At 67.0% G+C, this 52,777-nt stretch carries 41 protein-coding genes; 9 read left to right on the top strand and 32 right to left on the bottom strand.

Annotated elements, in window-relative coordinates; genetic code table 11:
* Positions 1–66: 66 nt before the first annotated feature.
* The 9 genes from BDO18943_RS33740 to BDO18943_RS33700 form a co-directional block, all read right to left on the bottom strand.
* Positions 67–972, bottom strand: a complete 906-nt coding sequence (locus BDO18943_RS33740; protein WP_235996262.1) for a carbohydrate porin — start codon at positions 970–972, stop codon at positions 67–69.
* 135 nt (positions 973–1,107) lie between these two features.
* Positions 1,108–2,268, bottom strand: a complete 1,161-nt coding sequence (locus BDO18943_RS33735; RefSeq protein WP_175025682.1) for a Gfo/Idh/MocA family protein — start codon at positions 2,266–2,268, stop codon at positions 1,108–1,110.
* Positions 2,265–3,074 (bottom strand): ThuA domain-containing protein, encoded by an 810-nt coding sequence (locus BDO18943_RS33730; RefSeq protein WP_175025681.1) that lies wholly within the window; start codon positions 3,072–3,074, stop codon positions 2,265–2,267. Before BDO18943_RS33730 ends, BDO18943_RS33735 begins: the two co-directional genes overlap by 4 nt.
* Before the next feature lie 91 nt (positions 3,075–3,165).
* Entirely contained in the window at positions 3,166–4,302 is a 1,137-nt protein-coding gene (locus tag BDO18943_RS33725) for an ABC transporter ATP-binding protein (RefSeq protein WP_175025680.1), read from the bottom strand.
* A 35-nt stretch (positions 4,303–4,337) separates the two neighbouring features.
* Positions 4,338–5,168 carry a carbohydrate ABC transporter permease gene (locus tag BDO18943_RS33720; RefSeq protein WP_089453659.1) on the bottom strand — a complete coding sequence of 277 codons (831 nt, stop codon included), beginning with the start codon at positions 5,166–5,168 and terminating at the stop codon, positions 4,338–4,340.
* A 1-nt stretch (position 5,169) separates the two neighbouring features.
* Complete coding sequence (locus BDO18943_RS33715) at positions 5,170–6,126, bottom strand: carbohydrate ABC transporter permease (RefSeq protein WP_235996261.1); 957 nt, start codon at positions 6,124–6,126, stop codon at positions 5,170–5,172.
* A 68-nt stretch (positions 6,127–6,194) separates the two neighbouring features.
* Positions 6,195–7,463 carry an ABC transporter substrate-binding protein gene (locus BDO18943_RS33710; protein ID WP_175025679.1) on the bottom strand — a complete coding sequence of 423 codons (1,269 nt, stop codon included), beginning with the start codon at positions 7,461–7,463 and terminating at the stop codon, positions 6,195–6,197.
* 157 nt (positions 7,464–7,620) lie between these two features.
* Complete coding sequence (locus tag BDO18943_RS33705; RefSeq protein WP_089453660.1) at positions 7,621–10,224, bottom strand: PAS-domain containing protein; 2,604 nt, start codon at positions 10,222–10,224, stop codon at positions 7,621–7,623.
* 4 nt (positions 10,225–10,228) lie between these two features.
* Positions 10,229–10,951, bottom strand: a complete 723-nt coding sequence (locus BDO18943_RS33700; protein ID WP_175025678.1) for a winged helix-turn-helix domain-containing protein — start codon at positions 10,949–10,951, stop codon at positions 10,229–10,231.
* Positions 10,952–11,532: 581 nt separating this feature from the next.
* Between BDO18943_RS33700 and BDO18943_RS33695 the strand changes: the two genes are divergently transcribed.
* Positions 11,533–12,396: a crotonase/enoyl-CoA hydratase family protein gene (locus tag BDO18943_RS33695; RefSeq protein WP_043178398.1), complete on the top strand. Its 864-nt coding sequence runs from the start codon at positions 11,533–11,535 to the stop codon at positions 12,394–12,396.
* 48 nt (positions 12,397–12,444) lie between these two features.
* Here the strand turns inward: BDO18943_RS33695 and pdeR are convergent, their stop codons facing one another.
* From pdeR to BDO18943_RS33675, 4 genes are all read right to left on the bottom strand, one after another.
* A complete protein-coding gene (gene pdeR / locus BDO18943_RS33690; RefSeq protein WP_175025677.1) occupies positions 12,445–14,448 on the bottom strand; it encodes a cyclic di-GMP phosphodiesterase in 2,004 nt (667 codons plus the stop codon).
* A 563-nt stretch (positions 14,449–15,011) separates the two neighbouring features.
* A complete protein-coding gene (locus BDO18943_RS33685) occupies positions 15,012–18,650 on the bottom strand; it encodes a hydantoinase B/oxoprolinase family protein (protein ID WP_175025676.1) in 3,639 nt (1,212 codons plus the stop codon).
* A gap of 128 nt (positions 18,651–18,778) precedes the next feature.
* Positions 18,779–20,077 (bottom strand): MFS transporter, encoded by a 1,299-nt coding sequence (locus BDO18943_RS33680; RefSeq protein ID WP_043178405.1) that lies wholly within the window; start codon positions 20,075–20,077, stop codon positions 18,779–18,781.
* Positions 20,078–20,155: 78 nt separating this feature from the next.
* Entirely contained in the window at positions 20,156–20,929 is a 774-nt protein-coding gene (locus BDO18943_RS33675; protein WP_175025675.1) for a putative hydro-lyase, read from the bottom strand.
* Positions 20,930–21,140: 211 nt separating this feature from the next.
* Here BDO18943_RS33675 and BDO18943_RS33670 point away from each other — a divergent pair, with 211 nt between their 5' ends.
* The 5 genes from BDO18943_RS33670 to BDO18943_RS33650 all read left to right on the top strand — a co-directional run bounded on the left by BDO18943_RS33670 (position 21,141) and on the right by BDO18943_RS33650 (position 28,455).
* Positions 21,141–22,073, top strand: coding sequence for a LysR family transcriptional regulator (locus BDO18943_RS33670; RefSeq protein ID WP_175025674.1), 933 nt, complete (start codon positions 21,141–21,143; stop codon positions 22,071–22,073).
* Between the two features lie 168 nt (positions 22,074–22,241).
* Positions 22,242–23,165, top strand: coding sequence for a hypothetical protein (locus BDO18943_RS33665; protein ID WP_175025673.1), 924 nt, complete (start codon positions 22,242–22,244; stop codon positions 23,163–23,165).
* A gap of 324 nt (positions 23,166–23,489) precedes the next feature.
* Positions 23,490–23,759 (top strand): PAAR domain-containing protein, encoded by a 270-nt coding sequence (locus BDO18943_RS33660; protein ID WP_175025672.1) that lies wholly within the window; start codon positions 23,490–23,492, stop codon positions 23,757–23,759.
* Between the two features lie 63 nt (positions 23,760–23,822).
* Positions 23,823–27,614 carry a type VI secretion system Vgr family protein gene (locus BDO18943_RS33655; protein ID WP_235996260.1) on the top strand — a complete coding sequence of 1,264 codons (3,792 nt, stop codon included), beginning with the start codon at positions 23,823–23,825 and terminating at the stop codon, positions 27,612–27,614.
* Complete coding sequence (locus BDO18943_RS33650; protein ID WP_235996259.1) at positions 27,580–28,455, top strand: hypothetical protein; 876 nt, start codon at positions 27,580–27,582, stop codon at positions 28,453–28,455. Before BDO18943_RS33655 ends, BDO18943_RS33650 begins: the two co-directional genes overlap by 35 nt.
* A 248-nt stretch (positions 28,456–28,703) precedes the next feature.
* Here the strand turns inward: BDO18943_RS33650 and BDO18943_RS33645 are convergent, their stop codons facing one another.
* From BDO18943_RS33645 to BDO18943_RS33615, 7 genes are all read right to left on the bottom strand, one after another.
* A complete protein-coding gene (locus BDO18943_RS33645) occupies positions 28,704–30,404 on the bottom strand; it encodes a hypothetical protein (RefSeq protein ID WP_175025670.1) in 1,701 nt (566 codons plus the stop codon).
* 197 nt (positions 30,405–30,601) lie between these two features.
* Positions 30,602–30,928, bottom strand: coding sequence for an antibiotic biosynthesis monooxygenase family protein (locus tag BDO18943_RS33640; protein ID WP_039354446.1), 327 nt, complete (start codon positions 30,926–30,928; stop codon positions 30,602–30,604).
* A 65-nt stretch (positions 30,929–30,993) separates the two neighbouring features.
* Positions 30,994–31,980 (bottom strand): YkgJ family cysteine cluster protein, encoded by a 987-nt coding sequence (locus tag BDO18943_RS33635; RefSeq protein WP_175025669.1) that lies wholly within the window; start codon positions 31,978–31,980, stop codon positions 30,994–30,996.
* Entirely contained in the window at positions 31,974–32,783 is an 810-nt protein-coding gene (locus BDO18943_RS33630) for a MetQ/NlpA family lipoprotein (RefSeq protein WP_175025668.1), read from the bottom strand. Before BDO18943_RS33630 ends, BDO18943_RS33635 begins: the two co-directional genes overlap by 7 nt.
* Positions 32,780–33,829 carry a formylglycine-generating enzyme family protein gene (locus BDO18943_RS33625; protein ID WP_175025667.1) on the bottom strand — a complete coding sequence of 350 codons (1,050 nt, stop codon included), beginning with the start codon at positions 33,827–33,829 and terminating at the stop codon, positions 32,780–32,782. Before BDO18943_RS33625 ends, BDO18943_RS33630 begins: the two co-directional genes overlap by 4 nt.
* Positions 33,830–33,845: 16 nt before the next feature.
* The gene (locus BDO18943_RS33620; protein ID WP_175025666.1) at positions 33,846–35,804 is read right to left on the bottom strand and encodes an arylsulfatase; all 1,959 of its coding nucleotides are present in this window, start codon (positions 35,802–35,804) and stop codon (positions 33,846–33,848) included.
* A gap of 213 nt (positions 35,805–36,017) precedes the next feature.
* Positions 36,018–36,737: an SDR family oxidoreductase gene (locus tag BDO18943_RS33615; protein ID WP_175025665.1), complete on the bottom strand. Its 720-nt coding sequence runs from the start codon at positions 36,735–36,737 to the stop codon at positions 36,018–36,020.
* A gap of 146 nt (positions 36,738–36,883) precedes the next feature.
* Between BDO18943_RS33615 and csgH the strand changes: the two genes are divergently transcribed.
* Entirely contained in the window at positions 36,884–37,153 is a 270-nt protein-coding gene (gene csgH / locus BDO18943_RS33610; RefSeq protein WP_175025664.1) for a curli-like amyloid fiber formation chaperone CsgH, read from the top strand.
* A 74-nt stretch (positions 37,154–37,227) separates the two neighbouring features.
* Here csgH and BDO18943_RS33605 read toward each other — a convergent pair whose 3' ends face one another.
* The 3 genes from BDO18943_RS33605 to BDO18943_RS33595 all read right to left on the bottom strand — a co-directional run bounded on the left by BDO18943_RS33605 (position 37,228) and on the right by BDO18943_RS33595 (position 40,790).
* Positions 37,228–38,535 carry an MFS transporter gene (locus BDO18943_RS33605; protein ID WP_175025663.1) on the bottom strand — a complete coding sequence of 436 codons (1,308 nt, stop codon included), beginning with the start codon at positions 38,533–38,535 and terminating at the stop codon, positions 37,228–37,230.
* Positions 38,536–38,726: 191 nt separating this feature from the next.
* Positions 38,727–39,620, bottom strand: coding sequence for a DMT family transporter (locus BDO18943_RS33600; protein ID WP_175025662.1), 894 nt, complete (start codon positions 39,618–39,620; stop codon positions 38,727–38,729).
* Between the two features lie 258 nt (positions 39,621–39,878).
* On the bottom strand, positions 39,879–40,790 hold the full coding sequence (locus BDO18943_RS33595) for a LysR family transcriptional regulator (protein WP_175025661.1): 912 nt from the start codon (positions 40,788–40,790) through the stop codon (positions 39,879–39,881).
* Positions 40,791–40,915: 125 nt separating this feature from the next.
* Between BDO18943_RS33595 and BDO18943_RS33590 the strand changes: the two genes are divergently transcribed.
* Positions 40,916–41,935, top strand: a complete 1,020-nt coding sequence (locus BDO18943_RS33590) for a zinc-dependent alcohol dehydrogenase family protein (protein WP_175025660.1) — start codon at positions 40,916–40,918, stop codon at positions 41,933–41,935.
* A gap of 60 nt (positions 41,936–41,995) precedes the next feature.
* Here BDO18943_RS33590 and BDO18943_RS33585 read toward each other — a convergent pair whose 3' ends face one another.
* The 3 genes from BDO18943_RS33585 to BDO18943_RS33575 are packed head-to-tail and all read right to left on the bottom strand — an operon-like array spanning position 41,996 to position 45,193.
* Positions 41,996–43,180 carry a porin gene (locus BDO18943_RS33585; protein ID WP_175025659.1) on the bottom strand — a complete coding sequence of 395 codons (1,185 nt, stop codon included), beginning with the start codon at positions 43,178–43,180 and terminating at the stop codon, positions 41,996–41,998.
* Between the two features lie 52 nt (positions 43,181–43,232).
* Positions 43,233–44,021: an ABC transporter substrate-binding protein gene (locus tag BDO18943_RS33580; RefSeq protein WP_089453677.1), complete on the bottom strand. Its 789-nt coding sequence runs from the start codon at positions 44,019–44,021 to the stop codon at positions 43,233–43,235.
* Positions 44,022–44,071: 50 nt separating this feature from the next.
* Entirely contained in the window at positions 44,072–45,193 is a 1,122-nt protein-coding gene (locus tag BDO18943_RS33575; protein WP_175025685.1) for a M20 aminoacylase family protein, read from the bottom strand.
* A 184-nt stretch (positions 45,194–45,377) separates the two neighbouring features.
* On the opposite strand from BDO18943_RS33575, the gene BDO18943_RS33570 reads away from it, so the two are divergent.
* The gene (locus BDO18943_RS33570; RefSeq protein ID WP_043178440.1) at positions 45,378–46,337 is read left to right on the top strand and encodes a LysR substrate-binding domain-containing protein; all 960 of its coding nucleotides are present in this window, start codon (positions 45,378–45,380) and stop codon (positions 46,335–46,337) included.
* Positions 46,338–46,379: 42 nt separating this feature from the next.
* On the opposite strand, the gene BDO18943_RS33565 is transcribed toward BDO18943_RS33570, so the two are convergent.
* The 6 genes from BDO18943_RS33565 to BDO18943_RS33540 all read right to left on the bottom strand — a co-directional run.
* The gene (locus BDO18943_RS33565) at positions 46,380–48,692 is read right to left on the bottom strand and encodes a TonB-dependent receptor (RefSeq protein ID WP_175025658.1); all 2,313 of its coding nucleotides are present in this window, start codon (positions 48,690–48,692) and stop codon (positions 46,380–46,382) included.
* A 213-nt stretch (positions 48,693–48,905) separates the two neighbouring features.
* Entirely contained in the window at positions 48,906–50,123 is a 1,218-nt protein-coding gene (locus BDO18943_RS33560; RefSeq protein ID WP_175025684.1) for an MFS transporter, read from the bottom strand.
* Positions 50,120–51,196, bottom strand: a complete 1,077-nt coding sequence (locus BDO18943_RS33555; protein ID WP_175025657.1) for an ABC transporter substrate-binding protein — start codon at positions 51,194–51,196, stop codon at positions 50,120–50,122. The genes BDO18943_RS33560 and BDO18943_RS33555 overlap by 4 nt, the downstream gene beginning before the upstream one ends.
* Positions 51,197–51,230: 34 nt before the next feature.
* Positions 51,231–51,641, bottom strand: coding sequence for an ExbD/TolR family protein (locus tag BDO18943_RS33550; RefSeq protein WP_009694203.1), 411 nt, complete (start codon positions 51,639–51,641; stop codon positions 51,231–51,233).
* Positions 51,641–52,357 carry a MotA/TolQ/ExbB proton channel family protein gene (locus BDO18943_RS33545; RefSeq protein ID WP_175025656.1) on the bottom strand — a complete coding sequence of 239 codons (717 nt, stop codon included), beginning with the start codon at positions 52,355–52,357 and terminating at the stop codon, positions 51,641–51,643. Before BDO18943_RS33545 ends, BDO18943_RS33550 begins: the two co-directional genes overlap by 1 nt.
* 41 nt (positions 52,358–52,398) lie before the next feature.
* Positions 52,399–52,777, bottom strand: a 379-nt coding sequence (locus BDO18943_RS33540) for an energy transducer TonB (RefSeq protein WP_235996258.1), incomplete at its 5' end; no start/stop codon positions are given.

Raw genomic sequence — 52,777 nt, 5'->3', positions numbered from 1 at the left:
TCCAATGCAAACCAAAGTAGACGTTGGAGGCAGGCGATTCATTTACGTTCAATCAAGAATCGAACGCTACACTAGCAGGTTGGTCTGCACGTGCTGGACCGTGAACGACCAGCCGCTGTGCGCGTCCTGCAGCATGCCGCCGGCATTCAGCACCGGCGCGCGGGCCGGGATGTAGGACAGCCCGAACTGCAGTTCGCCGCCGGGGTTCGGGTGCACGCCCGACAGTTGCAGGTCGTGGCGTGTCGCGTAGTTGGGCTGATCGATGTAGTCCTCGCGGAACAGCGCGTAGCTGAGCTTCAGGCCGCCGCCGATCGGCACGTTCTCGACGCCCGCGCCGAGGCCGCTCGGGTTCCAGTAGTAGAAGTCGTTCATGTGAACGTCGTTGCGCCGGTAATAGATGCGCCCGAACCAGATGCGCATGTCGTCGAGCCCCGGAAAGTTCGTGAGCTGCACGTACGACTGCGGCAGGCGAATCCTTCCGTGATTGCCGTCGAAGGTCGGCGTGCGGTCGAGATCGTTGACGAGGCTCGCCATGCCGACTGCCGACAGCTGCATGCCGTTCGAAAACTTGTACAGCGTCTGGTCGATCTCCAGTTCGCTGTAGATCTGGCATTCGTTGCCGAGCCGGTATTTGCTCGGTGCGCCCGGCAACTGGAAGCAGGCCTGCGAATGGCCGTCGCTCGCGCCGACGCCGGCCCGCAGATAGCCATGGAACTGCGTCCACGGCGTCAGCTGGTTCCAGGCCGACGACGGCGTCGGCGTCGCCACGTTGACAGCACTCGTGTCGGCCGGCACGACGCCGGTGGCCTGCGAGAGGCCGCCCGGCGCGCTCTCCGCGGCGACCGTCGTCTGGTCCGGCGCCGCATGCAGCGCGGCCGACGCAACGGCCAGCGAGAACGCGGCAGCAAGCCGCGTGAGCCTGAACGGGGTGCGTGCGGGGCCGCGCACGGCGCAGCCTGCTTCGTCGATCATGAACGTGTCTCCAAACGTTGTCAGTGCGCCGCGTGCGATGCGCGGCGTCATCGAATAGGTGTGTGTGCTGCGTCGTCCGCGATGCTGCCGGCCAGCCGGCGCGCTGGACGATCCGCGCGCCGGCCCCGCACGAACTCAGCCCGCGACTTCAGCCGGCGAGTCGAGATCGAGCACCGGCGGCACGTCGGTGGCCGCCGGTCCCGGTGCGTGAATGCGGATCGGCTCGCCCGCGGCTGCGCTCGCATAGATCGCGTCGAGAATTTCCATCACGATCAGCCCTTCCTCACCGGGTGCGGGATGCGGAACGTCGCACAGAATCGCTTCCGCGTAGTCGTACATCGCCGAATGCGCGCCTTCCGCGGGCGGATTCAGGCGCATGTCGAATTGCGCGCCGTTCTGCTCGATGAACACGTGCGCATCGAACGTGTAGCCCTCGTTCAGGTTCTTCTGCAGCAACCCGGCACGCGTGCCGAGGAGGCGGGTTTCCATCAGCTCCGCTTCCTGGATGTTGGTTGCCCATGACGCCTCGAGCGCGAGCGTCGTGCCGTTGTCGAAACGGATCAGCGCGGCCGCGAGATCCTCGACGTCGAACGTCTTGCCCGCGCGCGCGGCCAGTTCACGCGCGATCGGATCGTAGGTGCTGCCCATCACCCATACGGGCTTCGGATAGCCCATCAGCCACAGCGCGAGATCGAGGCGATGCACGCCGAGATCGATCAGCGGCCCGCCGCCCGCCAGCGCCTTCGTGCCGAACCAGCCACCAAAACCGGGCATGCCCCGCCGGCGATGCCAGACCGTACGTCCGAAATAGAAATCGCCGAACAGGCCGCTTTCGACCTGCGCCTTCAGCGCGCGCGACTGCGCGCTGAAGCGGTACGAGAAATTGATCATCAGCCGCTTGCCGGCACGCTGCGCGGCGATCAGCATCTCGCGCCCCTCGTCCGCGTTCAGCGCCATCGGCTTCTCGCACAGCACGTGGCAGCCGGCGTCGAACGCGGCGAGCGTCAGCTCGCGATGGAATTTGTTCGGCGTGCACACGCTGACGATGTCGAGCTTCTCTGCTGCAAGCATCGCGTCGGCCGACGCGTAGCGTGCGTCGATGCCGAACGTGTCGCCGACCTTTGCGAGCCGCTTCTCGTCGGGATCGGCAATCGCGACCACGTCGACATCGGGGTGCTCGCGCCAGCCTTCGATATGCTTGCGGCCGATCCCGAGCCCGATCACGCCGACGCGCAGGCGACGGCCGCGTGCGATCGCCGCCGCTTCCGGCAGCTCAACCTTGTAATCGTCGTTCATGCGAGGTCTCCTGCGCTTTGCTGGATGCCGACGTGCGCGAACTGCTGGCTCTTCTCGCTGAGCGTTTCGAGCGGCGGCGAGTTCGGGCAGCGGTCGGTGAGGTTCACGCGCGGCGCGGCCCACTGCACCGCGTTCGCGATCACGCGCTGCACGTTGCGGTCGTGATAGGTCGGATACGCTTCATGCCCGGGGCGGAAATAGAAGATCCGGCCGTGGCCGCGCTCCCAGCAGCAACCCGAACGGAACACCTCGCCGCCCTCGAACCACGAGATGAACACGGTGCTGTCCGGTTGCGGGATGTCGAAGCGCTCGCCGTACATCTCCTCGTGCTGCAGTTCGAAATACTCGCCGAGGCCGGCCGCGATCGGATGCGACGGTTCGACGACCCACAGCCGCTCCTTCTCGGCCGCTTCGCGCCACTTCAGCGAACAGTTCGTGCCGAGCAGGCGGCGGAAGATCTTCGAGAAGTGCCCTGAATGCAGCACGATTAGGCCCATCCCTTCGAGCACGCGTCGCTGCACGCGTTCGACGATCTCGTCGGAGACCTTCGCGTGCGCCTTGTGCCCCCACCAGATCAACACATCGCACGCGGCAAGACGCGCTTCGCTGAGTCCGTGCTCGGGCTGGTCAAGCGTCGCGGTGCCGATCTCGAGCGGCAACGCGCCGTGTCCGAGCGCCGGCGTCTCGGCGAGGGCCATGGCGATCACCTGGTGCAGGCCATCGGGGTAGATCGCGCGGACGCCCGCGTTTTCCCGTTCGTGCTCGAACTCGTTCCACACGATCACTGAAAGCTTGTTGTTTAGCATGACTATCCTTTATCGATGAGTTGGCGCCAATTCGACAGCGGCCATGCGCCGTGGCCGCCTGAAACCTGTGGCTGGATTCGCCGCGTGCCGCTCAGACGATCGCGAGCGCCGGCGCGGCAGGCTCGCGCGGCGTCCGTGCCGCCGCGCGTCCGTCCGGATGAAACAGATGCAACGCGCCGGCCGGCAGGTCGACGCGCAGGCGGTCACCTATCCGCGCGCCGCCGGCATCGGTCTTCGCCACGATCGGCTGGCTGCACAGCGGTGTGTCGAGATACAGGTAGGTGTGTTCGCCCATCTGCTCGACGTGCGCGACCTGCCCCGTCACCGCACCGGTGCCAACCCGTACGTGCTCGGGGCGGATGCCGAGCGTCACGCCGGTGCCCGCCTCGAGGCTGTCGCCGGACACGCTGGCGTCGAGCGGGTAGTTGCGTGCCAGCGCGCGAACCTCGGTACGGCTTGCCGCCGCAACGCTTGCCGGCAGGAAGTTCATCGCGGGCGAGCCGATGAAGCCGGCGACGAACTGGCTCGCCGGACGGTGATACAGATCGAGCGGCGTGCCGATCTGGGCGATGCTCGGGATCCCGCTGCGTCCTTCGAGCGGCCGCAGCAGCACGATCTTGTCGGCGAGCGTCATCGCCTCGACCTGGTCGTGTGTCACGTAGATCATGCTGGTCCTGTCAAGGCTGCGGTGCAGCTTCGCGATCTCGACGCGCGTCTTCACGCGCAGCGCCGCATCGAGGTTCGACAGCGGTTCGTCGAACAGGAACACTTTCGGCTTTCGGACGATCGCGCGACCGATCGCGACGCGCTGCCGCTGGCCGCCGGACAGTGCGCCGGGTTTGCGTTCGAGCAGCTCGCCGAGGCGCAGCGACTCGGACGCGAGCCGCACCCTCCGGTCAATCTCGTCCTTCGGCAAGCGGAGGTGACGTAGGCCGAACGCCATGTTTTCGTAGACGGACATGTGCGGATAGAGCGCATAGCTCTGGAACACCATCGCGATGTCGCGCTGCGCAGGCGCGAACGTGTTGACACATCGGCCATCGATCCACACGTCGCCCGCGCTTTGCTCCTCGAGGCCGGCGACGATCCGCAGCAGTGTCGACTTGCCGCAGCCCGACGGGCCGATGAATACGCAGAACTCGCCCGGCTCGACCGTGAGATTCACGTCGCTGAGAATGGGGGCCGTGCCGAACTGCTTGTGGAGGCCGTTCAACTTGATCTGACTCATGTTTTCCCTCTTGATCCTGATCGGGTCGAGACGCGTCAACCCTTGACCGCGCCGGCGGTCAGGCCGGAGACGATGTGTCGCTGAAACACCAGCACCAGCAGCACGAGCGGCACCGTGACGATGACCGACGCCGCCATGATGGTTCCCCATGGCAATTCGTAGCTGCTCGCGCCCGAGATCATCGTGATCGCGACGGGTACCGTGCGCTGCTCCGACGAGATCGTGAAGGTCAGCGCGAACAGGAACTCGTTCCATGCCGACACGAACGCGAGCAACGACGTCGCGGCCAGCGCCGGCCGCAGCAGCGGCAGGAAGATCCGGAAGATCAGCGTGAACACGCCGACGCCGTCGACGAGTGCCGCTTCCTCCAGCTCGCGCGGCAACTCGCGCATGAACGTGACGAGAATCCAGATCGTGAACGGCAGCGTGAAGATCAGATCGGACAGCACCAGTGCGCCGAGGTGGTCGTACAGGCCGAGCGCGCGGACCAGCTCGAACAGGCCCGACAGGATCGCGACCTGCGGAAACATCGACACGCCGAGAATGCACATCATCAGCACCCCGCGCCCGCGGAACGACACGCGGCCGAGCGCATACGCGGCGAGCACCGACACCGCGAGCGACAGCGCGACAGCCCCGCCCGCGACGAGCGCCGAGTTCAGCAGGTACGCGCCGAACGGCTGGTCGCGAAACAGCTGGCGATAGTTGTCGAGCGACGGGCTCGCGGGGAAGAGGGAGGTATCGAACAACGCGTCACCATGCTTGATCGACGTGCCGATCATGTAGATGAACGGGAACAGCGCGATCACCAGCACGAGTGCCGACAGCAGCCCGTGGATCGCCATGTCGAGCGGATGCTTCTTCATGTCACGCCTCCTGCATCCGGCGGCGGCTGAGCGCCATGTAGCCGATGGTGAACAGCACGATCGTGGCGAACAACAGCATCGCCGACGCCGACCCGAACCCGACCTGCTGGAAATCGATCAACTGCTCGCGCACATAGACCGACATGCTTTTGGTGACCCGGCTGTTCGACGTCATCACGTAGATCAGATCGAACACGCGCAGCGCGTCGAGCGAGCGGAAGATCATCGCGACCAGCACGCCGGGCAGGATGAGCGGCAGCGTCACCGACCGAAACACGCGCCAGCGCGGCACGCCGTCGACACGCGCGGCCTCGTAGCAATCGCGCGGCACGGTCTGCAGCGCGGCGAGCATCAGCAACGCCATGAACGGCGTGGTCTTCCACACGTCGACGAGCACGATGGTCGGGAATACGAGCTGCGCATCGGCGGTGAACGCGAGCGGCTCATGGATAGCGCCGATCGACATCAGCATCGCGTTGACGATCCCGAACTGGTCGTTGAGCATCCAGCTCCAGATCTTCGCCGATACGACGGTCGGGATCGCCCACGGCACGAGCACTGCCGCACGCAGCAGCGTACGCAGCCGCGACGGCACGTCGAGCAGCAGCGCGACGCCGAGCCCGGTGCTCGTCTCGAGCACCACCGACACGACTGCGAACAGAACGGTATTGCCGACGGCCTGCCACCAGGCCGGATCGCGCAGCACGCCCGCTGCGCCGAGATAGTTGTCGAGGCCGACGAAATGACGCTGCGACAAGTCGGATAGCTGCGCGTCGGTCAGGCTGAACCACGCGGTGCGCAGCAGCGGCCAGCCGGCGATGGCCGCCAGCGCGAGCAGCGCAGGCGTCACCAGCAGCCACGCCTGGCGTCGACGCGCGTGAGCAAGCCCGGTCCGCACCCGGGCGGGCACACCAGCAAATGAAGGACTACTACTGATTTCGATGCTTCCGGTTCTCATTCGATGTCTCCTTTCAGGCCGGCACCCTACAAAGGCCGGCCCGATCGATCAAGCGCGCGCCGCGGCGCTCAGTGCCAGTTTCCGCCCGGCGCGAGCCGTTTAAGAGCGACCGCGAGCCGCGTGAGCGCGCCCGATGCGGTGTCGCTGCCGGCGAGCACGTCGTGCGCGGCGTTCCAGAACTGGTTGCTGACCTGGTTGTACTTCGCGCCCGTCACGGTCGATGGCCGCGCGACCGCCGTGCTGAAGGTCGGCAGCAGGTCGGCCATGAACGGGTTGGCCTGCAGGATGTCCTTGTCGCGATAGAGCGCCGGAAGCGTCGGGTTGTACGACCCCTGGATCGCACGCATCTTCTGCACTTCCGCGCTCGACAGGTACATCACAAGATCGGCGGCCAGTTTCGGGTTCGGCGAGTAACGCGACACGGCGAGCTGCCATCCGCCCAGCGCGGCGGCCGGGCGGCCGTCGGCGCCGCCCTTCGGCAGCGGCGCAATGCCGACCTTGCCCTTGATCGGGCTGCCCGTGCGATTCGCGATCGCCCACGCGTAGGGCCAATTGCGCATGAACACGGCATTGCCGGCCTGGAACACGCCGCGGGCCTCCTCTTCGCCGTAGTTCAGCACGGCCTTCGGGCTGATCGTGCCGACCCATTTCGCCGACTGCTCGAGCGCCTTGACCGCGCCAGGGTTGTCGATCGTCACGCGCCCCTTGTCGTCGACCACCGTGCCGCCGTTGTAGCTGCTGATCCATTCGAGCGCATCGCAGGTCAGCCCTTCGTACGCGCGCCCCTGCCACACGTAGCCCCAGACCTTTTCGTTGCCTGCGCTGCGCTCGCCCGACTGGATCCTGCGCGCGGTGGCGTCGAGCTCATCCCACGTTGCGGGTACTTTCGCGCGATACTTGTCGAGCAGGTCCTTGCGGTAGTAAAGCAACCCCGTATCGATGAACCACGGCATCGCGACCAGCTTGCCGTTCACCGTATCGTTCGCGACGATGCTCGGGAACGACTGGCTTTCGAACCCTTTGCTGTACGGCTTCAGGTCGATCAGGTGGTTCGCGAGGATGCCCGGCCAGACCGTATCGATCTGCATCACGTCGATCTTGTCCGAGCCGCTACCGAGCAGTTGCTGATAGAGCGCCAGCGTCTCGCTCGAGTTGTTTGGCATGCTGATGAATTCGACCTCGTTTCCGGTCTTCTCGGCCCAGCGCTTCGCCGAGACCTGGCAAATGTCCTGGTCGACGCCGGCTGCGCCACATGCGATCCGCAGCGTCGTCGCGCCGGCCGTGGCAGCCGTCATCGCGAGCGCCATCGTCAGCAAACCTGCCTTGAGCTTCGTCATTCGGTGTCTCCAGTTTTTTTCGAATCGTTCGAATCGCGCGCCGCGGTGTCGCGAGCGCGTCGCCGGGTGCCGTGGGTCTATGAGACTCCAGTCCGGTTAATCGAAAATTTCGGAAACGCGGCGCGCCATTAACAATCGAAACAATCGCCGTCGCGCGTCAGCCCAGCAGCGCGGCGAGTGCCGCGAGATCGAACGGCTTCGGCACGAACGGCAGGTCTGCGCGCCAGTCGGGATGGGTCTGATGAATCTCGGGCGGCAAGCCCGAGGTAAGCACGACGCGCTGTGCCGGCCAGCGCTCGGCGAGCCGCGCCGCGAACGCGATACCGCTGCCGCCCGCGCCGAGCGAGATGTCCGACAGCACGAGCGTGACGGGGCCGTGCTCGGCCAGCCAGCGGAATGCCGCGTCGCCGGTCGCCACCGCGTCGGCCCGCGCGCCGAGCGCCGCGAACTGGCTGAGCGCCGTGTCGCGCACCTCGGGATCGTCGTCCACCACGAGCACGCGAGCACCGGCTTGTCCGGCAACGGGCGCGGCCGCAACGACGGCCGGTGCGCCGCGCCGTTCGGGTGCGGCGCACTCGGGCAGCCACAGGTCGACGCGCGTTCCCTGGCCGACCTCGCTGTGAATGCGCAGATCGCCGCCGCTCTGGCGCACGAAGCCGTAGACGCTGCTGAGCCCGAGCCCGCTCCCCTCGCCGGCCGCCTTGGTCGTGAAGAACGGCTCGATCACCTTGTCGAGCAGCACCGGCGCGATTCCGCAGCCCGTGTCGGTGACACTCAGCACGATCGCCGGCGGCGCCGCGGCACCGTCCGCCGCCGGTTCGCGGCGCGCGGCCAGCGCCAGCGTCCCGCCGTCCGGCATCGCGGCTGCGCTGTTGAGCGTCAGGTTGAGGACCGCGTTCTCGAGCTGGCCGCGGTCGACGTTCACCCACATCGCGTCGGCGGCCGGCTCCAGCACGACGGTCACGCGCTGGCCCGCCGAGTATTCGACGAGATCGAGCATCTCCGCGAGCATCGCCCTGACCGACACGCGTTCGGCCTGCAGCGGCTGGCGCCGCGCGAACGCGAGTAACCGCCGCGTGAGCCGCGACGCGCGTTCGGCCGCGCGGCGCGCCCGCTCGGCCATCGTCTGCGCGTCCTGCTGCCCGTCGAGCCGCGGCAGCAGCAGCTCCAGGTTGCCGAGTATCGCGACGAGGAAGTTGTTGAAATCGTGCGCGACGCCGCCCGTCAACTGGCCGAGCACGTCCATCTTCTGTGCCTGGCGCAACTCTGCCTCGACCGCGCGCCGGCTCGTCAGGTCGCGGCAGACCGCCACCCATCCGCCGTCCGGAAGCGGCTGGCAGTGGAATTCGAGGGTCCGATGGTCGCGCAGGTGCAGTTCGGCCGATGCGGCAATGCGCGCGCCGTCCGACGTGCGGGTCGCGGTCTCGCGCGACACCTGGCGCCAGCGCGCGGGCTGATGCATGGCCTGCCGCAGCGTCGCGAGCGACAGGCCCGCATGCAGCGCTCCCGGGTCGATCCCGAGCAGCGTCGCGAAGGTCGGATTCCACGCGATCAAGCTGCCGTGCGTGTCGTGGACGGACACCCCGTCGTTCATCGAGTTGAGCACCGACTCCTGCAGGCGGCGCTGCGACTCGAGCCCCTGGGTCAGTTGCTCTTTCTCGATCAGGTTGGTGCGGAACACCTCGAACGCGCGCGCCAGCTCGCCGATTTCGTCCGGCCGATGCGTCGACGGCATCTGGTCGGACGTGATCCCTTTCGCGAGTCGCGCCATCACGCGCGTCATCGCCTGCAACTTGTGCAGGATGCGGCTCGCATACGCGACGCCGAGCAGCGCCACGGCGACGCCCGCGACGGCCAGCAGCAACAGGCCCGACTGGCTGGACACCGCGACCTTGCGCACCTTGTCGCTGCGTTCGCTGGCGATCTGCCGCAACCGCTCGACGTAGCGCGCCGACTTGCCGCTCAGGTGGTCCGCGTGGCCGCGCAGGAGCGTGACGAGATAGCCCGTCTGCGCTTCGCTCGACAAGAACTCGCGGCGCACCGCGAACGCGTTGCGCGTGCCGCCATCGAGGCGCTGCAGCGCGTCGGCAAGCGCCGGCTGGCGACGGTCTTCGCCGCGTTCACGCACGCGCAGCCACAGCGCCTCGTTATCGCTTTCCGCGCTGCCGAGCTCCGCCGCGTTCGCCGCCTGCAGCGCACCGGCCGTGCGTGCCCAGATCTCGAGCAGCGTCGGCGCGCGCTGCGCGATCACACTCTTGTCGCGCGCGATGCTGTCGCCGATGCGGTCGTTCGCGAGGCGCAGGTCGCTCAACTCCTCCTTGAGCTGCCGCTGCCGGCCTGACACGATCAGCAGCCGGGCGAGATCCTGGTCGATCGCGTCGAGATCGTCGATCACGGCAAGTTGTTCGCCCGCCTTCGCGGCGGGGCCAGGCTGTTTGCCGAAGCCGGGCGACAGCCGCCGGATGTCGCCGAGCAGGCCGCGCAGCAGCTCGGTGTCGTTGTGAAGCAGGTCTGGCGAATCGGTCAGCATCATGCTCGGCGCGACCGCGGCGAGCTGCGCGACCTTGTCCGACAACTCGAGCGCGCGGGCAATCTCCGGCACGACGTTCGCTTCGTATTCGTCGAGCGCGTTCTGGTTCGCGCGCATGCCGAGCACGCCGACCACCACGACCGCGAGCGTGATGCCGAACAGCAGCAGAAACGTCGCGATCAGCTTGGCCCGGACACTCCAGGGCGGCACCAGCCTGAACGTCGTCCGCATCGCGTCACACGCGCACGACGGGTACCGCGAACACATAGCCGATACCACGCTGCGTGCGGATATAGGTCGGCTGCTCGGGGTTCGGCTCGATCTTGCGGCGCAGGCGCAGGATCAGCACGTCGATCGTCCGGTCGTACACGTCGATGCCGAAGCCGCGCGTATGTTCGAGCAACTGGTCGCGGGACCAGACGCGCGACGGCTGCTGCACCATCGCGGCGAGCAGCTCGAATTCGCCCTGCGTCAGCGCGCACGGATTGCCGCCGTGCGTAAGCGTCCGCGCGGCGAAATCGAGCGTCCAGCCGTCGAAGCAGAAGCGCGGGCCGCCGCCGTTCGGTGCGGGACGCGGCATCGACAGCTCGGTCGTGCGGCGCAGCTGCGCGCGCACGCGCGCGATCAGCTCGCGCCCGGACACCGGCTTCGTGATGAAATCGTCCGCTGCGGTTTCGAGGCCGAGCACGCGGTCCGTCTCGTCGCCCAGCCCGCTGATCATGATGATCGAGACGTCGGACCGGCGTCGCAGCTCGCGCGCCACAGTCAGGCCATCCTCGCCGCGCAGCTTCAGGTCGAGGATGACGAGCGCGTGCGGCGCCGCGGCCAGTTGCTGCTGCATCATCGCCGCGCTGTCGGCCGTCGATACGTCGAACCCTGCCTCTTCCAGCACGCCCCTCAACCAGGCGCGCACCTCCGGATCGTCGTCCAGTACCAGGACCCGATGTTTCTCTGACATACGTGTTCTCCTCCATGCCGGCCGCGCTCGGAACGCGCGGCCGTGCCGGATGCGAATGTTGGCTGAAGCCGACCGACTCTGGCAAGTTCCGTCGGATGCCGGCCGCGGAGGAGATCTGCGTCCCTGCGTGCGGAACGGGGCACGCAGATATGAACGGGCGCGCGATTCTAACGCCGCAAAAAATTTGCCGGATCCCCGTCGGCACCCGTGAATACCCTGCACGGCGAGCGGTCGCGACACGCTCCCCGCATTGCCAATGCGTGGTTACGACTGCCTGCGTCGCACGCGGCATTGCCGCGCCGTTCTCAAGTTTGCCGTCATGCGGCCTGCCCGCATTCCGTCGTCACGTCCGGAACGCCGCGATACCGGCCCGGCCGGACGCTCCCCGCTCCTCGACCGTTTGTCCTCGACCGCCGTCCAGCATGGGCCCGCGCGCCTTTCCGGTGACCCATTCCACAGATACGCCGAATGTGCGCGCGCAACAATGGCGATGCCTCGCGCCCGGCGCCCGGCGGGAACTCGCCTCCCGCTCGGCACCGGGCGCGATGGTCTTCAAAAACCACATCTCACGAGGACATACCATGCAACTCCAATCCCATCCCGCGTGCCGCCCGTTTTATGAAGCCGGCGAACTCACGCAACTGACTGCCTTTTATGAAGAGGGACGTAATGTCATGTGGATGATGCTGCGATCGGAGCCGCGGCCGTGCTTCAACCAACAACTCGTTACCGACATCATCCATCTCGCACGCGTCGCGCGCGACTCGGGCCTGCCGTTCGACTTCTGGGTGACGGGCTCGCTCGTCCCCGAGCTGTTCAACGTCGGCGGCGACCTGAGCTTCTTCGTCGACGCGATCCGCAGCGGCAAGCGTGACCTGCTGATGGCCTATGCGCGCTCGTGCATCGACGGCGTGTACGAGATCTACACGGGCTTCGGTACCGGCGCGATCTCGATCGCGATGGTCGAGGGCAGCGCGCTCGGCGGCGGCTTCGAGGCCGCGCTCGCGCATCACTACATGCTCGCGCAGAAGGGCGTGAAACTCGGGTTCCCCGAGATCGCGTTCAACCTGTTCCCGGGCATGGGCGGCTATTCGCTCGTCGCGCGCAAGGCCGATCGGGGTCTCGCGGAGCAGTTGATCGCGACCGGTGAAGCGCACGCGGCCGAGTGGTACGAGGATCGCGGCCTGATCGACCAGACGTTCGACGCGGGCGACGCGTATCTCGCGACGCGCACCTTCATCGACGTGACGAAGCCGAAGCTGAACGGCGTGCGCGCGATGCTGCGCGCCCGCGAGCGGGTGTTCCAGCTAACGCGCTCCGAGCTGATGGACATCACGGAAGCGTGGGTGCATGCGGCGTTCACGATCGAGCCGAAGGATCTCGCGTACATGGAACGCCTCGTGATGCTGCAGAACCGGCGCGTGTCGAAGCTGCGCACCGTGTAATGCGACGGGCGCCGCCGCTTGCCGGCGGCGCCCGTTCATGAACGAAGCTCAGGCGATCAGCCTGAGCTTTCTCGTCTCCGCGAGCCACGCCTCGAACGCCTGCGCCGGCATCGGGCGCGCGTAGTAGTAGCCCTGCGCGTGATCGACGTCGAGCTGCTTGAGGAACTCGGCTTCCGCATGCGTTTCGACGCCTTCGGCAACCACCGCGAAATTCAGCGCCTTCGCGAGCGACACGACCGAGCGCACCAGCGCCTGCGAGCGCGGATTGCGGTCGATGCCCGTGATGAAACTGCGGTCGAGCTTGATCGCGTCGAGCGGCAGGCGCGACAGCTGCGACAGCGACGAATAGCCGGTGCCGAAATCGTCGAGATGGATCTCCGCGCCGAGCTGGCGGAACTGGCGCATCAGCCCGTTGGCCGCATCCTCGTCCTCGATGAAGCAGCTTTCGGTCAGCTCGATGTCGAGCAGGCCGGGCTTCAGCCCCGCGGCGTCGAGGATCGACGCCAGCTGGTACACGATGTTCATGTCCTGCAACTGCCGCGCGGACACGTTCACCGCGATCCGGATGCCGAGCCCCTTCGCCTTCCAGGCGGCGGCCTGCGCGGCCGCGCTGCGCATCACCCAGCGCCCGAGCGGCGCGATCAGGCCCGACTCCTCCGCGAAGCGGATGAATTCGACCGGCGCGACGAGCCCGCGGTCGGGCGACTGCCAGCGGACCAGCGCCTCGACACCGTGCACGTCGCCGGTCGCGATATCGACGACCGGCTGGTAGTGCAGCACGAACTGCTCCTCCTCGAGCGCCTTGCGCAGGTTCGTGTCGAGCCACATGTACTTCGCAACCTTCTGGTTCATCTCCAGCGAGAACACGCGATACGTATGCTTGCCCTCTTCCTTCGCGACGTACATCGCGGTATCGGCGCTGCGGATCAGCGTCTCGAGCGAATCGCCGTGCTGCGGATGCATCGCGATGCCGATCGAGCAGCTCGTGTAGACCTCCATCAGCCCGAGATGGATCGGCGTGCGCAGCCGTTCGAGGATGATCTGCGCGGTCGCTTCGAGCAGCGGCCGCGTGCCGTGCTCGAACAGCACGAGGAATTCGTCGCCGCCGAGCCGCGCGAGCGTCGCACCGGACGGCAGGCAGCCGCTGATGATCGACGACACGTCCTGCAGCAGCCGGTCGCCGGTGATGTGCCCGTAGTGATCGTTGACACGCTTGAAGTTGTCGAGATCGAGGAACAGGATGCCGACCTGCCCGCGCGACGCGGCGGTCTCCGCGGCGATCGCCGCGTGGATGCGCTCGCTGATCGCATGGCGGTTCGGCAGCCCGGTGAGCACATCGGTGTTCGCGAGTTCGCTGAGCCGCTGCTGCGCGCTGCGCTCCTCGGTGATGTCGATGCCCGAGCAGATCAGGAACTGCTCGTCGACGCCGCTGCCGCTCTGCACGAACTTGTTGCGGAACTGGAACAGGCGCGGCCCGTTGACCGTGTTGATGTAGCGCTCGACCGCGAACGAGTGGTTGCTCGCGAAAAAGCCGGAAATGTTGCTGCGCGACTGCGCGCCCTGCTCGGGGCTCATGAACAGTTCGAACGCGCTGCGGCCGATCACGTCGACCTCGCGCTTGCCCGTCACTTCCTCGCACAGGCGGTTGAAGCGCTGCACCATCCCGTTGCGGTCGAGGATCACGACGAGCGAATTCACTTCGGACACGACCTGCTCGGCAAACGCGAGCCCGTGCGCGAGATCGCCCGCGACGGATTCGGTATCGGAATACGCGGAGGCCGTGCCGGCCCAGTCGGTCGTGTCGACCTTCCGGCCGACGAGGTGGAGGCTGACGGGATTGCCAAACAGCGCGATGTCGAGCACGAGGTGCGACGTGACGCCGGTCAGCGCGCGGATGCGCGCGGCCTGTTCGACCGTCAGCGCAACGGCGACGTTGGTCAGGCCGCGGACGGCCGCCAGTTCGAGTGCATTGCTGTCGCTGCCGAGACGCCAGCAGGGGCTGCGCGTACCGACATGCGCCTCGAGCACCGCGCTATCGTTTTCGTCATCCATGGAGACGCCCCGATCCAGAAAAAACGCACAGTGTAGACGGAGCGAGCCGGCCGCCCGCCCTTCCGGGCCGCGCGTCGCGCGCACCCGGAACGGCGACCGTAATTGCCGTGATGATGGGCCTCGTCCCGTACTTGTTTCCAGCTAATGCGACCCGGCGTTCGCGCGTGATGCGCGCAGGTTGTGCCTAACGAATGATGAGAGCCATCTTATCAAATGACGATCATGATTGGCACTCACATTTAGAGCAGAGTGTCAAGGAATCGGGACTCGATTGGCAAGCCGGATTTTTCATGATTGGCAGCCCGCTCAATCGCGGTTGCGGCGGTGCGCAACGGGTTCGGCGAGACGGGCTGAGCGCCCCGCCAGGCGGGCGTTTGCGGCTGATTCCAGCATTCGGTGGCAGCGATGTGACAGGATCGTGGCGACAGGGTCGGATCGCATGCCGGCGACCCGATTTCCCGTCATTTTTGATTCCGTTCGTGCGTTAATGCGCGGCTTTATTCCACAGTTCGTTGCAATGTCGCCACGCACCCGGCGCGGGGCGCCCGCGCCGGGTGTACGGCTCAGCCCGCCGCACCGTATCCGCCGCCGCCGGGGGTTTCGACGACGAACACGTCGCCCGGCGCCATCTGCGCGCGGCCGATATGGTCGAGCGCCTCGACCGTGCCGTCCGCGCGCTCGATCGTGTTGCGGCCGAGCGCGCCGGCCTCGCCGCCCGCCGCGCCGAACGGCGCGTGGATCCGGTTGTTCGACAGGATCGACGCGGTCATCGGCTCGAGGAAGCGGATCCGCCGTACCGCGCCGTCGCCGCCGCGCCAGCGCCCGCCGCCGCCCGACCCGGCGCGGATCCGGTGCGAGTCGAGCCGCACCGGGTAGCGCCATTCGAGCACCTCCGGATCGGTGAGCCGCGAGTTCGTCATGTGCGTCTGCACCGCGCCGACGCCCGCGAAGCCGTCGCCGGCACCGCTGCCGCCCGCAATAGTCTCGTAGTATTGGTAGCGATCATTGCCGAATGTGAAGTTATTCATCGTGCCCTGGCTCGACGCGACGCAGCCGAGCGCGCCGTACAGCGCGTTGGTGATCGCCGACGACGTCTCGACGTTGCCCGACACGACCGCCGCCGGATACTCGGGGTTCAGCATCGAGCGCGCGGGCACGATCACCGTGAGCGGCTTCAGGCAGCCGGCGTTCAGCGGGATGTCGTCGCCGACCAGCGTGCGGAACACGTACAGTACGGCGGCCATGCACACGGCCTTCGGCGCGTTGAAGTTGTTGTCGAGCTGCGCGGACGTGCCCGTGAAATCGATTTCCGCGCGCCGCGCCGCCCGGTCGACGCGGATCGCGACGCGAATCTCCGCGCCGTTGTCGAGCGGATAGCGGTATGCGCCGTCCTGCAGCGCGCCGATCACGCGCCGCACGGCTTCTTCCGCGTTGTCCTGCACGTGCCCCATGAACGCGAGCACGACGTCGCGGCCGAACTGCGCGACCATCCGGCGCAGCTCGTCGACGCCTTTCTGGTTCGCGGCAACCTGCGCGCGCAGGTCGGCCATGTTCTGCTCGACGTTGCGCGCCGGGTAGCGGCCCGACGCGAGCAGCGCGCGGGTGTCCGCATCGCGCAGCGTGCCGGCCGACACGAGCTGCCAGTTGTCGATCAGCACGCCCTCTTCGTCGATGTGGGTCGAATCGGGCGGCATCGAGCCCGGCGTCGTGCCGCCGATGTCCGCGTGGTGGCCGCGCGAGCCGACATAGAACAGCGGCGCGTCCGAGCCGTCCACGAACACCGGCGTGATGACGGTCACGTCCGGCAGGTGCGTGCCGCCGTGATACGGGTCGTTCAGCATGAATACGTCGCCGTCGCGCATGCGGCCGCGATTGCGTTCGATCACCGTGCGGATGCTCTCGCCCATCGAGCCGAGGTGCACGGGCATGTGCGGCGCGTTCGCGATCAGGTTGCCGTCGCCGTCGAAGATCGCGCAGGAGAAGTCGAGGCGCTCCTTGATGTTCACCGAGTACGCGGTGTTCTGCAGCCGCAGCCCCATCTGCTCGGCGATCGACATGAACAGGTTGTTGAAGATCTCGAGCCGCACCGGATCGGCGTCGGTGCCGAGCGAGCGGCGTGTCGGCAGCGGCGTGACGCGCGTCAGCACGAGGTTGCCCTGCGCGGTCATCTGCGCGCGCCAGCCGGGCTCGACGACGGTCGTGCCGTTCTTCTCCGCGACGATCGCCGGGCCGTCGATCGCGTCTCCGGCCAGCAGCGTGTCGCGTACGTACAGCGCCGCGTCATGCCATTGGCCGCCGGAATGGAAGCGCACCGCGGAATGCGCGCGCAGCGCGGCGGCGTCGCCGCGCGGGGCGAGCGGCGCGATCTCCACCGGCGCGTCGGAGCGGCCGATCGCTTCGACCGATGCCAGTTCGGCCACGAGCGGCGTGCCGGGCATCAGGAACGCGTAACGCTGCCGGTACGCGGCCTCGAACGCCTGCTGCATCGCCGCAACACTGCCGGCCGGCACGTCGAGCGCCGAATCGGTGCCCTGGTAGCGCAGGTGTACGCGGCGCTCGGTCGCGATCCGCTCCGGCGGCACCCCCTGTTCGAGCAGCGCGCCGACCGCCTCGTCAGCCAGCCGGTCGAGCGCGCCATTCAGCGCCGGCAGCGAATCGTCCGACAACACTGCCTCGACCGCCCGCTCGCGCATCGCGGTCTGGTCGGCGAGCCCCATTCCGTATGCGGACAGCACGCCCGCGAGCGGATGCGCGAACACCTGCGTCATCCCGAGCGCGTCGGCCACGCCGCACGCGTGCTGGCCGCCCGCGCCGCCGAACGTCGTCAGCACGTAGCGCGACACGTCGTGGCCGCGCTGCACGGAGATCTTCTTGATCGCGTTCGCCATGCTGCCGACTGCGATTTCGAGGAAGCCTTCGGCGAGCGCCTCGGGTGTCTCGCGCCGCCCCGTCACCGCGTGGATCTCGTCGGCGAGCGCGGCGAACTTCGCGACCACGCCGTCGCGGTCGAGCGGTTCATCCGCCTGCGGGCCGAACACGCGCGGGAAATGATCGGGCTGGATCTTGCCGAGCATCACGTTGCAGTCGGTCACCGTCAGCGGGCCGCCGCGCCGGTACGCGGCCGGCCCCGGGTTCGCGCCGGCCGACTCGGGCCCGACGCGCAGCCGCGCGCCGTCGAAGCCGAGCACCGAGCCGCCGCCGGCGGCGACCGTATGGATGCTCATCATCGGCGCGCGCATCCGCACGCCGGCCACCTGCGTCTCGAACACGCGCTCGAACTCGCCGTGGTAGTGCGACACGTCGGTCGACGTGCCGCCCATGTCGAAGCCGATCACGCGCTCGAAGCCGGCCGCCTGCGCGGCGCGCACCATCCCGACGATGCCGCCGGCCGGGCCCGACAGGATCGCGTCCTTGCCCTGGAACGCGTCGGCGCGCGTCAGCCCGCCGCTGCTCTGCATGAACTGCAGGTTCACGCCCGGCATCTCGTGCGCGACCTGCTCGACGTAGCGGCGCAGGATCGGCGACAGGTACGCGTCGACCACGGTCGTATCGCCGCGCGACACCATCTTCATCAGCGGCGACACCTCGTGCGACACCGAGACCTGCGTGAAGCCGATGCGGCGCGCGAGGTCCGCCAGCGCGCGTTCGTGCGCGGTGTAGCGATAGCCGTGGATCAGCACGATCGCGAGCGCGCGTACGCCCGAGTCGAACACGCGGCGCAGCGACGCTTCGGCACCCTGAACATCGAGCGGCACGACGACGTCGCCGCGCGCGCCGATGCGCTCGTCGATCTCGATGACGGTCTCGTACAGCGCGTCGGGCAGCACGATGTCGAGATCGAACAGGCGCGGCCGGTTCTGGTACGCGATGCGCAGCACGTCGCGAAAGCCGCGCGTCGTCGCGAGCGCGGTGCGTTCGCCCTTGCGTTCGAGCAGCGCGTTGGTCGCGACCGTCGTGCCCATCTTCACCATGTCGACGCGCTCGGGCGTGATCGGCTCGCCGGCCGCGAGACCCAGCAGGTGGCGGATCCCGGCCACGGCGGCGTCGCGGTACTGCTCGGGGTTCTCCGACAGCAGCTTGTGCGTGACGAGCGTGCCGTCGGGCCGGCGCGCGACGATGTCGGTGAACGTGCCGCCGCGGTCGATCCAGAATTGCCAGCGTGCGGCGTCGGACGGAACGGGGGAAAGGTGTCGGTCAGTCATGATGTCGGGTCGATGCGTCGTTGAATCGAAGGACGAGCGCCGCCGCACGGCGCGCGTCGCGCGCCGTGTCACGGGGTCGATGAAAGGGGAAAAAAATGAAGGGCGGAGCGCCCTGCCGCTGACGTTGGTCAGGCGGCGTCGAGTTCGCGGCCGCGTGTCTCGGGCAGCGTCAGCGCGGCGACGATCACCACGCCGTACGCGGCGACCGCGAAGATGCCGATGCTCATGCCGAGCCCGTATTGCTTGGACAGCGCGCCGATCAGGAACGGGAACAGCGCACCGATCGCGCGGCCCACGTTGTAGCAGAAGCCCTGGCCGGAGCCGCGCACGCGGGTCGGGAACAGTTCGGTGAGGAACGCGCCCATCCCCGAGAAGATGCCCGATGCGAAGAAGCCGAGCGGGAAGCCGAGCCACAGCATCGACGCGTTGGTCAGGTTCAGTGACGTGTACGCGAACGCGATCACCATCGAGCCGACCGCGAACAGGATGAAGTTCGGCTTGCGGCCGAGGCGGTCGGTCAGGTACGCGCTCGTCAGGTAGCCGACCCACGAGCCGAAGATGATCATCGCGAGATAGCCGCCGGTGCCCATCACGGTGAGGTGACGCTCGGTCTTCAGGAAGGTCGGCAACCACGTCGTGATCGCGTAGTAGCCGCCCTGCGCGCCGGTCGTCAGCAGCGCCGCGCGCAGCGTCGTCGTGATCAGCTTCGGCGCGAAGATCTCGGTGAGGCGCGGCGCATCGGCCACCTTCGCCTGCGCGGCCTTCTCCTTCTCGTAGACGTCCGGCTCCTTCACGTAGCGGCGGATCGCGACGACCAGCAATGCCGGTGCCAGCCCGACGAGGAACAGCGCACGCCACGCCTGCTCGGCCGGCAGCACCGAGAACAGCAGCGCATACAGCAGTGCGCACAGGCCCCAGCCGATCGCCCAGCCCGACTGCACGAGGCCGACCGCCTTGCCGCGATCGCGCGCGCGGATCACTTCGCCGATCAGCACCGCGCCGGCCGTCCATTCGCCGCCGAAGCCGAAGCCCATCAGCGCGCGCGCCGCGAGCAGCTGGTGGTAGCTCTGCGCGAGCCCGCACAGCGCGGTGAACACCGCGAACCACAGCACGGTGAGCTGCAGCGTGCGCACGCGGCCGATCCGGTCGGACAGGATGCCGGCGATCCAGCCGCCGAGCGCCGACGCGAGCAGCGTGATCGTGCCGATGAAACCCGCGTCCGCAAGCGAGATGCCCCACGTCGCCACCAGCGTCGGGATCACGAACGACAGCATCTGCGTGTCCATCCCGTCGAGCATGTAGCCGACCTTGCAGCTCCAGAACGCGCGGCGCTCGCGCGGCTGCGCGTCCCCGTACCACGAGAACAGGCCGTTGCGCTCGGGGCTCGCGGGCTCCGCGGCGCTCGCCGCGAGGGTCTTGCTTTCCATGGTGGTGCTCCTGTCGTTATGCGCCGTCAAATGGCGATCGTCCGTGCGGTATGTCGTGCGGGTCGTCGTTGCCCCGGCTCAGAATATGGCCAGCGACGCGTTCGTGATGTCGGTCATCAGCATGTGGCCCGGCGTGTGCGCAATCGCGATCGGCAGCTTCGCGTCCATCAGCGCGGTTTGCGGCGTCACGCCACACGCCCAGAACACCGGCAGCTCGCCGTCGCGGATCGTTACCGCGTCGCCGAATTCGGGCGCGTTCAGATCGGCAATGCCCAGTTCGCGCGGATCGCCGAGATGGATCGGCGCACCGTGCACACCGGGGAACCGGCTCGTGATCTGCACCGCGCGGATCGCGTCGGCGCCGCGCATCGGCCGCATCGACACGACGAGCTGGCCGCCGAAGATCCCCGCGCGGCGGTTCGGAATCGACGTGCGGTACATCGGCACGTTGCGGCCCTCCTCGACGTGGCGCAGGCCGATCCCTTCGCGGGCCAGCATGTCTTCGAACGAGAACGAGCAGCCGATCGCGAACACGACGAAATCGTCGCGCCACAGTGCTTCCAGCGATTCGACGCGCTCGGTCAGGCGGCCGTCGCGGTAGACGTTGTAGCTCGGCACGTCGGTGCGGATGTCGAGATCCTCACCGAGCGCGTCGACCCGGAATGCGCCCGGTTCGCCGACGCCCAGCAGCGGGCAGGCTTTCGGGTTCGCCTGGCAGAAGCGCAGGAAATCGTGCGCGACCGCTTCGGGCAGGATCGCGAGGTTCGCTTGCGCGTACGGGCCGCAGTGGCCGGCGGTCGGGCCGCGGAACGCGCCGTGGCGCACGGACTGGCGGAATTCGGAAGGCGTCATGGTGGTCAAGGCTTGTGGCAGATCGGTGTGTCGGCAGGATGACGATGGCGTGTCATCGGATACGGCGAAGAATAGAAAAGAAAAAATTTTGCCGCCAACGAGTTTTTTTGCGCTTCGTGTATAGAATTTCTTAACGGATCTCGGGGTTTTCCCCGGCTCCGTTCACTTTTCCTCACCGGCACAGTGCGCCTCCACCGTCCGTCCGACCGCCATGAACACGCGTTTTCTCGAAACCTTCGTCACGCTCGCGAAGCTGCGCAACTTCCGTACGACGGCCGCCGCGCTGCACGCGACGCCGGCCGCGATCTCGCAGCGCCTGAAGGCGCTCGAGGACGAGCTGCAGACGGTACTCGTCGACCGCGACAGCCGCGAATTCCGCCTCACGCCGAACGGCGAATACCTGCTCGGCTACGCGAAAGCCGTGGTCGAGGCGACCCAGGAGCTGCAGGCCGCCGCATCCGGCGAGAGCGCGCTGCGCGGCAAGCTGCGGCTCGGCGTGATCGAGACCGTCGTGCACAGCTGGCTGCCGCACTATATGCGGCGGCTCGCGGCCGATTATCCGCAGCTGGAAATCGACCTGACCGTCGACGTCAGTGTCGTGCTGCAGCGCCGGCTGATGGCCGGCGAGCTCGACCTGATCATCCGCGTGGAAGGCAGCGACGAGGCGTCGGTCGTGTGCGATGCGCTCGCGAACTATCCGGTGCGCTGGATCGCGCGTGCCGGGTTGCTGCCGAATGCGCGCACGGGGCTCGCGCGGCAGGTGCTGCGGCAGCCGATTCTCACCTACGGGCGCGGTACGGCGCCGCATCGTGCGCTGGAGGACATCGTGCGTACGCTCGCGCACACGCACGGCGTACCGCTGTCGGACACGCGCATCACCGGCTCGCCGTCGATCTCGGTGATCGTGCAGCTCGTGCGCGACGGGTTTGGCGTGGCGGCGATTCCGAGTCTGTTCGTCGATGCGCTGATCGAAAGCGGTGAAGTCGTCGAGCTGCCGCTGCAACCTTCGCCGCCGTCGATCGTCGTGTCGATGTCGCGGCGGGCGGATGCGCCGCGGTTCGTGCATGGCGCGGCGACTGCGGCGCGGGCGGCGTGTCGCGAGTATTGCGAGAAGAGCAAGCGGTTGCTGGTCGAAGCGCTTTGATGCCGTGCCGGCCGGCGGGCGGCGAGGCCGGGTGTCCGGTGCGCATTCGACATCGCCGCGCGAATCGCCCACAATCGCCTGCGACGCGTGCGCGCCACGCGTCGTGAATGCCGGCACGGCCGTCCGGCATTGACCGCGTCGCTCGCCCCTGCACAACAAGAAGGCAACATGCAGACTCGTACCGCTTCCGCTCGCCTGAACCTCGCGCGCGCCGTCCTCGTCGCGCTGTACGTCGTGTCGCTGCTGCTACCGGTCGCCGCTGAACCGCCGAATGCAATCGGCGCGGTGCACTGGTGGCGCGGTTACATGGTGCTCGTGATCGGCCCGCTCGCGATCCTCGACCTGCAATTCGCGTGGCTCGGCAACCCGCTGCTGGTCGTGGCGCTGATCAAGCCGAACCGTGTCGTGTCCGCGCTGCTCGCCGTGGTCGTGGCCTTCGCGCTCGGATGGCACACGATTCCGACCGGCCCGGACTTCAAGCCGATCCACGCTTTCGGCATCGGGTACTACCTGTGGCTTGCGGCCATGGTTGGCGCCGCCGCGTTGCCGTGGATCGGCGGGCGCGGGAACAGGGACGCCGTCGCGCCTGCAACGGGGATCGTGCCGGATAGCCCGGTCGATCCGATGGATGCGATCGATCCAATGGATGCAATGGATGCCGCCGCGCCGGCCGGCGCCGGCGACGCGGCGCAACCGGGCACCGCACCGTCACCGCCCCTTTCGCCCATCCCGCCGAACCGCTGGGTCGTGACCACGACCGATACGCGCATCGAGGCAATCGACCCGAAGGGCACGACGCATGGAATCGCGCTGGCCGACCTCGGCGCGGTCGTGATCGAAACCAACGACCAGGGGCCCTACGAATCGGACGTGTGGTGGATCCTGTTCGATACGAACAAGCAGTTCGCGTGCGGGTTCCCGCAGAACGCCGACGGCGTGAAAGCGGCGGTCGATCGGCTGCTCGACCTGCCAGGCATCGATCACCGCAAGGTCATCGACGCGCAGACGTCGGTCCAGAACGCGATGTTCCCGATCTGGCAGCGCGCGGCGCAGGCGGAGCCGAAAGACGGTGAAGCGCAACGCACCGATTGAACCCGCGCTAAGACACAGTTGAAAGGCCCGGCCGCTGAAACGCGCAGCCGGGCCTCCGTCACCCGGTATCAGCCGGGGCCCGCCCGCCTCAGTGCGACCGCCCCGTATCCGTCCCCGGCGCGAACTCGATACCCCGCAGCACTTCCGCAAACTTCGCAGTCCGCAGCACGGCGAACTGCTCGTGCGCGGCCGTCGTTGCGCTCGTGTAAAAACAAACATCATTTGTTTAACGAAAGTCAAAGTCCGAAAAATCGTATTCATCCCATAGTCGGCGCCGAATTTCCGCGTTATCAATCTCGCTCCACGTGATTTGCGAGAGCGCTGATGAAGAATGCACTAGGCCATGAAATGGTCCGCCTCGGTGACTCAACCGACCACGGCGGCACCGTCATCGAAGCTGCCAGTGACCTGAAGCATCTTGGCATCAGTGTTGCGCTTGACGGCCACGGTGTTCGTTGTCCGACATGCGGTGGCGTTTTCCCGTTGCTGGCGAGCGGCCAGCGTACGCATCACGGCCGGCGCGTGGGTTATCACGGCGACAAAAGCGGGTGCGGTGCGACCGTCATTGGTCAGCGAACGACGGGGGCGGAGTAAATGGGGATTTTTGCTCAGGCTCGCACGCTGTCGATCGGGGGTGCGTCGCTACCGACGTACGGGATGGATGCACTGCCGGTATTCATTCCGGTGCGCCTGCAAGGCACCGAAACCATCGGCCGCCTCGATGAATGCCGCTATCTCGTCGCGCTGCGCACCGACGACGCCTATGCCGTTTCGCCGAGCCGCACGGCGGATCTCGATCTGGACAGGATAGTCGGCACGGAAGTCACCGTGTCGATCCAGCTCGAAGGCAAAGGTCGGTTCATTCCGGGGATGGTAGGCGCTGCCGGACTTGGCAACATCGGAGCGGGTACGCGCGAGATCACCGGATTGGTCGAAACGGCACGGCTTGCCGGTCAGGATCGCAAGGCGATCCTGTACGAACTCGAACTGCGGCCATGGCTCTATCGCGCGACCCTGACGCAGGATTGCCGCCTGTTTCAGGATATGACCGTCGTCGAAATCACCGATGCGGTGCTCTCGAAATACCCCTATCCCGTCGATAAGCGCCTGGGCGCATTCAGGGGCGTCTATCCGAAACGCGACGTACAGAGACAGGCCTTTGAATCGGACTGGGCGTTCCTGCAACGCCTCTGGGAAGAATGGGGCATCTGGTGGTGGTTCGAACATGACGACGGCCATCACCGTCTGGTCTTGTGCGACCCGATGGGCGGATACCAGCCGCACGGGGAGGCTTACGAGACTTTGCGCTATCTGCCACCCGGCGGTCAGCGCATCGACGAGGAACACATACACACGCTGTCCGTGACCAGTCGATTGACGGCGGGGTCCGTGAGCGTAACGGATTACGACTACACGCGGCCACGCGCGAGGCTGGGCGTTACCGTGGAAGACCCTCGTCCGACGGCCAGCTCGGGTGGCGAGATTTATGACTGGGGTGACTACAGTCAGCCGCTCGCCGGCACGCAAGGGCTGACAGGCCAGCCGAACGATACGGAGCGGGAGGCGCGGCACTTCGCGCGTGTGCAGCTTGAGGCGCAGCGCTGCGTGGGACTGCGTGCACACGGCAAAGGGAATCTGCGCGGCCTCACGGTCGGTCACACCTTTACGCTCATCGGCCATCCGCAGCAGGCGGCGAATCGCGAGTACGTCGTCGTTTCCTGCACGCTCGATATCGAGGAAGTCGGCGGGCGAGCCGGCAGCGCGCAAACCTATCGCGCCGACACGCAATTCGAACTGCTGCCGACGAATGAGCCATTCAGGCTGGAGCGCAGCGTACGCAAGCCCATTATGGGCGGGCCTGAGAAAGCAATTGTCGTCGGCCCCGCCGGACAGGAAATCTGGACGGACCAATACGGCCGCGTGAAGGTGCAATTCGCATGGGACCGGCAGGGCAAGCACGACGAGAATTCGGGCATCTGGCTGCGTGTGCTGTCGCCGTGGCAAGGCACCGACATGGGCGCGACGTTCATCCCGCGCATCGGTCATGAAGTGGCGGTGTCGCACTACTACGGTGACCCTGATTTGCCGGTGATTATCGGTAGTGCCGTCAACGCATTCCGCCAGCCTGCACTGGACCCGCCGCACAATCACGCGATATCGGTGATTCGCGGACGAGAACTCCACGGCAACGCGTCCGGCCATCTGGCAATCGACGATACGCGCGAGCAAATCCAGACGCAGCTTGCGAGCGACGCCGGCACGTCACAGCTGAGTCTTGGCCATCTCCGACGTATCACCCCAAAGAAGGGGCGCGCCGATGCACGCGGCAAGGGGTTCGATCTTCGCACCGACGACTGGGGCGTGGTGCGCGCGCTGAAGGGCTTGTTTCTGCTGACGGACGGCCAACCGGGCGGCCCGGGCCATGCGAAGGACGCCAAGGAAGCCATCGGCCGACTCACGCGGGCGCGCGAGCTACAGGAAAGCCTCACGGGGCTGGCGCAACGACATCAAGCGCAACAGCCCGATGCGGATCAGAGCGATGTGACCAAGTCGATCAGGGCGCGCAACGATGCGATTCGAGGCAATACGCCGGCCGGCACGGACGATTTCCCGGAATTGACAGAGGCTGACATCGTACTGGCCGGACCAGCCGGATTCAGTCTGGCGGCTGAGCGTGGCGCTCATATTGCGAGCGGTGAGGATGTTGCCATAACAAGCGGTCGGCATGTCGGGCTTGCCGTGGGGCGTTCGCTGTTTGCGAGCGTATCGAATGCGTTCTCGTTGTTCGTGCACAAGGCGGGTATGGCACTCGTCGCCGCAGCGGGAAAAGTACGCATCGAAGCGCAGACCGACGGTGTTGACCTCACCGCAAAGAAGGCAATCAACATCACGAGTACAACCGACAGCATCCACTTGCACGCGGCAGACGAAATCGTGCTGCACGCTGGCGGTACGGAGGTTCGCATCAGCGATCAAGGTTACGTGGTGCGGACGGCCGGCGAGCACACGGTCTATGCAGGCAGTCATCAGACAGACACTGCTCAAGTGCGGCCGATGCGCCAGCCGGTCACTCCCGAGCATCCGGGGCAATATGCCGCGCACTTTGTGCTGCTCGAACACGACGGCGGGTTCGCACTACCGAACCAGCCGTACCGCGTCACGCTCGACAACGGCCGCGTGATCGAGGGCGTGAGTAACGAGCTGGGCGAAACGGACGTGGTGACGAGCCATGACATCGCGTTCGGCACGGTGGAATTGCTAGCGGCGAGCGATCCGGACAAGGTGATTGCGGTAAACCGGGCGGCCGTCGTGCGCGACAACACGACGCCTTACACCGCCCGAGCGCCGAACGCCGACAAGCGCACCACAACGATCAAGGGCAAGAAGGTCAGCCCCCCGGAGCAGGGGGCTACGTCCGAGAGTCAGCCGGCCGCGTTCGCGAGCTGCGATCCGCTCAACTTCGGGCTGCGCTTCCACCACTTCATCGACGGGGCGAAACAAGGCGATACGCCCCCGGACATGCCGGTGCGCCGCGATGTTGAGTATCCGGTGACGAAGGCCTATACGGCGGCGATCAAGAAGGCACTCAATGGGATTGAGTGGGGCAAGTTCAACACCTTAAATGGCGAGACATCAAAAGACTTAAAGGCAAACATCACGCTTGCAGTTGGAAATATATTGAGCACAGCTCTTGATGCGGGGCCATTCGGATTGCCCACTGGATCGTTGGGCGATCCGATGAGATCAAATGGCGCGACTCCCAAGATCAATATTGTTAGCGCAAGTGAAGGGTGGTCCCGGTACAACATGCGCCCGGATGTCAGCGCATCATTTATCGGAAGATACTGGGTAATAGCTATCCAAGAGAGAGAAATAACAAAGATCATTGCATCATCGAATAATACGACCGCATTGAATGGCGCCTTGAAGGCCTTCGCAGATTTGCTTTATCACGAAGCGCGACATTGCCAGCAAACATTCTGGATGATGGCCTTGCTTCAACAACATCCGAGCGACTACGCGACGTTCTCTCAGGCAATGCAAGTGTATGGCGACAGTGTGCGCAAGGATGTCTTTGACGCAGCCGAAAAGACTCGACTTCCAGATGACACAAGGATATTGACGGGACTGCATCGCATGTTGGTTTTTCACTATTACTGGATGATTTCTTACATGAAAAATCAGACAGGCGGATCCTATGTGAAGCTCGACGTGCAGGTTGCACAGGCCGAAGTTTGCAAGTTGTTTCGGGTGTCGCCAGAAACGGCGGCCAAGATGGTGAGTTTCGAAGAGGGATACCGGAGCCAGTTACATGAAGAAGATGCCTATGCATGTGCGGAAGTGGTGCAAGCTTATTGGGACCGTCCTGATCGTGCTTTCGTGCGCAATCCCGGTACATGCACAGGAGGATACGATGCTTCACTTAAAACCATTGGGAGAGGGTTTTGAAATGCAGACGACCGACGAAGAGCAGCGCGTCGTGCTGCGGACCATCCTTAAAACAGCAATGGCGATCCTGCGTGATGATGCGTCGTACGACCCCGAATATGTTGTCTTCGGAACAAACTACACAACATGGACGCACCCTCCTGCAAAAGGGTTTCTTTATAAATATGCAAATCGTGCGCTGCGCGGAACAGAGATTGAACTCTCCACCGGAGACGATCCGGAAGACTACAGCGATGATCGCGATAAGGTGAAAATTGTTCCGGCTGGGGTAAGGATTGTCCTCGACGTAAGGGTTGCCAATCTGCCTGACACGGAAATCAAATCGCTTCTCCAGCTAGAGGACTATTGGATTGATCATCGAGGGAATCGCAGATACGGGAATGAAATAAGGGCGCGCACCCCCGACGCTCCTAATTTGCAGTCCTTTCGCTACCGTTCGAAAGATATTCCGGGCAGTAAATTTCCGATCGATGTCGATCTTGGTTACATAAATCCGCTAGATGGATCATCTCCGCAGCAATTATGGATAGTCGAAATACGCCGCACATACAAAATCTTGACACCGGAGGAACGCGAGCAGCGCCGCTTGGAGGAGCAACAGGCCAAGCGCTACAAATACGAGTTGATGAATCTGTGTACGGACATGCTGTGCCCAGAAACCGGGATATGGCAGGGATACACCAAGACTTCCAATTCGGATATTCATCTGATCTGGAAGGGACAAAAATTTCCCAATGTCCGCAAGCTCACCCCTCGGGAGCAAGAGGAACGAAACCAGTACACGAACCTGTTTGAGCCAGGTCGGTGGATGTGGTTCGAGGAATATCAGGAACGGTCATGAGAAGCATCCGATTGAATTCGTACTTGCGAGCTCAATCTGGCGGAACGCTAAAACCCGACGGGCGAGTTGCACCGGCACGAAGAAGTGCTCAAGCTATTGAAATCTCGCCCCCCTGCCTTTTCGGACCTGGCGCGCACAGGGAAAAACCGCTCGCCAGGCGACGGACAAAGCAGACCAACTAAACGCGGCCGCCGATATCGGGCGGCCGCGTTCGCCTTCAGCCCGGCCTCAGCCGAGCCCCGCCCGCCTCAGTGCGACCGCCCCGTATCCGTCCCCGGCGCGAACTCGATACCCCGCAGCACTTCCGCAAACTTCGCAGTCCGCAGCACGGCGAACTGCTCGTGCGCGGCCGTCGTTGCGCTCGTGTTCTTCAGCACGTCACGCACCGCAACCAGACGGTTCGGATCCGCCCCGACATCGCCATTGCCGCTGACCGTCGACGTAATCGCCCAGATCGTCACCGTGCCGTCGCGTTCGACGCGGCCCGTCAGGTTGCGCAGGCCGGCCGTCGCCGGTGCCCACGGCAGGCCCGTCGCCGAATTGTTGCCCACCGGGTAGCCGGCAACCGAATACGGCTGACCGAGGTTCAGCCCGTTCTGCAGCGTATAGGCGAGCTTCCACTGCTTCGCGCCCGCGTCGTAGACCCACTTCTGCAGGCCCGCCGTCGTCTGCGCAGCCGCGTGCGTGTACAGGTCCGCGCCGCCGGTGTAGCCGTCGCCTTCGTCCGCGACATACAGCGTGTTCGCGTCGGCGAACCAGATCCCGAACGGATAGGAGAGCGTCGTCGCAGTCTTGTTCGGCGTGGCCGGGAAGCCGGCCAGCACGCACATGTTGTTCGGCAGGCCCGTCGTCTGCAGCGTGGCCGCGTTGTACGCGAGCGGCGCCGTCGGCAGCACGGCCTTCGGCGACGGCACGCCGACACCCGACGGGCACGCGGTGCCGGTCGTATCGACGAAGTACACGGTGTTCACGCCGTTGCCGCCGCTGCCCTTCGTGTAGTACACGACGTTGTCGTGCACCGCGATGCCGCGGAAGTTGTCGTCCTTGCCGATCTTGTCGGCCTTCGCGCCGAGTTCGGTGACCGAGAAGCTCGCGAGCGGCGTCGGCACGCCCGGATCCTGTTGCGCTTCGTGATGCTTCGCGCCGTCGACGAACTGCGCACCCGCGCCGAGAATCACGTTGTCCGGTTGCGGGTTCGAGCCGTTGCCGGCGTTGCCCGACGTGTAGTACATCTCGCGGCCGTCGCGATTGTTCAGGATCGCCGCGCGGCCGTTGTTGCCGCTGTACGCGTTCGTCTCGGTGAAGCGGAAATGCCCGTGGCGATCGACGCGCGCGATCGCGCGATAGACGTTCTGCCCGTCCGGGTTCGTCGTATCGACCGCGAGCGGCGTGTTCGAGTTCGACACGTCGATCGCGTTGACCGGCGCGACGTAGCCCATGAACGTCAGATAGCTGCCGTCGAGGGACAGGTGCAGGCCGAGTTCCGACTTCGAGCTGAAGCTCGTCACCATCTGGTCGTGCGCGAAGCCTTTGTGCAGGCTGTTCGGCACTTCGAGCGTGCTGACGACACCGCCGGCCGGCGTGATCTGGTCGAGGAAGATGCGCGACGTGATGCCGAAGCTGCCGTCGTAGCGGTCGTTGTTCCACACGGTCGGATAGGTGCCGTCGTTCGGCGCGCCGGCAGCCGCGCCGCAACCGCCGGTCGTCTTCGCGCAGTTCGGCGGCAGGATCGCGCCGGGCTGGACGTTGCTCGACACGTTGTCGTACACGCTGCGGCTGAGCACCAGGAAGCCCGGCACGAACCCCGGCGCAAAACGGCTGTCGCCGCCGTCGTCATGCGGAGCAGCCTGCGCGCCGATGCTCGCGGCGATCAGCGTGAGTGCGAAGACAGGAACGGTACGATCGCGCAGCGCGCGGCGGCGCTTCGCGGACAAGGCGAAATTCGGCATGGACAAGGCTCCGTACGACATCGAGTGAGGACGTTGTTGGTGGACAGACTGACGACGTGAAGCCTCGCCACCTTAGCCATGCTTGATGAAGAATTGATTGCACGCGATCTCGCGGAAACCCGTGCGCAAACACGGGCTGCCGAGTGCGGCGCCTTGTTATTTATCCGTAATGCGAAAGAAATGAATCAGACAGCCATTCAGGCGGATTGCCCCGCATGCGGCTGCGTGAGCTTGCCGTCGCCATACTCTCGCAACACTTTGGAAATCACCACGCGATAGCCGTCCAGCCAGCGCGCCTGCTTCGTCTTCGCCTCGAGATGCGCCGGGTGCTGCATCAGTTGCTGCAGCGCAGCCTCCGACTCCCAGTAGTAGACGTTCTGGATCAGCCCCGATTCGGCGTTCTCCCACGTCTCCTCGCCGAGATAGCCGGGCGTCGCGCGCGCCATGTCGGCGATCTGCCGGTCGAGCCGGTGGAATTCGTCGTCGTATTGCCCGGCTCGGAAAATGAAGGTCGACGCGTACATGCCCGCTCCATCGAAAGCAGTTGAAAGAGCGCCGATTGTAAGGCACGTGTAGTGTTTCGGGATGGTTACGCAGCGAGCGTATCGAGGTCGGGACGGTCGGCGAGCCACGCGTCGATGCGTGGTGCGTCCTCACGCACGCCGGTCGCGAGCACCGGCGGCGCGACCAGTGCCTGCCGCGCACGTTCAAGCGCCTGCGCGAAGCCGCGCAGCTCGCGCGTCGCGGGCCGGTCGTCGGTATGTCGCCGCGCGAGTGCCGCTTCGATGTTCATACCGATCAACGCGAGTTGTGCATCGATAAACGCAATGCAGCGTGTGCGGCAATGCTCGGATACCGGTGCGACGGCCAGCAAGACAGGCACGATCGACACGGTCAGGTAGCCGCCGGGCGCCAGCCGCGACACTGCGTGCTGCACGTCCTGCCCGCCGCCGACCCACGACGCGAACACCGCATCGCGCCACACCGCGCGCTCGAACACGAGCGCTTCGCGATACGCGTCGAGCGCTGTGCGGTCCGCGACCTGTCCGGCCGTCACCAGCGGAATCGGGAATGACAATTCGACCGAAGCGTGCGCGCTCGCCGGTTCGACGATGCAGTTCGCGCCAAGCCATCCCGCATCATCGCGCCGCGCGGCCGGTACACGGGACTGCAACCGATCCGGCAGCATCGGATCGAGCGGCACCGCGCTGCAGATTGACGGCTTGTCCGCATGCACGCTGCAGCGGCCATCGTCGGCCAGCGCCGCGCACCGGCCGAGCGACGGATAGTCGTAGCCCTGCAGCGTCAACGCGATCCATTCGGCGCCCGCGCCACCGGTGCGATGAAACAACCGCTCCGCCAGCGCATCGGAAGCCGCGACATCTTCTGCATCGAGCGCGTGCTCGCGGCCGCCCGCACGCCAGCGCTCGCCAATCCGCCGCTTCGGTACGCGACGGATCGTCAGCGCGCCGACGAAGCGATGCCGATGGCGGAACAGTTCGCGCAACGACAGCGTCGGCGCGCTGTTGCAGCAGCGTCCGCATGCGTTGCACGCGAGCAGGTAGCTGTCTACCACGGCCGCCGCACCGAATCCTGGTAGCGCGTGAGGATGAAGCGCGCGACGTCGTCCGAATGATAGGCAGCGACGAGCTGCGTCACCCACGGTTTCGCGCGATCGGCATCGCGCACCGTCAGCACGTTCGCATACGGCGAGCGCGCATCCTCGATGCTGATGCTGTCGCGCGCGGGTTGCAGCCCGGCGCGCGCGGCATCGTCGCTGTCGATCGCGACCAACGCGGCCGTGTCGAGCGCCGCATAAAGGCGATCGCGGCGCAGTGCGACGAGCTTCAGCCCGAGCCGGTTGCCGGTCACGTCGCGCAACGTCGCGTGCAGGCCCGCCTGCTCGCGCAACGTCACCAGCGTGTCGTTCTGCAGCAGCACGAGCGCGCGCGCCATCCCGCGCGGATCGGCCGGAATCGCGACCGTCGCGCCGGGCTGCAGTTCGTTCAGGTTCTTCAGCTTGCGCGAATAGAGCGCCATCGGCAGCGTGACGGTCGGCGCGATGTCGGCCAGTGCGTAGCGTTTCTGCGCGCGTGTCGCGGCAAGCTGTTGCGCATCCTCGAAGCTGGCCGCGTCGATCCGGCCGTCGGCCAGCGCCGTGTCGATGCGCGACGCATCGTCGAATTCGACGACGTCGACACCCAACCCTCGCGACGCGGCGACCCGCTTCACTTCGCCCAGGATCTGCGCATGCACGCCGCGCGTCACGCCGACGCGCACGGCCGGAGCGACTGATTCGGCTGCAATCGTCGAGCCCGAATGCACGCCCCCGCAAGCAACGATCAGCCACGCCCCCACGCAATGCCAGACGCGCTTCATGTTGCATCCCTCAGAATCGTGCGGAACCCGATATGCGACGCGCCGAGATCGGCTTCCTGCTGTTCGCGCGACGACGCGCGATAGCGCACGCAGTAGTCGCGCGAGCACAGGAACGAGCCGCCCTTGATGACCATCGGCGTATCGTGCCGGCGCGTCGGCGGCGCGACGGCCGCCGTGTCGCCGTTCGTATGCGACTGGTGCGGGCCCGTGTACGCGTCCTTCGTCCATTCCCATGCATTGCCGATCATGTCATAGAGCCGGAACCCGTTCGCCGCGTAGCAGCCGACGGGTGCGAGCCCCGCGTGACCGTCCTCGGCCGTATCGAGCACCGGGAACACGCCCTGCCAGTAGTTCGCGGCCGGCTTGCCCTGCGCGTCGCGCGGCGCGGCATCGAGCGACGCATCGTCGCGGCCGGCCTTGCCCGCGTATTCCCATTCGGCCTCGGTCGGCAGGTCGCGGCCGAGCCAGTGCGCATACGCGAGCGCATCACGCTGCGTGACGAGCGTGACCGGCAGGTTGCCGATCCCGTCGATGCCGCTGCCCGGCCCGCGAGGATGGCGCCACGACGCACCCTTCACCCACGACCACCACGCAAGGTCGCGCGCGTTCATCTCGTCGCGCGTCGGCACGTGGAACACCGCCGCCCCGCCCTGCAGCTCGGCCTCGGACACGTAGCCGGTCGCCTGCACGAAAGCGGCGAACTGCGCGATCGTCACGTCGGTCTGGTCGATCCAGAACCCGCCGACACGCGTGCGGCCGTCGCCGACCGGGCGCTCGTCCGCGTAGCCGCGTGTGCTGCCGAACACGAACGCGCCGCCGTGCAGGTGCACCATCCCGGCCTTCGCGTCGTCGCGCCACCCGGCCGGCAGTCCCGAGTAGCGCTCGCACTGCCGCTCCGAGCCGAGCGGCGCGAGCGCGCGGCCGCGATTCGCGTCGTCGAACGCATCGCCCGCCGGTGCGACGGGATTCGCATAGCCGGCCGCGAACGCGGCGGCGAACAGCGTGGCGGCCAGCGCCGCGCCGATCGTCCAGAACTGGAACTGCATCGTGTCGTCCCCGCGATCAGTAGTAGCCGCGCGGACGCAGCGGCTCGACACCGCCGACGTTGCTCATGTAGGTCTTCCACTGGTCGACGAGCGTACTGATCACCGACGGGTTCTGCGCGGACACGTCGGTCGTCTCGCCGCGATCCGACGCGAGGTCGTACAGCTGCCAGTGACCGTCGGGCGGCCCGAGCGGCGGCTCGGTCCACAACGCCTTCCAGCGGCCGTCGGCGCTGCGCAGGTACGCGCGGCCGTACGCTTCGTCGCCGAACGGCGTCGTATGCACCTCGCCCGTCGCGGAACCCGTGAGCACCGGCAGCAGCGACTGGCCCGTCACCGGATACACGTAGCGGTTGTTGTAGATCACCTTGCCCTTGTTCTGGTCGACACCCGTCAGCGTATTGACGAGCGGCGGCGCCGGCTGCGACGGCGGCGTGACGCCCGCGACCGCGAGGAAGGTCGCCGTATTGTCGGTCACGTGCGTGAACGCGCGCAGCGTCGGCAACGACTGCGTCTGGCCCGGCAGGTGCACGATCGTCGGCGTCGATACGCCGCCTTCGGCTGAATAGCCCTTCGTGAGCCGGAACGGCGACGCGCTCACCTCGGCCCAGCGCAGCCCGTACTGCAGGCGCTGCGCGTTCTGCTTGCCGTTGTCGGTGCCAAGCGTCGAGTAGATCGGCTCCTGTCCGTTCGCGGTATCGGTCGCGGTCGGGTCGGCGCCACCGTCGATCGGCCAGCCTTCCGCGCCGTTGTCCGACTGGAACATGATGAACGTGTTGTCGTATTCGCCGATGTCCTTCAGGTGCTGGATCAGGAGGCCGATGTTGTAGTCGAGGTTCTCGACCATCCCCGCATAGATCTCCATGTAGCGCGCCTGCGCCTTGCGCTCGGCCGGCGACAGGCTCGACCACAGCTTGTCGACCTTGCCCGGGCCATAGTCGCTGTAGCCGTCCGCGGCCGAATGCACCGCGCTGACGTACTTCGCGCCGGCCGTGCCGTTGTTCGCGGTCGCGGGCGACGCGGCCGTCGTTTCCGGCAGACCGTCGAACGGCTTGAAGTCGGCGGGGATCAGGCCGAGCGCCTTCTGCCGCGCGATCCGCGCGTTGCGGATCGCGTCGTAGCCGGCGTCGTACACGCCCGCGTACTTGTGCAGCCACGGATCGGGCACCTGCAGCGGCCAGTGCGGCGACGTGTAGGCCGCGTACGCGAAGAACGGCTTGCCGTCGCGCTGGTTCGAGTCGATGTACGAGATCAGCTTCTGCGTATAGAAATCGGTCGAATAGAACACGGCCGGGCTGCCGCCCGCACCGCCCGGCTGTCCGGGCTGGCCAGGCTGCACGTAGCGGCCGTCTTCGGTGTAGTTCGACGAGCCGGCCGGCTCGTGCGCGAAGTGATTGGTCGCCGCGCCGCCGAGCAGCACGTAGCTGCGCTCGAAACCCCACTGGTCGGGCGTCTGCCCGCTGCCCGTCGCGCTGCCGACGATTCCCGAGCCGATGTGCCACTTGCCCGCGATGTACGTGTGGTAGCCGGCGTCCTTCAGTAGTTGTGCGAACGACAGTGCGCGATCGTTCAGGTAGCCCTCGTAGCCGGGCAGCCCGCGCCGTTCGTCGGTCGGCACGCCCATCGTGCCTTCGCCGACGAGATGGTGGTCGGTGCCGGACACCAGCATCGCACGCGTGATCGCGCAGACGGTGCCCGTGTGATGGTTCGACAGGATACGGCCCGACGCGACGAGCGCGTCGAGGTTCGGCGTGTTGATCTCGCCGCCGAATGCATGGATGTCGGAATAGCCGAGATCGTCGGCCATGATGTACAGGATGTTCGGGCGTTTCTGAGCCAGCGGCGGCGTGGTGCTGGCCGGTGACGACGGCGGATCGCTGTCGACGCCGCCGCACGATGCGAGCGACAGCGCACCGGCAATCGCGGCGCAGACGACACGGAAACGAAAAGCATGCAACGGCGAAGCGGACTTTTTCATTGCTCTGGAACGCTCGATCTACAGGATCGGCGATCTTAGCGTCGCGCGCGCGGCGCCCAAAGTCGGATTCGTCACATGCTATCGGGGTGGGGGAATATGCGCGCAGGCCGCATGCGCGCCATCAGCGCACGCGTATGCGCGCGCCCGGATTGCGTGCGCAGCCGGCCGCTGCCGAGCCTCGCGTCTACCGAGCCGAATGCTTCAACTGCTGCGTCAACTACGCCCGCCGAGACTGCCGCCGCCATCCACGGCCAGCACCTGCCCCGTGACGAAGCCGGCTTCGTCCGACAGGAAAAACGCGATCGCGGCCGCCACGTCGTCGGGCGTGCCGAGCCGACGCGCGGGAATCGTCGCGAGCACCTTGCGCTCGGCTTCGCTGCCGACGGGCCGCGTCTGCCGGAACAGTTCCGTCTCGATCGGCCCCGGCGCCACCGCGTTGACGGTCACGCCATGCTCGGCCAGTTCGAGCGCCCACGTGCGCGTGCAGCCGACGAGCGCACTCTTCGCGGCGGAATACGCAGTGCGATCGAGACTGCCGAAGATCGCGCGACTGCACACGTTGACGATGCGTCCGTAGCCGCGCGCCTTCATCGCATCCGCAAAGTGCTGCGTGACCTGGATCGCAGCCCGCACGTTGAGATCGAACACCGCCTGCAGCGACTGGAAGTCGATCTGCCCGAGCGGTTGCGGCAACGCGATGCCGGCGTTGTTCACGATGCCGTCGACTTGATACTGCTCGCCGATGCGCGCAAGGGTTGCCGCGGTCCGCTCGACGTCGGCGAGATCGCACGCGAGCAATTCGCCGGGAAAGCCGATGTCCTGCGTGTGACGCGCGAGGCCGATGACGCGATGGCCGCGCTGTGCAAGCAATGCGCTGACCGCAAAGCCGATGCCGCGCGATGCGCCGGTGACGAGATACGTGCGAGATGACATGAGTGCTCCCGAAGTCCGTTCACATGAATGGCGTGAAAGCGCGTTTCCGGGGGCGGAAGCCCGGAACCTGCGCTTTCGCTGGACGATTCTACGTGCGTAACGGGAACGACGTCGTGTCGCTGCGGGTGCGGCTGTAGCAACACGGTATGTTCGCTCCGCTTCCGCATCGCCAGTCGTTTCCAACGCCGGTCGACGTGTCGTTCAGCCTGCGCATCACGAAAACTGGCGGCACGGGCTCGGCATCGCTAACGCGCGCCGGCGAATCGCGGCTCGCCGGCGGCGAGGATCGGCCGCTCGCGACGCTGCGGCTGAGCGTCGACTCGAGCGATATCTGCAACGCGACGCTGGTGCTGCACGTCAACGGCGAGCAAGCGGAGTATTCGGTGGACCGCAATCCGGACCGGGGAGCGAATTGAATCGGCGCGTCACAGCACTTGCCAGGCACGCGCCCGCCGCGTGACGCATCCGGCATCGGCGCACGCGGCGGTGGTCAGCCAACCCGCCCCGCCGCCACCTGCATCGCATGCCGCGACGCGACCCGCAATCCGAGCACGCCGCCGGCCAGCAGCGCGACCGCGACCAGCAGCAGCGCGAGGTCGTACGAATGCGTGACGTCCTTGATCCGCCCCATCACCGGCGGCAACGCGAGCCCCGCGATGTTCGCGACCGCGTTGATCAGCGCGATCGACGCGGCGGCCGTGAGACCCGACACGTATTCGGTCGTCACGGCCCAGAACACGGGCGTCGCGGCCCAGTTGAAGCCGACCGCGAGCACGAGCAGCGCATATGCGACGGGCAGCGTCGGCGTATAGATCGCCGCAATCAGCAACGCGCCGGCCAGCAGCATCGGCACGCCGAGATGCAACGCGCGTTCGCCGCCGAGATCCGAACGCCGGCCGTTCACGTACATCGCGACGCACGCGAACAGGAACGGCAGCGCGGACAGGCTGCCGACCGCGAAACTCGATTGTCCCGACAGGCTCTTCACGAGCAGCGGCAGGAACAGCGTGAGGCCGATCGTGCCGAACGCCTGCAGCAGCCAGAACGCGGCGAGCGCCCACACCTTGCCGTCGCCGAACGCACGCCGCAGCGCGACGCCGTGCGACAGGTGCTCGCGCGGCGCGGTGTCGCGCAGCGTCGCTTCGAGCCACGCGCGTTCGTCGGCCGGCAGCCAGCGCGCATGGGCGGGCGTGTCGGGCAGGCGGCGCAGCACGACGAATCCGAGCAGCAGCGCGGGCACGCCTTCGAGCAGGAACAGCCAGCGCCAGCCCTCGATGCCGAGCACGCCGTTCAGGTTCAGCAGCGCGCCGGACAGCGGCAGCCCGATCACCGACGCGAGCGTCGCGCCGATATAGAAGAACGACATCGCGCGTGCACGATCGCTCGGCGGATACCACGCGGACAGGTAGTAGATGATGCCCGGCGTGAACCCCGCTTCCGCCGCGCCGAGCAGCAGGCGCATCGCATAGAGTTGCCCCGGCGTATGGACGGTGCTCATCGCGGCTGCGACGATGCCCCACGTGATCATGATCCGCGCGATCCAGCGGCGTGCGCCGACGCGCGCGAGGAACAGGTTGCTCGGCACCTCGAACAGGATGTAGGTCACGTAGAACAGCCCCGCGCCCAGCCCGTACATCCCGGCGCTCAACCCGAGGTCGGCGTTCATCTGCAGCGCCGCGACCGAGATGTTCGAGCGGTCGATATACGCGACGAGATACAGCAGCATCAGGAACGGAATCAGGCGCAGGTTCAGGCGCCGCATCGTCGCGGCGTGCAACTGCGGGGCGGCAGCGGTCATCGGTGTGTCTCCTGGTTCGTCTCGCCCGTCTCGCGGGACGGTACGGTCGCCGCGCGCACGGCGGCGGCGTCGCGCCGCGTGAAGCGCGGCGTCATCCAGGCCAGTCTAGGAGCCGTGTGAATTTCGCGTCAATGACCGGGACGTCGTCTCGATATGTGAGATGCGCGCGGCGAGTTGCGTCCCGCGTGCGTTCAGTAGCGCATCACGAGAAACAGCCCCGCGGCCGCGAGCGCCATGCCCGGCCATGCGAGCGCGCCGATCGTCTCGCCGAGCGCCACCAGCGCGATCAGCGCGGTCGCGGGCGGAATCAGGAAGAACAGCGCCGACACGCGCGACGCCTCGCCATAGCGCACCATCGCGAGCAGCAGCGAGATCGCGATCAGCGAGTTGCAGATGACGAGGTACGCGAGCGAACCGGCGAGCCCGGCGGTCCATTGCACGTGCATCGGTTCGAGCGCGAACGCGAGCGGTGCCGTGACCGCGAGGCCGACTGCGTACTGCACGAGGTTCGCGGTGACCGGATGGACGTCGGTGCCGAAGCGTTTTTCCCACAGCGTGCCGCCGGTGATGCACGCGAGCGCGAACAGCGCGAACGCGAGCGCCCACGGCGACGCGACGTCGACCGACGAACGCGCGAGAATCACCAGCACCGCGCCCGCGGCGCCGAGCGCGAGGCCGATCCAGCGCAACACGCCAACGCGCTCGCCGGCAATCATCGGCGCGAGCAATCCGACGAGAATCGGCTGTTGCGACGTGACGAGCGCGACGGCGCCGGCCGACATGCCGAGCTTGAGGCTCAGGTACGTGAACGCGAAATAACCGGCCTGCAGCAACAGGCCGACCACGACGAGATCGCGCCATGCGCGCCTCGTGCGCGGCAACGCGGGGCGCAGCCACAGGAACGGGCCGGCGAGCAGCGCGACGACGCACGCATAGCGCAGTGCGAGGAACGTGAGCGGATCGGCATAGCGCAAGCCGAGCTTCAGGAACACGAAGCCGCTTGCCCACAGGAGCAAGAACAGCGCGGGTGCGATGCGCAACCAGCCCGGTTGCCGTGCGGCCTTCGGGGTATCGATCGTCGTCATGCGCGCTCGCGTCGGGTGGCCGGAGGGAAGTCTGCCCCGCTCGCACCGGGGCCGCGTGCGGGCCCGCGCATCACCGGCGGGCCGGATGACAGGCGAGCCTCGGTACGGTCACTGCCGTGCCGATGACGATGACAACCCGCGGTTCCCGCTTCATGACGACGTGCCCCCCCGGATATTCGGCTGCGACGATCATACGCCGCGCCAGCCGATCATGCGTCGTGGGGATGTCGCGATCGCCACGGCTCGACGCGTCACGCCTCAATCGTCCGACGCCAGCATGCGCGGTATCTCGTCGACGAGCGCATCGATGACGACGCGCACCTTCGACGGCACCTGGCGCGATGCCGGCCGCACCGCGGACACCTCGGCACCCGACACGCTGTTGCTGTCCATCACGAGCGCGAGGCGGCCGTCGCGCAGGTAAGGCGCCATCAGCCAGCACGGCAGCCACGCGAGGCCCGCGCCGGCGGCGGCGGCATCGGCGATCGCCTGCAGATCGTCGAGCCGCAGGCGGCCGGCCGGGCGATGGTCGTGCACCGCGCCGTCCGCGCCGACGACCCGCCACGGCGTCGCTTGCCCGCCGCGCGAATACGCGATGCCGACGTGCGACGCGAGTGCGTCGAGCCCCGCCGGTCGGCCATGACGTTCGAGATACGCGGGCGACGCGCAGATGCCCATGCGCTGCACGCCGAGCTTCCGGCCGACCAGCGCGCTCGTATCGGCCAGCTCGCCGATGCGCACCGCGATGTCGAAGCCGTCGTTGACCAGATCGGCCACGCGATCGCTGAACGACACGTCGATTTCGAGCCGCGGATGGCGCTCCACGAGGCGCCGCATGACGGGCGCCACGCATTGCCGCCCGAACAGCACGGGCACGCTGACGCGCAACCGCCCCGCCGGCTCGCGCTGCCCCGCGTCGAGCGCGGCCTCCGTCTCGCCGAGTTCGGCCAGCAGCCGCCGGCACTGCTCGTAATAGACGAGCCCTTCGTCGGTCAGGCCGAGCTGGCGCGTCGTGCGCTGCAGGAGCCGGGCGCCGAGACGGCGTTCGAGCCGCGCGATGACCTTCGCGACGGCCGAGCGCGTCACGCCGAGCCGCAGCGCCGCCGCCGCAAAGCTGCCTGACTCCACCACGTCGACAAATTCGGCCACGCCTCTCAGCCGCTCATCCATGCGATTACGCTCCATTGGGTCACAGGCTTGTGTCCGTACAGGCGACAGTCATCGGCCGATTTATCGCCAATGCGTCCCCGTGCGCAACACTATGATAGTCCGCTCTATCTCGAAAAGGAGCCGACATGAACGCATGGCAAGTGAAACCGAGCGACGGCGTGGCCGGGCTTCGGCGCATCGACGCGCCGCGCCGCGCGGTCGGGCCGACCGACGTCGTCGTGAAGATCCACTCGGCCGGACTGAACTATCGCGACCTGATGTTCGCGCGCGGCGACTATCTCGGCATCGGCACGGACGCGCTGATTCCGGTTGCCGACGGCGCCGGCGAAGTCATCGAAACCGGCCGCGACGTCACGCGCTTCAAGCCGGGCGATCGCGTGATCAACACGTACTTCCCGCATTGGCTCGACGGGCCGCCGACGCCGCAGAAAGTCTCCGGGTCGCCCGGCGCGCAATTCGACGGCGTGCTGGCCGAACATTTCGTGTCGGACGAAGCCGCGCTGGTCGCGATTCCCGCGCATCTGAACTACGACGAGGCGGCGACGCTGTCGTGCGCGGGCATCACTGCCTGGAACGCGCTGTTCGAAGACGGTGGCCTGGGGCCTGGCGCCACCGTGGTGCTGCTCGGCACGGGCGGCGTGTCGATCGTCGCGCTGCAGCTCGCGCATGCGGCGGGGCTGCGCACGATCGTCACGTCGTCGAGCGATGCGAAGCTCGAACGCGCCCGCGCACTTGGTGCGGACGCAACGATCAACTATCGCGCGACGCCCGAATGGCAGCACGAAGTGCTGGGGCTCACCGGCGGCGCAGGGGCGGATCTGGTCGTTGAAGTCGGCGGCAAGGATACGCTGCCGCGCTCGGTCGCCGCGACGAAGATGGGCGGCATCGTATCGGTGATCGGCGGCCTCAGCAGTTTCGGCGGCCCCGAACTCGGGCTGCTGTCGCTGATCGGCGGGATCCGGCAGCTGCACGGCATCATGGTCGGCAGCCGCACGATGCTCGACGACGTCGTGCGGCTCGTCGACGCAAAGCAGATCAAGCCGGTGGTCGATCGCGTGTTCGGCTTCGACGAAGCGCCGCAGGCGTATGCGTACCTGCAGTCGGGGCAGCACTTCGGCAAGGTGGTGATTCGCGTCGCGCAGTAAGCGCGTCGAGGCGACGGGCCGTTTGGCCCGCCGCCTCAACGCCTCTTCCGCATCGCCCCGTCAGAACTTGTGACGAATCCCCGCGTGAACCATCAGCTGCTTCGACGTCGACGACAAGTCCGCCGCACCGGGAATATAGGCCTGGTCGAGCGACGAGCCCGTCGCATCGCCCGCAACCCGCTGATACGCGCCCATCAGATACACGTCCGTGCGCTTCGACAGGTTGTAGTCGGCCATCAGCCCGAGCGAATGGATCTTCGGCTTCGCGCTGCCCGTCGTCGCGTCGTAGCGCACCGTCGTGTACACGTACTGCGCACCGACGAACAGCGCGGGCGTGAACTGGTATTTGCCGTTCACCTCGAAGTTCTGGTACTTGATCGACGACACCGTGCCGCCCGCGAGCGGGCCGGTCACCGGCTCGATCGTTTCGTCGCCGAACAGGTAGCCGACATTCGCAGTCGGCCGCGTGACGTTGCTGTTCGTGTACGCGAACCCGAGTGTCGCGGGTCCCGCCGTGTAGTTGATGCCCGCACCGAAGATCCGCAGCCGCGCCGACGCGAAGTTCGCATCGGCGCCGACCGATCCCGACCCCGCGATCGCGCCGCCCGACGTCGCACCCGGGTTGTCCGCATTCAGGAAGGCCGCGCCGACGAGCAGCCCGCCCTGCTCATATTGCGCGCCGATGCTCCACTGCCGGTTGTTCGCGAAGCCCGTGTCGTTGCTGAAGCTGTACGTGCCGCCGAACGAGAAGCCGGCGAAATCCGGGCTCGCGTACTTGACCGTGTTGTTCACGCGGAATGTGTTACCGGTGTTGTCGTTGTCGAGCGGATGCGAGAACGGATAGACGCCCCAGCTGCCGTTCGCGGTCGTCGGCGCGAGATAGTCGACCACCGCATCGTATTGCCGGCCGAGCGTCAACGTGCCGAAACGCGCGCTGCCGAGGCCGACGTAGGCCTGCCGCCCGAACATGCGGCCGCCCTGTGCAAGCGTGCCGCTGTTCACGTTGAAGCCGTTCTCGATCTGGAACAGCGCGCTGTAGCCGCCGCCCAGATCCTCGGTGCCCTTCAGCCCCCAGCGGCTGCCTTGCGCGAAACCGCTCGCCATCTGCCACGCGCTGTGGCCGCCGACGTTGTTCGTGTAGTCGATGCCTGCATCGACGAGGCCGTACAGCGTGACACTGCCCTGCGCGAACGCGGGCGCTGCACACAGCGCCGGAATCGCGACGAATAACGATCTCCAGTTCATTCGTTTTCCTTATTGATATTTTCGTGACTGCCCGCTTGGCGGGCATCGCAGCTTACTTCGCGCCGTAGATGTCGAAGTCGAAGTACTTCTTGTTGATGCGCTGGTACGTGCCGTTCGCGAGGATCGTCGCGAGCGCGCGGTTGAAGGCGTCGCGCAGGTCGTTGTCCTGCTTGCGCAGCCCGAGCCCGTCGCCCTGTCCGAAATACTTCACGTCGTCGATCGCCGCACCGACGAACGCGAAATCCTTGCCCTGCGGTTTCTTCAGGAAGCCGTCGCTGGCTGCGATCGATGCCTGGAACGCGGCGTCGAGCCGGCCCGTCACGAGATCTGCATAGACCTGATCCTGGTTCTGGTACGACACGATCTGCACGCCGGCCGGCTGCCAGTTCGCGACCGCGTAGTCCGCCTGCGCGGAGCCCTGCTCGACACCCACGCGCTTGCCCTTCAGCGCGTCGGCCGTCGGCAGCAACGGCGAACCCTTGCGCGCGATGAGGCGCGCCGGCGCATTCGAGATCCGGTTCGTGAAGGCGATCTGCTGCTGCCGCTTCGGCGTGATCGTCATCGACGACGCGATCACGTCGAATTTGCGTGCGAGCAGCCCCGGAATCATCCCGTCGAAACTCGACTCGACCCACACGCAGCGCGCATGCAGCTCCGCGCACAACGCATTCGTGATGTCGATTCCGAAGCCCGTCAGCGTGCCGTCGGGCAGCTTGTATTCGAGCGGCGGGTAAGTCGGATCGACCGCGAGGCGGATCTCCTTGCCCGCCCAGTCGCCCGCGTGCGCCGCGCTTGCCGCCAGCGCCATCGCGAGCACTGCCATCCGTTTCCATTGCTTCATTGCCAGTCTCCTTCCTTGTGTGAATCGTCAGTCAAAATCGTGCAGGCCCGTCACGCGAGGTAGCGTTCCGCCAGCGCAATCCAGTAGCTCGCGCCCGTGGCGAGGCACGCGTCGTTGAAGTCGTAGCCGGGGTGGTGCAGCCCGCATCCAGCGGCGCCGTCGCCGTTGCCGATCGACAGATAGCTGCCGGGGCACGCGTTCAGCATGAACGCGAAGTCCTCGCTGGCCGCGATCGGCCGCAGATGCGGGATCAGCGCGCCATCGCCGCCCCATTCGCGGGCGACGTCGCGCGCAAACGCGGTTTCCGCCGCGTGATTGACGAGCACCGGGTACTCGTGCCGATAGTCGATCTCGGCCGTCGCGCCATAGCTCGCGGCTTGCCCGTGCACGATCTCGCGAATGCGCCGTTCGAGCAGCGCGCGTACGTCCGGCGACAGCGCACGCACGCTGAGTGCGAGTTCCGCATGCGGCGGGATCACGTTCGATGCGGTGCCCGCGTGGATCGAGCCGGCCGTCACGATCGCCAGCTCCTGCGGATTCACGTTGCGCGACACGACGGTCTGCAGCGCCATCACGATCGACGCGCAGACGACCACCGGATCGATCGTCGTATGCGGCGCCGCGCCATGCCCGCCGCGCCCGATCACGCGCACGCGCACCTCGTCGGCCGATGCCATCGCCGGGCCATCGCAGAAGCCGAGCACGCCAGCCGGCAGGCCCGGCACGTTGTGCATCGCGTACACCGCATCGCACGGAAACTGCTCGAACAGCCCGTCGTCGATCATCCGCTTCGCACCGCCGAGCCCTTCCTCGGCCGGCTGGAAAATCAGGTTCAGCGTGCCCGTGAAGCGGCCGCGCTCGGCCACGCAGCGCGCCGCCGCGAGCAGCATCGCCGTATGGCCGTCGTGACCGCATGCGTGCATCACGCCGTCGCACCGGCTCGCATGCGGCAGACCGGTCGTCTCGCGGATCGGCAGCGCGTCCATGTCCGCGCGCAGCCCGAGCCGTTTCCCGGCGCCGCGCGTCAATGTGCCGACCACGCCCGTGCCGCCGAGCCCGCGCGTCACCCGATAACCCCACGTTGTCAGGCAGCCGGCCACGAGGTCGCTCGTCGCATGCTCCTCGAAGCCGAGCTCCGGATGCGCGTGCAGCCGGCGGCGCAGCGCGATCATTTCCGTCTCGATGGCCGCCATTTCCGGCACGATAGGTTTGTGGTCCAACCCCGATTCTCCTCGATGCATTCCGGTTGCCGATCGCCCGAATGACCGATCGTGACCGCATCGTAGGCAGCGAAAATCCCGGCGAACAGCCGCGGTTTCGTTATGATGACAACCTTTCGTTGTCGGGTATCGCACCATGAGCACGATCAAGCTGCATCAGCTGCAGGCGCTCGTCGCGAGCGCGGAGGCCGGGAGTATTCGCGGCGCGGCGCGCACCCTCGGGCTGTCGCAGGCGGCCGTCACGCGTGCGCTGCGCGAACTGGAGGCCAGCGAACGCCTGCCGCTACTGGTCCGCGCACCGGAGGGGATCGGCTTCACCGACTACGGCAAGACGCTGCTCACGCATGCGAAGCTCGTGCTGAAGCAGCTCGAACACGCGCAGAGCGATCTCGAACGCATGCGTGGCCGCGTCGAAGGCCGGCTGAGCATCGGCGTGACACCGTGGCTCACGATGACCTTCCTCGCGGAAACGGTGCTGCGCTTTCGCGAGCAGATGCCCGACGTGCGTCTCGAACTCTACGAAGCGCTGATGGCGGTCGCGCAGCCGCTGTTGCGCGATGGCAGCATGGACTTCGCGCTCGGGCACGTGCAACCCGGCGGCACGCAGGAATTCGCGTTCGAGCCGATGCTGCGCTACGAAACCGCGGTGATGGTTCGCGCCGGCCATCCGCGCGAGCACGCGCGGTCGATCCACGACCTGGTCGAGAACGACTGGGTGCTGAATTTCGCGGCCGACGGGCAGGCCGCGCTCGTCGACTACCTGTTCACACGCCATGGTGCCGAAATCGACGAACGGCGCATCGTGCGCGCGCAGTCGGTGGCGATGCTGCAGACGATGCTCGAACAGGCCGACATGTGCACCTGGTGCCCGACGATCCTCGCGGCCGTGCCGCCGTTCGGCGAACGGATGCGCGCGTTGCAGCTGAAGGAAACCTTCGAGCCGCGCGACCTCGGGATCGTCACGCGGCGCAGCAGCACGCTGAGCGACGCCGCGCGCTGCTTCATCGACTGCCTGCTGCACGTGATCCGCCGCCATGCGCGATCGGCACGCAAGGCGGATCTCGCGCTGTTCAGGACACTGTCGCTGCTGATCTGACGCGCGGCAAACGCGGCTCGCCACCGCGTCGCCTGCCGCCCGTCAGATCTTTGCGGTCAGCGTGATCCCGACCGTGCGCGGATCGCCGTACAGCGCCGGATACGCGCCATACGACGGCAGCAGCTCGAGCTTCTTGTAGACCTTGTTGGTCAGGTTCGTCACGTAGCCCGTCACGATGTACTTCTGGTTCGGCGTCGTGTAGGACACGTGCGCGTTCAGCACCGTGTAGCCGCCCTGCCAGAGCTGCGGCATCGTCTGCCGCGTCGCGCTGAAGTATTCGCGGCTGCGGTAATTCACGTCGCCGCCGGCCGTCAGCGTGCCGAACGACACCGGCACGCGATAGTCGAAGCCGGCGTTGAGCGTCGTATGCGGCGCGCGCGCGAACGAGTTGCCGACGGCGGTCGGCACGTTGCGGAACTCCGTGTAGCGCGTGTTCAGCATCCCGAGGTTCGCGAACAGGTAGAGGCTGTTGACCGGCTGCGCCTTCAGCTCCAGCTCGAAGCCATCCGCGCGCCCCTGCCCCGCATTCGACAGCGTCGATACCGGCGGGCCGCCGAACGGGTTCGGCGCGAGCGCGAACACCTGGATGTCGTGATAGTCGTAGTGGAACACGCTCGCGTTGACGATCAGCCGCTTGTCGAACCATTCGCTCTTGATGCCGGCCTCGTAATCGGTCAGGTACTCGGGCGATACGGTCGACACCGTGCTCTGCGTATATGCGTTGCCGTTGTAGCCGCCCGACCGGAAGCCGCGCGCATAGCGGAAATACGCGCGCACGTTGCTGCTGAGCGCGTATTCGGGCGTGAGATCCCAGGTCGGCGCGCGCCACGTGTTCGTCTGGTTCTGCCTTGCGCTGACCGCCAGCGGCGACGACACCGACGACGGCTCCCACCAGCTGCCCGGATTGCTGAACGCGACGTTGCCGGTGTCCTGCAGCCCGGTCAGGTTGATGTTCTTGCGCTCGATCGTGTAACGCAGCCCGCCCGTCACGTTGAAGCGGTCGGTGAACCGGTACTTCACGCTGCCGAAGATCGCCGCGCTCTGCGTATGCTGCGTGAGGTCGGTCAGGTGGTAGAACGCGGGCGACGGCGAGCCCGGCAGGCCGCCGCCGGCGCCCTGCTCGGCCAGTTGCTCGGTGAACAGGTGGGTGCCGACGAGCCAGCTCAGCCGGTCGCTCTGCGGCGATTCGAGCCGGAATTCCTGCGAGAACTGGCGGCTCGACAAGCGATCGTGCGAGCGTGCGGCGTCGAACGCGGAATAGTCCTCGTCGTCCTGGTACCAGCGGTGCAGCCCTTCGAACGCGGTGATCGACGTCAGCGTCACCGCCGGGTTGATGCGCCAGTGCGCGGTGAGCGACGTGCCCCAGGTCGAGATGTGATCGCTCGACGGCGCGTTGAGCGACACCGTGTACGGATCGCTCGACCCGACGAAGCCGAACTGGTTAGCGCCGCCCGGCCCCGCACCCTGCGCATGCCATGCGTTGCCGCCACCCGTGTAGTTGCGGCCGTGGATGTTGAACAGGAAGTCGGTATCCGACGTCGGTACGGCCAGCACCTGGAAGCGCACCGCGTTGTCGTGGAAGCCGCCGAAGCGCCCTTGCTGCACGGTGTTCGTGTAGAAGCTGTCGGCGTTCTCGTGATACACCGACACGCGTGCGGCCAGCACGTCGTTCTTGCCGATCGGCCCGCCGATCGCGGCTTCCGCGAGCCGGCTGTTGTACTGGCCGAGCCCGATCTTGCCGTAGCCGCTCACATCGAAGGTCGGCTTCTGCGACGTGATGCTGAGCGCGCCGCCGACCGTATTCTTGCCCCACAGCGTGCCCTGCGGGCCGCGCAGCACTTCGATGTGATCGAGGTCGAACAGCGGGAAGCCCTGCCCGAATACGCTGTTGATGTAGACGTCGTCGAAGTACACGCCGACCGGGCTCAGCGACAGGTCCGACGGATCGTTGCTGCCGACGCCGCGCAGGAACCAGCGCGGCCGCTCGCGGCCCTCGGTCGATTGTCCGGTAAAGTTCGGCACGTACTTCGTCACGTCGTTGATCACGCGCAGCTCGTTGTTCTTGATCGCGTCGCCGCTCAGCGCGCTCACCGCGACCGGCACGTCCTGGATGCGCTCCTTGCGCCGGCGCGCGGTCACCGTCACCGTGCCGAGGTTCGTTTCGCGCGCGGCCGTGCCGCGCGTCGCGCGGGCCGCCTTCGGTGCGGCCACGGCGGCATCCGCCGTGCCCTGTTGTTCCGGCTTCGCGTCCGGTGCCGCCGTTACCGCGCCCTCTTCCGCCCATGCGGGCAACGATACGGCCCCGCCCGTCAGCAGTCCCCCCAGCGCGGTGACGATTAGTTTTTTCCTGAACATCGATGAGTCATCCTGTTTGATCGGTTGAACGCACGTGCGTGCGCGACGCACGGGGTACCTATTGCAATTCGGATGCCAGCATCGAGAAACCCGTCGCACGGGGCTTCCGGCGCGCGTGCGGTGCAGGTGTTGCTGCATGCGCATCTGTGAAGGGAAGCAAACTGCTTGTCACGCAACACCGCGCGGATCACGCCATACCCGGTCCGCTGGTCGTCAGGAGAGCTTTTCAGTCACGCGCTGCGATGCATCGCGCCGCCCATGTGCGATGCGCAACGCGAACGCAACCAGCACGACGACGGGCAGCCAGCACAGAAACACGGCCTGCAACCCGACAACCGGCACGAGCGCGCTGCCGGCCAGCGGGCCGCAGAACGCGCCCGTCATCGACGCGAGGTTGTAGAGGCTCGACACCTGGCTCTTGTCGGCCGGGTGCCGGCCGAGACGCTGCATGTTGACGAGATGCAGCAGCGACGAGCCGGCGCACAGCGCGGCGAGCCCGGCGGCGACGATCCATGCGTCATGCGCGAGACCCAGCGCGAGCAACCCGGCCACGCCGCCGGCAAGACTGAGCGACTGGCAACGGCGCGCCGTCATCCGCTGCGCGACATGCCCCAGCCCGAACAGCGCGATCACCGCGACGACACCCTGCAGCGTCAGCAGCGCGACGGCTTTCGTCTGGGACAGCCCGAGCGACTGGATCGCGAGCACCACCGTGTATGCGCCGGCCAGCGAACGCGTTGCACTGTTCACTGCCTCCAGCACGAGCTGCTCGCGCACGTCGTGGCTCCACGCGAGTGTCAGCAAAGCGCGCAGGCCACCGGTTTCCGGTTGCCCACCGCGCGGCGCAGGCTCCGCGTCGCCGAGCAGCGTCCGGCTGAACAGCGCCATGCCCGCGAAGCTCGCCGACGCCGCGCAGAACGTTGCGACCGCGCCATGCGCGCCGATCAGCCCGCTCGCGAGCCACGGCCCGACCATGCCGGTTCCGACCGACATCGCCGCGCGGTACCAGCCGGCACGTGCGAGGCCGATCTGCGCGAGACGCGCGAGAAACACGCCGTTGATCGACACGATCCGGAACGGGATGCACAGCCCGATCAACACTTGCGTGAGCGCAATCAGCGGCCATGCGCCGGCAAACGGCACGACGAGATTGAGCAGCATCGGCCCCATGCTCGCGACGAAGTACACGCGCCGTGCGCCGTAGCGCGCGACGAGCAGCCCGGCCGGCAGCGTCATCAACGCGATGCCGAGCGGCTCCATCGCGGCGATGATGCCGAGCCGCGCGCTGTCGACCCCAAGTGCGAGCGCGTACAGCGTCGTCGCGAGCTGCGCCATGCTGATCGTCGTGCCGCTCGCGAGCGCCAGCAGCATGAAGCCGCCGGTGAAGCGCTCGCGCCGCCAGGCGTCGGCGACGCGTGGCGGCGCGCTCACCGCGCGGCGTCGCGAGACCGCGTCGCGATGCCGTCGAGCGCGCGCCGGTCGATCCATGCGCGCACGTCGAAGTCGGCAGGCAGGAACTGCCATTCGACGAGGAAACGCTTGAAATCGTCGAGTGCGGCGATCGACGCTTCGTCGAGATCCGTGCGCAGCCGCCGATGGACGTCCGCGCCGTAGGCGAGCCGCAGCCAGTCATGGCCCGATCCCGTCTCGCGGCCGAGATAGCCGAGCACTTCCTGCTCGTGCTCGCGCGCCCAGCCGTCGACCTCGGTCACGCGCGCGAGGAAGCGGCTGACGATGTCGGGATGGCTGTCGAGCGTCGACGCATTGACGGTCAGCGGCCGCGGTGACCCATTGTTGATGCGGATCTGCGGATCGGGATGAAAGCCGATGTCGACGACCGGCTGCGCACCGATCAGGTACGCGGTTTCGAGCCCGAGCGAACCTTTCACGTAGATCGCGTCGACCTCGCCGCGCACGAGCGCGGCCGCTTCGGCCGCATAGAGCCGCCGGCTGGACAGGCTCGCGGGATGGGTGAATGCCGCGTCGCGCGTGAGCGGCGTCGATACGGGGGCGCGCAGGTTCGACGCGGGCACGTCGACCCATTCGACTTCGGCGGGGCCGAGCCCGTCGAGCGACAGCGCGCTGATGAAGCCGCGCAGCGCCGCCGCGCGGAAGATGTCGATGCGCTCGCCGTCGCGACGCGGCAGGCCGATGCGGCGCCCGCGCAAATCCTTCGGCCGCTTCAGGCCGCGTTCCGGCAGCGCGACGATCGCTTGCGCCTCGTCGATCCAGGTCAGCGCGACCACCCGCGTGTCGGCGCCGGCCGCGCGCGCCCATAGCGCCGGAATGCTGCCGCCCTGCCGGAATGCGTTGTCGAGGGAATGATCGACGTGCGCTTGATGCAGCGTCGCGTGCCGGCTTTCCTGCAGCGCGCGCACGGTGATGCCGTCGCCGGCGAATTCGCTGTCGAGCCAGCCGAGATGGGCGGCGATGCCGAGCGGCGTCGGCACCGGACAGCGTGTGTACCAGATCGACTGGACGTTGTGTGAGGCCGTGATGCTCATGGATGCGTTCGGAAGAGGAGTCGTAAGCCGCGCATCAGCCGCGCGGCGCGGTGAGCACCGATAGCCGCGTGATGCCCGCATGCTCGATCGCGGCCATCAGCTTCGCGACGGTGCCGTACGGCACGTGCTCGTCGGCCTGCAGGTCGAGCGCGACATCGGGCCGGCCGGCCTTCAGCGCGGCCAGCTCGGCCGGCACCGCTGCCAGGGCGACCGCGCGCTTGTCGAGATACACGACGCCCTTGTCGTCGACGCTCACGGTAACGTTCGGCTTGCGATCGGCCGGCGCCGTGGCAACGGTGTTCGGCAGATTCACGTGGACCGCGTTGTTGAGCAGCGGCGCCGTGACGATGAACGCGACGAGCAGCACGAGCATCACGTCGACGAGCGGCGTGATGTTGATTTCGCTGAGCACGTCGTCGTTGTCGGAGGAAGAGGAGAAAGCCATTATGCGAACGCCTCCTGACGGGTGTCGTCGGCACGGCGTGCCGGTGCGGGCGCTGCGGTGGCGGCCGGCACGCGGAAGCCGGCCTTCTGTGCGAGCGTGACGAAATCGGTGGCGAAGGCATCGAGGTCGGCCGACGCGGCCTTCACGCGGCGCACGAAGAAGTTGTACCCGAGCACGGCCGGCACGGCGACCGCGATGCCGATCCCGGTCGCGACCAGCGCCTCGCCGATCGGCCCGGCGACGACGTCGATGCTCGCCGACGCGCTGTGCGCGATCGCGGTCAGCGCGTGGATGATGCCGAACACGGTGCCGAACAGGCCGACGAACGGCGCGGTGCTGCCGATCGACGCGAGCACCGCCAGCCCCGCCTCCTCGCGCCGGCGCGCGTTGTGGATCTGCTGGCGCAGATGGCGTTCGAGCAGGTCGTGACGGCTCCAGCTGTGTTCGAGATCGTGTGCGCTGCTCTCGTCGGCGCGCCGCAGCGCGTCGAAGCCCGTCGCGGCGAGTTCACCCACCGGGCTGTTCGCGCTGTCGAGCGAGGCGGCCTCGTGAAAGCTGTTCGCGGCCCAGAACGCGCTCGTGTAGCGCCGGTTGCGCGCGCTCGCCCGCAGGCTCTGGATCGCCTTCACGACGATCAGCGTCCACGTGACGACGGAGAAGACGACGAGCAGCCAGAGCGCGCCCTGGACGATGAAGGTGGTCGGGATACCGTTCATGATGTGAGTTCCTTGGAAAATGTGACGGGCCGCCCGGCGGGTCAGCCCAGCTTGAAATCGATCGGCACGTTGACCCAGCCGTCGACCGCTTCGTCGCCGCGCTTCGCGGGCACGAACGTCCAGCGCTTCACCGCGGCCACCGCCGCGTTGTCGAGCATGCGGCGGCCGCTGCTCGTGCGGACGTCGACGGAATCGGGCGTGCCGTTCGCCAGCACGTGCACGCGCAGCACGACGCGCCCTTCCCAGCCCTGGTCCTGCGCGAACGCCGGATAGTCGGGCGCCGGGTTGCGCAGGTAGGCCGCGTCGCCGATCGGTGCGGTTTCGCGCACGGGTGCGGCCGGCGCAGCCGGCGCGGGAGCCGGCGCGGCGGCGGCCGGTGCCACCGTCGCGGGTGCCGCCTCGCGGGTGACTTGCGGCGTG

The organism is Burkholderia aenigmatica (genome assembly GCF_902499175.1).
In the GTDB taxonomy this organism is placed as follows: Bacteria; Pseudomonadota; Gammaproteobacteria; order Burkholderiales; family Burkholderiaceae; genus Burkholderia; species Burkholderia aenigmatica.
Note: the sequence above shows the minus strand (reverse complement) of the source record. Positions and strands in the feature narration are given on the sequence as shown.

Excerpts from the sequence above, each read along its gene's own strand:
- BDO18943_RS33740 (WP_235996262.1), bottom strand. The coding sequence starts at position 972 with ATGATCGACGAAGCAGGCTGCGCCGTGCGCGGCCCCGCACGCACCCCG.
- BDO18943_RS33735 (WP_175025682.1), bottom strand. The coding sequence starts at position 2,268 with ATGAACGACGATTACAAGGTTGAGCTGCCGGAAGCGGCGGCGATCGCA.
- BDO18943_RS33730 (WP_175025681.1), bottom strand. The coding sequence starts at position 3,074 with ATGCTAAACAACAAGCTTTCAGTGATCGTGTGGAACGAGTTCGAGCAC.
- BDO18943_RS33725 (WP_175025680.1), bottom strand. The coding sequence starts at position 4,302 with ATGAGTCAGATCAAGTTGAACGGCCTCCACAAGCAGTTCGGCACGGCC.
- BDO18943_RS33720 (WP_089453659.1), bottom strand. The coding sequence starts at position 5,168 with ATGAAGAAGCATCCGCTCGACATGGCGATCCACGGGCTGCTGTCGGCA.
- BDO18943_RS33715 (WP_235996261.1), bottom strand. The coding sequence starts at position 6,126 with ATGAGAACCGGAAGCATCGAAATCAGTAGTAGTCCTTCATTTGCTGGT.
- BDO18943_RS33710 (WP_175025679.1), bottom strand. The coding sequence starts at position 7,463 with ATGACGAAGCTCAAGGCAGGTTTGCTGACGATGGCGCTCGCGATGACG.
- BDO18943_RS33705 (WP_089453660.1), bottom strand. The coding sequence starts at position 10,224 with ATGCGGACGACGTTCAGGCTGGTGCCGCCCTGGAGTGTCCGGGCCAAG.
- BDO18943_RS33700 (WP_175025678.1), bottom strand. The coding sequence starts at position 10,951 with ATGTCAGAGAAACATCGGGTCCTGGTACTGGACGACGATCCGGAGGTG.
- BDO18943_RS33695 (WP_043178398.1), top strand. The coding sequence starts at position 11,533 with ATGCAACTCCAATCCCATCCCGCGTGCCGCCCGTTTTATGAAGCCGGC.
- pdeR (WP_175025677.1), bottom strand. The coding sequence starts at position 14,448 with ATGGATGACGAAAACGATAGCGCGGTGCTCGAGGCGCATGTCGGTACG.
- BDO18943_RS33685 (WP_175025676.1), bottom strand. The coding sequence starts at position 18,650 with ATGACTGACCGACACCTTTCCCCCGTTCCGTCCGACGCCGCACGCTGG.
- BDO18943_RS33680 (WP_043178405.1), bottom strand. The coding sequence starts at position 20,077 with ATGGAAAGCAAGACCCTCGCGGCGAGCGCCGCGGAGCCCGCGAGCCCC.
- BDO18943_RS33675 (WP_175025675.1), bottom strand. The coding sequence starts at position 20,929 with ATGACGCCTTCCGAATTCCGCCAGTCCGTGCGCCACGGCGCGTTCCGC.
- BDO18943_RS33670 (WP_175025674.1), top strand. The coding sequence starts at position 21,141 with ATGAACACGCGTTTTCTCGAAACCTTCGTCACGCTCGCGAAGCTGCGC.
- BDO18943_RS33665 (WP_175025673.1), top strand. The coding sequence starts at position 22,242 with ATGCAGACTCGTACCGCTTCCGCTCGCCTGAACCTCGCGCGCGCCGTC.
- BDO18943_RS33660 (WP_175025672.1), top strand. The coding sequence starts at position 23,490 with ATGAAGAATGCACTAGGCCATGAAATGGTCCGCCTCGGTGACTCAACC.
- BDO18943_RS33655 (WP_235996260.1), top strand. The coding sequence starts at position 23,823 with ATGGATGCACTGCCGGTATTCATTCCGGTGCGCCTGCAAGGCACCGAA.
- BDO18943_RS33650 (WP_235996259.1), top strand. The coding sequence starts at position 27,580 with ATGCTTCACTTAAAACCATTGGGAGAGGGTTTTGAAATGCAGACGACC.
- BDO18943_RS33645 (WP_175025670.1), bottom strand. The coding sequence starts at position 30,404 with ATGCCGAATTTCGCCTTGTCCGCGAAGCGCCGCCGCGCGCTGCGCGAT.
- BDO18943_RS33640 (WP_039354446.1), bottom strand. The coding sequence starts at position 30,928 with ATGTACGCGTCGACCTTCATTTTCCGAGCCGGGCAATACGACGACGAA.
- BDO18943_RS33630 (WP_175025668.1), bottom strand. The coding sequence starts at position 32,783 with ATGAAGCGCGTCTGGCATTGCGTGGGGGCGTGGCTGATCGTTGCTTGC.
- BDO18943_RS33625 (WP_175025667.1), bottom strand. The coding sequence starts at position 33,829 with ATGCAGTTCCAGTTCTGGACGATCGGCGCGGCGCTGGCCGCCACGCTG.
- BDO18943_RS33620 (WP_175025666.1), bottom strand. The coding sequence starts at position 35,804 with ATGAAAAAGTCCGCTTCGCCGTTGCATGCTTTTCGTTTCCGTGTCGTC.
- BDO18943_RS33615 (WP_175025665.1), bottom strand. The coding sequence starts at position 36,737 with ATGTCATCTCGCACGTATCTCGTCACCGGCGCATCGCGCGGCATCGGC.
- csgH (WP_175025664.1), top strand. The coding sequence starts at position 36,884 with ATGTTCGCTCCGCTTCCGCATCGCCAGTCGTTTCCAACGCCGGTCGAC.
- BDO18943_RS33605 (WP_175025663.1), bottom strand. The coding sequence starts at position 38,535 with ATGACCGCTGCCGCCCCGCAGTTGCACGCCGCGACGATGCGGCGCCTG.
- BDO18943_RS33600 (WP_175025662.1), bottom strand. The coding sequence starts at position 39,620 with ATGACGACGATCGATACCCCGAAGGCCGCACGGCAACCGGGCTGGTTG.
- BDO18943_RS33595 (WP_175025661.1), bottom strand. The coding sequence starts at position 40,790 with ATGGATGAGCGGCTGAGAGGCGTGGCCGAATTTGTCGACGTGGTGGAG.
- BDO18943_RS33590 (WP_175025660.1), top strand. The coding sequence starts at position 40,916 with ATGAACGCATGGCAAGTGAAACCGAGCGACGGCGTGGCCGGGCTTCGG.
- BDO18943_RS33585 (WP_175025659.1), bottom strand. The coding sequence starts at position 43,180 with ATGAACTGGAGATCGTTATTCGTCGCGATTCCGGCGCTGTGTGCAGCG.
- BDO18943_RS33580 (WP_089453677.1), bottom strand. The coding sequence starts at position 44,021 with ATGAAGCAATGGAAACGGATGGCAGTGCTCGCGATGGCGCTGGCGGCA.
- BDO18943_RS33575 (WP_175025685.1), bottom strand. The coding sequence starts at position 45,193 with ATGATCGCGCTGCGCCGCCGGCTGCACGCGCATCCGGAGCTCGGCTTC.
- BDO18943_RS33570 (WP_043178440.1), top strand. The coding sequence starts at position 45,378 with ATGAGCACGATCAAGCTGCATCAGCTGCAGGCGCTCGTCGCGAGCGCG.
- BDO18943_RS33565 (WP_175025658.1), bottom strand. The coding sequence starts at position 48,692 with ATGTTCAGGAAAAAACTAATCGTCACCGCGCTGGGGGGACTGCTGACG.
- BDO18943_RS33555 (WP_175025657.1), bottom strand. The coding sequence starts at position 51,196 with ATGAGCATCACGGCCTCACACAACGTCCAGTCGATCTGGTACACACGC.
- BDO18943_RS33550 (WP_009694203.1), bottom strand. The coding sequence starts at position 51,641 with ATGGCTTTCTCCTCTTCCTCCGACAACGACGACGTGCTCAGCGAAATC.
- BDO18943_RS33545 (WP_175025656.1), bottom strand. The coding sequence starts at position 52,357 with ATGAACGGTATCCCGACCACCTTCATCGTCCAGGGCGCGCTCTGGCTG.